The 57671-nt window shown below is 71.5% G+C and carries 47 protein-coding genes (2 of these 47 cut by a window edge); 26 read left to right on the top strand and 21 right to left on the bottom strand.

What is annotated here, in order from left to right; genetic code table 11:
• Nucleotides 1-1918 carry the 3' portion of a bifunctional proline dehydrogenase/L-glutamate gamma-semialdehyde dehydrogenase gene (locus ASF35_RS12355; RefSeq protein ID WP_055967858.1) on the top strand. Its footprint begins 1505 nt before the window's first position, so only the last 1918 of its 3423 coding nucleotides appear in the window; its start codon lies beyond the left edge, outside the window; its stop codon occupies nucleotides 1916-1918.
• Between the two features lie 33 nt (nucleotides 1919-1951).
• On the opposite strand, the gene ASF35_RS12350 is transcribed toward ASF35_RS12355, so the two are convergent.
• Nucleotides 1952-2572 (bottom strand): trimeric intracellular cation channel family protein, encoded by a 621-nt coding sequence (locus ASF35_RS12350; RefSeq protein WP_156364782.1) that lies wholly within the window; start codon nucleotides 2570-2572, stop codon nucleotides 1952-1954.
• A 156-nt stretch (nucleotides 2573-2728) separates the two neighbouring features.
• Here ASF35_RS12350 and sepH point away from each other — a divergent pair, with 156 nt between their 5' ends.
• A complete protein-coding gene (sepH, locus tag ASF35_RS12345) occupies nucleotides 2729-3727 on the top strand; it encodes a septation protein SepH (protein ID WP_055967853.1) in 999 nt (332 codons plus the stop codon).
• A 75-nt stretch (nucleotides 3728-3802) separates the two neighbouring features.
• Here the strand turns inward: sepH and ASF35_RS12340 are convergent, their stop codons facing one another.
• The 5 genes from ASF35_RS12340 to ASF35_RS12320 all read right to left on the bottom strand — a co-directional run bounded on the left by ASF35_RS12340 (nucleotide 3803) and on the right by ASF35_RS12320 (nucleotide 10513).
• Nucleotides 3803-5374, bottom strand: a complete 1572-nt coding sequence (locus ASF35_RS12340; RefSeq protein WP_156368037.1) for a hypothetical protein — start codon at nucleotides 5372-5374, stop codon at nucleotides 3803-3805.
• 67 nt (nucleotides 5375-5441) lie between these two features.
• Nucleotides 5442-6095 carry a thymidine kinase gene (locus tag ASF35_RS12335; protein ID WP_055967848.1) on the bottom strand — a complete coding sequence of 218 codons (654 nt, stop codon included), beginning with the start codon at nucleotides 6093-6095 and terminating at the stop codon, nucleotides 5442-5444.
• 37 nt (nucleotides 6096-6132) lie between these two features.
• Nucleotides 6133-7242 carry an alkaline phosphatase family protein gene (locus tag ASF35_RS12330; RefSeq protein WP_055967847.1) on the bottom strand — a complete coding sequence of 370 codons (1110 nt, stop codon included), beginning with the start codon at nucleotides 7240-7242 and terminating at the stop codon, nucleotides 6133-6135.
• Nucleotides 7239-7811: a DUF5998 family protein gene (locus ASF35_RS12325; RefSeq protein ID WP_055967845.1), complete on the bottom strand. Its 573-nt coding sequence runs from the start codon at nucleotides 7809-7811 to the stop codon at nucleotides 7239-7241. The genes ASF35_RS12330 and ASF35_RS12325 overlap by 4 nt, the downstream gene beginning before the upstream one ends.
• Complete coding sequence (locus ASF35_RS12320; protein WP_235492957.1) at nucleotides 7811-10513, bottom strand: bifunctional GNAT family N-acetyltransferase/acetate--CoA ligase family protein; 2703 nt, start codon at nucleotides 10511-10513, stop codon at nucleotides 7811-7813. The genes ASF35_RS12325 and ASF35_RS12320 overlap by 1 nt, the downstream gene beginning before the upstream one ends.
• Nucleotides 10514-10665: 152 nt before the next feature.
• On the opposite strand from ASF35_RS12320, the gene ASF35_RS12315 reads away from it, so the two are divergent.
• The 4 genes from ASF35_RS12315 to ASF35_RS12300 are packed head-to-tail and all read left to right on the top strand — an operon-like array spanning nucleotide 10666 to nucleotide 16212.
• The gene (locus ASF35_RS12315) at nucleotides 10666-13131 is read left to right on the top strand and encodes a DNA topoisomerase (ATP-hydrolyzing) subunit A (protein ID WP_055967843.1); all 2466 of its coding nucleotides are present in this window, start codon (nucleotides 10666-10668) and stop codon (nucleotides 13129-13131) included.
• Between the two features lie 4 nt (nucleotides 13132-13135).
• Nucleotides 13136-13879, top strand: coding sequence for an LppX_LprAFG lipoprotein (locus ASF35_RS12310; RefSeq protein ID WP_055967840.1), 744 nt, complete (start codon nucleotides 13136-13138; stop codon nucleotides 13877-13879).
• Nucleotides 13880-13882: 3 nt separating this feature from the next.
• Nucleotides 13883-15721: an MFS transporter gene (locus ASF35_RS12305; RefSeq protein WP_082495497.1), complete on the top strand. Its 1839-nt coding sequence runs from the start codon at nucleotides 13883-13885 to the stop codon at nucleotides 15719-15721.
• Nucleotides 15718-16212, top strand: a complete 495-nt coding sequence (locus tag ASF35_RS12300) for a carbonic anhydrase (RefSeq protein ID WP_055967828.1) — start codon at nucleotides 15718-15720, stop codon at nucleotides 16210-16212. The genes ASF35_RS12305 and ASF35_RS12300 overlap by 4 nt, the downstream gene beginning before the upstream one ends.
• A gap of 7 nt (nucleotides 16213-16219) precedes the next feature.
• Here ASF35_RS12300 and ASF35_RS12295 read toward each other — a convergent pair whose 3' ends face one another.
• Together ASF35_RS12295 and ASF35_RS12290 are read right to left on the bottom strand one after the other, a co-directional pair.
• On the bottom strand, nucleotides 16220-17167 hold the full coding sequence (locus ASF35_RS12295; protein ID WP_055967825.1) for a DUF1707 domain-containing protein: 948 nt from the start codon (nucleotides 17165-17167) through the stop codon (nucleotides 16220-16222).
• A gap of 28 nt (nucleotides 17168-17195) precedes the next feature.
• On the bottom strand, nucleotides 17196-19250 hold the full coding sequence (locus ASF35_RS12290) for a DNA topoisomerase IV subunit B (protein ID WP_311210558.1): 2055 nt from the start codon (nucleotides 19248-19250) through the stop codon (nucleotides 17196-17198).
• Between the two features lie 267 nt (nucleotides 19251-19517).
• On the opposite strand from ASF35_RS12290, the gene ASF35_RS12285 reads away from it, so the two are divergent.
• Nucleotides 19518-19748 (top strand): hypothetical protein, encoded by a 231-nt coding sequence (locus tag ASF35_RS12285; protein ID WP_055967819.1) that lies wholly within the window; start codon nucleotides 19518-19520, stop codon nucleotides 19746-19748.
• A gap of 78 nt (nucleotides 19749-19826) precedes the next feature.
• Here the strand turns inward: ASF35_RS12285 and ASF35_RS12280 are convergent, their stop codons facing one another.
• Nucleotides 19827-21314, bottom strand: a complete 1488-nt coding sequence (locus ASF35_RS12280) for a phospholipase D-like domain-containing protein (protein ID WP_156364780.1) — start codon at nucleotides 21312-21314, stop codon at nucleotides 19827-19829.
• Nucleotides 21315-21566: 252 nt separating this feature from the next.
• Between ASF35_RS12280 and ASF35_RS12275 the strand changes: the two genes are divergently transcribed.
• A complete protein-coding gene (locus tag ASF35_RS12275) occupies nucleotides 21567-21764 on the top strand; it encodes a DUF6458 family protein (protein WP_055967812.1) in 198 nt (65 codons plus the stop codon).
• A gap of 213 nt (nucleotides 21765-21977) precedes the next feature.
• Here the strand turns inward: ASF35_RS12275 and ASF35_RS12270 are convergent, their stop codons facing one another.
• Nucleotides 21978-22229 (bottom strand): hypothetical protein, encoded by a 252-nt coding sequence (locus tag ASF35_RS12270; protein WP_055967810.1) that lies wholly within the window; start codon nucleotides 22227-22229, stop codon nucleotides 21978-21980.
• A gap of 545 nt (nucleotides 22230-22774) precedes the next feature.
• Here ASF35_RS12270 and ASF35_RS18090 point away from each other — a divergent pair.
• Nucleotides 22775-22930: a hypothetical protein gene (locus tag ASF35_RS18090; RefSeq protein WP_156368036.1), complete on the top strand. Its 156-nt coding sequence runs from the start codon at nucleotides 22775-22777 to the stop codon at nucleotides 22928-22930.
• Between the two features lie 248 nt (nucleotides 22931-23178).
• On the opposite strand, the gene ASF35_RS12260 is transcribed toward ASF35_RS18090, so the two are convergent.
• The 3 genes from ASF35_RS12260 to ASF35_RS12250 form a co-directional block, all read right to left on the bottom strand.
• Nucleotides 23179-24525, bottom strand: coding sequence for an RNA polymerase sigma factor (locus ASF35_RS12260; RefSeq protein ID WP_082481910.1), 1347 nt, complete (start codon nucleotides 24523-24525; stop codon nucleotides 23179-23181).
• A 216-nt stretch (nucleotides 24526-24741) separates the two neighbouring features.
• A complete protein-coding gene (locus tag ASF35_RS12255; protein WP_055967803.1) occupies nucleotides 24742-26217 on the bottom strand; it encodes a hypothetical protein in 1476 nt (491 codons plus the stop codon).
• A 93-nt stretch (nucleotides 26218-26310) separates the two neighbouring features.
• Nucleotides 26311-27333 (bottom strand): DUF4192 domain-containing protein, encoded by a 1023-nt coding sequence (locus tag ASF35_RS12250; RefSeq protein ID WP_082495496.1) that lies wholly within the window; start codon nucleotides 27331-27333, stop codon nucleotides 26311-26313.
• Nucleotides 27334-27459: 126 nt separating this feature from the next.
• Between ASF35_RS12250 and ASF35_RS12245 the strand changes: the two genes are divergently transcribed.
• Genes ASF35_RS12245 through ASF35_RS12220 form a run of 6 tightly spaced genes read left to right on the top strand, consistent with a single transcriptional unit; the run spans nucleotide 27460 to nucleotide 34881 of the window.
• A complete protein-coding gene (locus ASF35_RS12245; RefSeq protein WP_082495518.1) occupies nucleotides 27460-28878 on the top strand; it encodes a DNA polymerase IV in 1419 nt (472 codons plus the stop codon).
• On the top strand, nucleotides 28875-31049 hold the full coding sequence (locus tag ASF35_RS12240) for a S9 family peptidase (RefSeq protein WP_082495495.1): 2175 nt from the start codon (nucleotides 28875-28877) through the stop codon (nucleotides 31047-31049). Before ASF35_RS12245 ends, ASF35_RS12240 begins: the two co-directional genes overlap by 4 nt.
• Nucleotides 31050-31059: 10 nt before the next feature.
• Nucleotides 31060-31857: an exodeoxyribonuclease III gene (locus tag ASF35_RS12235; RefSeq protein WP_200914541.1), complete on the top strand. Its 798-nt coding sequence runs from the start codon at nucleotides 31060-31062 to the stop codon at nucleotides 31855-31857.
• Between the two features lie 3 nt (nucleotides 31858-31860).
• Nucleotides 31861-33099 (top strand): APC family permease, encoded by a 1239-nt coding sequence (locus tag ASF35_RS12230; RefSeq protein WP_200931762.1) that lies wholly within the window; start codon nucleotides 31861-31863, stop codon nucleotides 33097-33099.
• Between the two features lie 44 nt (nucleotides 33100-33143).
• Nucleotides 33144-33578, top strand: a complete 435-nt coding sequence (locus ASF35_RS12225; protein ID WP_055967794.1) for a MarR family winged helix-turn-helix transcriptional regulator — start codon at nucleotides 33144-33146, stop codon at nucleotides 33576-33578.
• Complete coding sequence (locus ASF35_RS12220) at nucleotides 33562-34881, top strand: MFS transporter (RefSeq protein WP_055967791.1); 1320 nt, start codon at nucleotides 33562-33564, stop codon at nucleotides 34879-34881. Before ASF35_RS12225 ends, ASF35_RS12220 begins: the two co-directional genes overlap by 17 nt.
• 112 nt (nucleotides 34882-34993) lie before the next feature.
• Here ASF35_RS12220 and ASF35_RS12215 read toward each other — a convergent pair whose 3' ends face one another.
• Nucleotides 34994-37387: an immune inhibitor A domain-containing protein gene (locus ASF35_RS12215; RefSeq protein ID WP_055967788.1), complete on the bottom strand. Its 2394-nt coding sequence runs from the start codon at nucleotides 37385-37387 to the stop codon at nucleotides 34994-34996.
• A gap of 274 nt (nucleotides 37388-37661) precedes the next feature.
• Here ASF35_RS12215 and ASF35_RS18250 point away from each other — a divergent pair, with 274 nt between their 5' ends.
• Both ASF35_RS18250 and ASF35_RS12205 read left to right on the top strand, forming a co-directional pair.
• A complete protein-coding gene (locus ASF35_RS18250; protein ID WP_055967785.1) occupies nucleotides 37662-38120 on the top strand; it encodes a CAP domain-containing protein in 459 nt (152 codons plus the stop codon).
• A gap of 181 nt (nucleotides 38121-38301) precedes the next feature.
• The gene (locus tag ASF35_RS12205; protein WP_055967782.1) at nucleotides 38302-38508 is read left to right on the top strand and encodes a cold-shock protein; all 207 of its coding nucleotides are present in this window, start codon (nucleotides 38302-38304) and stop codon (nucleotides 38506-38508) included.
• A 79-nt stretch (nucleotides 38509-38587) separates the two neighbouring features.
• Here ASF35_RS12205 and ASF35_RS18085 read toward each other — a convergent pair whose 3' ends face one another.
• Together ASF35_RS18085 and ASF35_RS12200 are read right to left on the bottom strand one after the other, a co-directional pair.
• Entirely contained in the window at nucleotides 38588-38764 is a 177-nt protein-coding gene (locus ASF35_RS18085; RefSeq protein WP_156364778.1) for a hypothetical protein, read from the bottom strand.
• Between the two features lie 99 nt (nucleotides 38765-38863).
• Entirely contained in the window at nucleotides 38864-40453 is a 1590-nt protein-coding gene (locus ASF35_RS12200; protein WP_156368035.1) for a DUF6884 domain-containing protein, read from the bottom strand.
• 208 nt (nucleotides 40454-40661) lie between these two features.
• Here ASF35_RS12200 and ASF35_RS12195 point away from each other — a divergent pair, with 208 nt between their 5' ends.
• Nucleotides 40662-41057, top strand: a complete 396-nt coding sequence (locus ASF35_RS12195; protein ID WP_055967775.1) for a co-chaperone YbbN — start codon at nucleotides 40662-40664, stop codon at nucleotides 41055-41057.
• Nucleotides 41058-41072: 15 nt separating this feature from the next.
• Here the strand turns inward: ASF35_RS12195 and ASF35_RS12190 are convergent, their stop codons facing one another.
• A complete protein-coding gene (locus tag ASF35_RS12190) occupies nucleotides 41073-42206 on the bottom strand; it encodes a serine hydrolase (RefSeq protein ID WP_055967771.1) in 1134 nt (377 codons plus the stop codon).
• Between the two features lie 99 nt (nucleotides 42207-42305).
• On the opposite strand from ASF35_RS12190, the gene ASF35_RS12185 reads away from it, so the two are divergent.
• From ASF35_RS12185 to ASF35_RS12175, 3 genes are all read left to right on the top strand, one after another.
• Nucleotides 42306-42626 (top strand): putative quinol monooxygenase, encoded by a 321-nt coding sequence (locus tag ASF35_RS12185; RefSeq protein WP_055967767.1) that lies wholly within the window; start codon nucleotides 42306-42308, stop codon nucleotides 42624-42626.
• 60 nt (nucleotides 42627-42686) lie between these two features.
• Nucleotides 42687-45362 (top strand): DEAD/DEAH box helicase, encoded by a 2676-nt coding sequence (locus ASF35_RS12180; RefSeq protein WP_082495494.1) that lies wholly within the window; start codon nucleotides 42687-42689, stop codon nucleotides 45360-45362.
• 144 nt (nucleotides 45363-45506) lie between these two features.
• A complete protein-coding gene (locus ASF35_RS12175) occupies nucleotides 45507-46886 on the top strand; it encodes a GntP family permease (RefSeq protein WP_055968568.1) in 1380 nt (459 codons plus the stop codon).
• A 23-nt stretch (nucleotides 46887-46909) separates the two neighbouring features.
• Here the strand turns inward: ASF35_RS12175 and ASF35_RS12170 are convergent, their stop codons facing one another.
• Nucleotides 46910-47593 (bottom strand): FadR/GntR family transcriptional regulator, encoded by a 684-nt coding sequence (locus ASF35_RS12170; protein WP_055967765.1) that lies wholly within the window; start codon nucleotides 47591-47593, stop codon nucleotides 46910-46912.
• 32 nt (nucleotides 47594-47625) lie between these two features.
• Here ASF35_RS12170 and ASF35_RS12165 point away from each other — a divergent pair, with 32 nt between their 5' ends.
• Nucleotides 47626-48141, top strand: a complete 516-nt coding sequence (locus ASF35_RS12165) for a gluconokinase (protein ID WP_055967763.1) — start codon at nucleotides 47626-47628, stop codon at nucleotides 48139-48141.
• Here ASF35_RS12165 and ASF35_RS12160 read toward each other — a convergent pair.
• From ASF35_RS12160 to ASF35_RS12150, 3 genes are all read right to left on the bottom strand, one after another.
• On the bottom strand, nucleotides 48138-49469 hold the full coding sequence (locus tag ASF35_RS12160) for a lipase family protein (RefSeq protein WP_200931761.1): 1332 nt from the start codon (nucleotides 49467-49469) through the stop codon (nucleotides 48138-48140). The genes ASF35_RS12165 and ASF35_RS12160 overlap by 4 nt on opposite strands.
• 73 nt (nucleotides 49470-49542) lie before the next feature.
• Nucleotides 49543-50748, bottom strand: a complete 1206-nt coding sequence (locus ASF35_RS18080; RefSeq protein ID WP_055967760.1) for a hypothetical protein — start codon at nucleotides 50746-50748, stop codon at nucleotides 49543-49545.
• A gap of 88 nt (nucleotides 50749-50836) precedes the next feature.
• Nucleotides 50837-52018 (bottom strand): GAF domain-containing protein, encoded by a 1182-nt coding sequence (locus ASF35_RS12150; protein WP_055967757.1) that lies wholly within the window; start codon nucleotides 52016-52018, stop codon nucleotides 50837-50839.
• Nucleotides 52019-52132: 114 nt separating this feature from the next.
• On the opposite strand from ASF35_RS12150, the gene ASF35_RS12145 reads away from it, so the two are divergent.
• From ASF35_RS12145 to betT, 4 genes are all read left to right on the top strand, one after another.
• Nucleotides 52133-53956, top strand: coding sequence for an NAD(P)/FAD-dependent oxidoreductase (locus ASF35_RS12145; RefSeq protein WP_055967754.1), 1824 nt, complete (start codon nucleotides 52133-52135; stop codon nucleotides 53954-53956).
• Between the two features lie 112 nt (nucleotides 53957-54068).
• Nucleotides 54069-55634, top strand: coding sequence for an aldehyde dehydrogenase family protein (locus tag ASF35_RS12140; protein ID WP_055967751.1), 1566 nt, complete (start codon nucleotides 54069-54071; stop codon nucleotides 55632-55634).
• On the top strand, nucleotides 55631-57370 hold the full coding sequence (betA, locus tag ASF35_RS12135) for a choline dehydrogenase (RefSeq protein ID WP_055967748.1): 1740 nt from the start codon (nucleotides 55631-55633) through the stop codon (nucleotides 57368-57370). Before ASF35_RS12140 ends, betA begins: the two co-directional genes overlap by 4 nt.
• A protein-coding gene (betT, locus tag ASF35_RS12130; RefSeq protein WP_055967745.1) for a choline BCCT transporter BetT crosses the window boundary here: on the top strand, nucleotides 57367-57671 show its start. The gene runs 1750 nt beyond the window's last position; 305 of the gene's 2055 nt are visible here — the first part of the coding sequence; the start codon lies at nucleotides 57367-57369; the stop codon falls past the right edge of the window. The genes betA and betT overlap by 4 nt, the downstream gene beginning before the upstream one ends.

The raw sequence follows: 57671 nt of genomic DNA, 5'->3' as shown, positions 1-57671 counted from the left end.
CACCCAGCTCGGGATCTCCACGATCGAGTCGAGCCGCGTCCACGGCCCGGCGTCCCTCGAGACCCTCGTGCGGGGCGCTCGGACCGCCGCGACCGCCTGGTCCGCCCGTGGGGCCGAGGTCCGGGCCTGGATCCTCCACCAGGCCGCCGGGGCGCTCGAGACCCGACGGGGCGACCTGGTCGCCGTCATGGCCGCCGAGACCGGCAAGACGATCGCCGAGGCCGACGTCGAGGTCAGCGAGGCCATCGACTTCGCGCACTACTACGCCGAGGCGGCGCGTCGCCTCGAGGTCGTCGACGGCGCCTCGTTCCACCCGGTCGGCCTGACGGTCGTCACCCCGCCGTGGAACTTCCCCGTCGCGATCCCGTGCGGCTCGGTGCTGTCGGCCCTCGCCGCCGGCAGCGCGGTGGTGATCAAGCCCGCTCCGCAGAGCCCCCGGTGCGCAGCCGTCATGGTGGAGGCGCTGTGGCAGGGCGGCGTGCCGCGCGAGGTGCTGCGCTACGTGAGCATGGACGAGGGCGAGCTGAGCAAGTCCCTCGTGTCCCACCCCGCGGTCGACCGGTTGATCCTCACCGGCTCCTGGGAGACGGCGGCCCTGTTCCGCTCGTGGCGGCCCGACCTGCCGCTCCTCGCCGAGACGAGTGGCAAGAACGCCCTCCTCGTCACCCCCAGCGCCGACCTCGACCTGGCCGTCGGCGACCTCGTGAAGAGCGCCTTCGGGCACGCCGGGCAGAAGTGCTCGGCGGCGAGCCTCGGCATCCTGGTCGGCTCCGTCGCCACCTCCGAGCGCTTCCGTCGCCAGCTCGTCGACGCCGTGACCTCGCTCAAGGTCGGGTGGCCCGACGATCCCGACGTCTCGGTCGGCCCGGTCGTCGAGGCGCCCTCGGGCAAGCTGCTCGACGCGCTGACGGTCCTCGACGACGGTGAGGAGTGGATCGTCCAGCCGCGTCGTCTCGACCCCACCGGTCGTCTGTGGTCCCCCGGGGTGAAGGTCGGCGTGGCCCCCGGCAGCACCTACCACCGCACCGAGTACTTCGGCCCCGTCCTCGGACTCATGCACGCCGCCGACCTCGACGAGGCGATCGCCTGGCAGAACGCCACCGACTTCGGGCTCACGGCCGGCATCCACTCGCTCGACCCCGACGAGGTCAACCGCTGGATCGACACCGTGGAGGCGGGCAACCTCTACGTGAACCGCGGGATCACCGGCGCGATCGTGCAGCGCCAGCCGTTCGGCGGCTGGAAGCGGTCGAGCGTCGGCGCCTCCAGCAAGGCCGGCGGACCCAACTACCTGACGCACCTGGGCACCTGGACCCGCCGACCGCTGCGCCACGTCCCCGACGACGTCGAGCTCTCGGCCCCGGTGGCCTCCGCGCTCGCGTCGGTGACGCCGCACCTGCTCCAGTCCGACGCCGCGCAGCTCGCCGCGGCCGCCCGTTCCGACGAGCTGGCCTGGCAGCGCGAGTTCGGCCGCGAGAAGGACGTCAGCGGGCTCGGGGTCGAGCGGAACGTCTTCCGCTACCGACCGACCTCGGTCCACGTGCGCGGTGACGGCGACCTGCTCACGACCGCTCGGGTCGTCCTCGCCGGGCTCCGCGCCGGCGCCTCGGTCACGGTGTCCACGCCGGTGGCCCTGCCCGACGACCTCGCACCCGGGCAGGTCGTCGAGGACGACGCCGACTGGCTGGACCGCATGGCGCGGGACCGCCCCGGACGGGTGCGCCTGCTGGGCCCGCTCGCACGCGAGCTCGCCGCCGCCGTCGAGGGCGATCCGGACGTCGCCGTCCACGCTGGCGAGGTCACCTGGTCCGGACGGGTCGAGCTCCTGCCGTTCCTGCTCGAGCAGTCGGTCACCATCACCACGCACCGCTTCGGCAACCACGACCCGGCGTTCGACCGCGTGCTGCCCCGTCACTGATCCCCGTCGCCCGGCGCCGGGCACGTGCCGACGTCAGCCGCGCGCGAGGCCCGGTGGCAGCGGCGCTCGCCACCCGCGCCAGAGGGCGAGCAGCCGCCACACGACGCACAGGGCCCCGGCCGACACGTACGCCCACCACCCGAGGTCGGCGCGATGGGCCAGCACGGCCACCAACGCGCCGGTGAACGCCGGGGTGGCGTAGAGCTCCTCGCGGAAGATCACGGGCACGCGTCCGGCGAGCACGTCGCGCAGGATGCCCCCTCCGATGGCCGTGACCATGCCCAGGAGCGCGGCGGGCAGCACGCCGAGACCGGCCTCGGCCGCCTTGACGCCGCCCGCCACGCAGAACAGCGCCGCACCCACCGCGTCGAGGACGGCGATCTGCGACTCGCGACGCCCGAACACCGGGTGGAAGGCGAACACCACGACGGAGGCCACGGCGGGCACGACGAGGTAGCGCCAGTCCAGGAGGGCCGCCGGCGGGACGTCGCCGATGAGGACGTCGCGGAGCACGCCGCCGCCGAGCCCGGTGACCAGTCCGAGGACCGACGCGCCGAACACGTCGAGCTCCTTGCGCACCGCCACGATGGCGCCGGTGCAGGCGAACACGGCGATGCCCACCAGGTCGAGCGTCACGATCCACACGTCAGGCACGGATCGACCCTAGGACACGTCGTGGCAGGTCGTCGGCCGAGTCGTCAGCCCAGTCGTCAGCCCAGTCGTCGGCCCAGTCCTCTGGGCACGCGTGTCGCCACGGTTTGGCCGGGGACGGAGCCTAGGATGACGAAGCAACCAGTGGGAGGACGCTCGATGCGCGAACTCGGCCCCGATCGGCTCAGCGACGACGGACGTTTCCTCGTCCTGCGCGAAGCCGGCCGTCCCGAGCTGTTCCGCGTCCCGATCGATCGACGGCTCGCCGCACTCGTCGACGCCTCCCCCCGTGCCCGCGGCCGCGCACACGGCCAGATGGAGATCACGATGGAAAGCACGCTCAGCCCCCGCGACATCCAGGCCAGGATCCGGCGCGGGGAGAGTCCCGACCAGGTCGCCGAGTCGGCCGGCGTGCCGACCGAGCAGATCGAGGGGTTCGCCACCCCGGTGCTCGCCGAGCGTGCCTACGTGGCCGAGCAGGCGCGCTCGACCACCATCCGCCGTCGGCACGCCACCGGACCGGGCGTCCTGCTCGGGTCCGCGGTCGACGAGAGCGTGGCCGCAGACGGCGGCGTTCCCGAGGACGTCACCTGGGACGCCTGGCGCCGCGAGGACGGTCGCTGGACCGTCCAGGTGCTCGCGCCCAGCGCGCTCGAGCCGGCCACCTTCTGCTACGACGCCAAGAGCCGGTACGTCGTCCCCGACGACGAGACCGCTCGCCGGCTCGTGGGCGACGTCGCTCCGCCGGAGGCCTCCGACATGGCCATCGCCGACGCCCTGCGCCCCGACGAGGACCGTCCTGCAACGCCGGCCGCGGACGAGGCCCGCTCCACCGAGCCCGTCGCGCCGAGCGACGATGCACCTCGTCACGAGGTCGACGCCGGGCTCCACGCACCCGTGCACTCCCTCAAGGAGGCCCGCGACCGGCGCGCGATGGAGCAGCTGTCCCTCACCGAGGACATCGCCCCCCAGGAGCAGGACACGTCCGACGACGCCGACCAGGAGCCCGCCGAGGCGCACCACCAGGTCGACGAGGACCTAGACGAGGAGGAGGGCCACGTGGCCGTCCCCGACACCGTCGCCCCGCGCAAGAAGCGCCCCGAGCGTCGGCGGGTGCCCAGCTGGGACGAGATCATGTTCGGCGGGCGCAACGACTGAGCACCACCGACCACCCAGGACGAACGGACGAGGGCCCCGACCGCCGAGCGGTCGGGGCCCTCCTCCGTCCAGGGCTCAGCGGGTGGAGCACTCCGAGGGCGTGTCGATCGAGGCGCTCGCGCTCGAGCGCCACGGCATGAGGACCTCGGACACGATCTGGCCCACCGAGCTGCCCGATCGGTACGTGTTCTTGTAGACGGTCAACCGGCGCCACGGCTCCTTGGCGAGGATCCGCTCCGCGGTAGCGGCGTCCTTGCCGGCCGAGAAGAGCGCGACGCGGTCGGCCGGGCCCTGCGCCTGGTTGCTGCACCAGTGCGCCTGCAGGGTGCCCTGCGTCGGGTACGTGTTGATGGACCGAAGCTTCTCGGTCACCCCGCGCGCGTTCGTGAACGAGTAGTGGGGCGAGTCGTAGGTCCGTACCAGCATCGGCTCGGGCACGTCGACGAACCGGTTGTTCCTGATCGTCGGGTTCTCCGCCCCCTGGCTGATGACCGCGGTGGCCGGCAGGTTGTTGCTGGCGTTGCGCCGGGTGGTGATGCCGTCGATCAGGTTGCCCTCGAGCACCGGCGAACGCCAGTTCAGCATCTTCACCGCGTCGAACCGGGAGTCGACGATCCGGTTGTTCTTGAGCACGACCGCGGTGTGGTACCGCAGGCTCCAGTCCTCCTGCTTGCGCGGCGTCGTCACCCGGGCCACGGCCGACATGACGTGCGTGCCGACGGCCCGGTTCTGGTACAGGAAGTCGTTGTCCTCGATCGTGAGGCGGTTGTTGCCGTACCGGTCCATGGCGCCCCACGTGTAGTTCACGCCCTTGGTCCGACTGTCCGGCGTGTCCACGTTGATGGCCTCGGCGTTGGGGTTGGCCTTGGTGCCCGCCTTGCCGTCACCACGGACGTCGTTGACGAAGTCGTTGCCCTTCACGACGGTGTCCTGCGAGGCGCTGACCTCGAGGAAGTGGCCGAGGTGGTTGTTGCGGAAGCGGATCCCCTCGACCCGCACGTTGCTGGCGTGGCCGATCACGACGCCGTAGACCTTGTCGAAGGCCGGGTGGACCGTCCCCATCATGTTGATCGTGGCGCTGCCGTCGCCCGGGCCGCGGAAGGTGATGTTGCGCTCGCCGTCGTAGCCCTTCACCGCGTTCGAGCGCAGGGCTCGGGTCGGCGAGATCGTCTGGAACATCGAGCTCGAGGCCCGGACGCCGGAGATGCCCGTGGTCATCAGCTTGTTGATCGTGGTGCCCGACGACAGCACGACCGTGGTGTCCGACGGCACGAAGATCGCGTTCGACAGCTTGAAGGTGCCCGGCGCGAAGGTGATCGTGCGGTTCTTGCGGTTGCCGCTGAAGCTGTTCGCCTTCTCGATGAGGCTCAGGCACGCGTTGAGCCGATAGCTGTCGGAGGTGTAGACGTTGTACTTCGTGAAGCGGGTGACGTCGTAGCCGTCGGCGTTCAGCATCTTGTTGGGCAGCCGGGCCGTGCGCGTCTTGAAGGCGGCCTGCGTCTCGAAGGTCGTGCAGGTCGAGGCGAGCCACTGCTCGACCTTGGCCTTCGTCATCGAGACGCGGGCGGAGGCCGACGAGGGAACGAGGAGTGCGGCGACCACACCGCCGACGAGGATCAGCGTGAGAGCCCGAGAAACAGTACGCATTGGTCGATGGTCCCAGACATTTCTGCCATGTGCGCGCGATAGTGAGGACCAAAGTCCTTTATTTATCTCAGGGGAAAGGCAGGACGTCCGGAGAAAGTGCGGCAGCCTTCGCCGATTCCGCGGTCATGCGGCGCCGATGGTGTCGGCGGCACAGGACCTCGTACCCCACCGAGGGCCGCGGCCGCTGGGGGTCGTCGACGTCCCCGACCACGATCACCTCACCCTCGGTGACCATCTCCCCGTCCTCGGTGCGGGCGTTGTGCGTCGCCCGTTCACCGCACCAGCAGAGTGCCTCGACCTGGAGCGGAAGCATGCGGTCGGCCAGCTCCACGAGTCGGGCCGATCCGTCGAACATGCGCGTGCGGAAGTCCGTCAGGATGCCGAAGCAGAAGACGTCGATGTCGAGCTCGTCGGCGATCTTGGCCAGCTGCTCGACCTGGTCGCGCGTGTAGAACTGCGCCTCGTCGCACACGAGGTAGTCGATGCGCCCGCCCTGGGTCAGCTCGGTCACGACGTGCTCCCAGAAGTGCAGGGAGTCGTCGACCTCCGTCGCCGGGACCGCCAGCCCGAGCCGGCTCGAGAGCGTCGCCTCACCGGCGCGGTCGTGCGACGTGAACACCCGGCCCACGCGCCCGCGGGCCCGGTGGTTGTGGTCGAGCTGCAGGGCGAGCGTGCTCTTCCCGCAGTCCATCGTCCCGGAGTAGAAGGTCAGCTCGGCCACGGGACCATCCTGCCAGCGGCGGTGCCCGTCGTCGTGCTCAGGTGGCGAGGAGCACGGGGACGCGCAGCTCGGCCTCGCTGACCGATCCGTGGAAGCCCTTCATGCGCATCTCGAGCGGGAAGTCGTCGGTGCTGAAGACGGCGAAGTCGCCGAGGGCGGCGACCACCACGTCGCCGATGCGGCCCGCGACGGCCGGGTCGAGGGGACCGAACCAGTCGTCGAGCTCGTCGCGGGTGCGCACGTCGGCACGCTCCCCGCAGAAGTCCCGCCACCGGGCCGCGACGGCCTCGCGGTCGTGGCGGGCGGTGTACAGGTGCCGGAAGCGCGCCTCGCCGGCCAGCAGGTCCACGCCCTCCAGCAGCGCGGGAGTCGTGCTGACGTCGAAGCGCCCTTCGTCGGGGAGGTCGACCATGCCGTGGTCCGCGGTCACGAGGAGCACCGTGTCGGGCGGGAGGAGGTCCCGCAGCTGGGCCGTCTCACGGTCGACGGTCGTGAGGACGTCGCGCCACTCCTGCGACGTGCAGCCGTGCGCGTGACCGGCGTGGTCGAGGCGGGACTCGTAGGCGTAGACCACCGAGCTCGCGGCGTCCTCGACCACCTCGGCCACCACGTCGAGCCGCTCCCAGATGGAGCCGACCCCGTGGAAGGGCGCGCCCCGCTGGCTGCACAACGTCAGCCCCGTGCCCTCGAAGCGTGCCTCGTTGACGCTCCCGGCGTTGACCCCCGCCTCGTGAAGTCGCTGCAGGACGGTGGGGTGGCGCTGCCACTGCAGCGCGTCGACGTCCTGGTCCCAGGCCAGGGCGTTGAGACGTCGCCCGGTCTCCGGCACGCGCGAGGTGTAGCCGACGACCCCGTGCACGCCGGCGCGAAGTCCCGTCCCGAGCGATGTCAGGCTCGTGACGGTCGTGGACGGGACACCGCACACCACGTCGGGGACCGACGGCAGCGACGACAAGAAGGGGGCGAGGTGGGCGTGCTCGCGCAGGAGCTGCTCCCCCATGCCGTCGACCAGCAGCACGACGTAGCGCGGGGCGGCCGGAAGCCCGAGGGTGTCGACCAGACCGGCGAGTCCGCCGCCGGCGACCGCTCCGGCCGACGTGAGGACCTCGTGCAGACCGTGCCGACCCCGCGGGCCGGGCGCGGTCACGCCGTTCCGGTCGTGGCGGCGGACAGCTGACGGGCGAACACCAGGAGGCGCTCGACGGCCACGCCGCCGTCGGCCGCTGCGCTCAGGCGCAACGAGAAGTCGTCGCCGGTCAGGTTGCCGGTGTACCCGTGGTCGGCCTCGCAGTCGGGGTCGCTGCACTGGGCGGGCTCGAGGTCCAGGTGCGACACGGCACCCCACCCGATGGTGACCACGGCCTCCTCGAGGGTGCCGGAGGTGGCCACCATCCGGGTCACGACCACCGACCTGATCCGGTGGATCGACACGGCCTCGCTCGTCGTGGAGGTGTAGGGCCGCGGCAGGAGGTCGTCGGGCGGGTGCTCGTCGGTGTGCACGAGCACGACCCGCGACGGCGTCATCACGAGCACCGTCATGTGGCGACGGATCTCGTCGCGCTCGAACGTCGGTTCGTGGTGGACCACGTGCGCGAGGACGTCCTCGCCCGCCAGGGCGTCACGCAGGCCTGCCGTCACGATCTCGGGGTAGTAGCCGCTGCGCTCGATCTCCTGGAACACGTCGGCGGCGGGCCCGACGGGGCGCTCACGTCTCATCACGCCAGCGTATCCCTGACCGGACTGCTCAGACGCCGCACGTACCGCTCCTCGCGACGGTCCGTGGCCGGCACCACCTTGGCGCGGGCGCTCAACGCCGTCAGTCCGGTCTCGTGCACCAGCACGGGCTCCAGGTCGAGCTCGGCGATCTCGGGCAGGTCGTCCTTCAGCGCCGCCAGCCGCAGGATGGTGTCCTGGATCGCCGGGGTGTCGACCGGGTCGGACCCGCGGTAGCCGTACAGCAGCGGCGCGGACCGCAGGTCGCGGATCATCGACTCCGCATCGGCGTCGGTCAGGGGCGGGATGCCGTAGGCGCGGTCGCCCAGGAGCTCGCTCGAGGCGCCCGCGAGGCCGAAGGAGACCAGCGGTCCGAACAGGGCGTCCTCGGTGACCGTGAACGACAGCGGGATGCCGTCGGGGGCGGAACGCTGGACGAAGAAGCGGGTGTCGGCACGCATGCCCGGCCAGGACGTCAGCTGGTCCCACGCCTCGAACATGTCGGCACGGTCCTGGATCCCGCGCCAGATGTGCGCGAGGTCGGGGCGGGCGCGCAGGTGCTCGCTGCCGGCCTTGAGCACGACGTCCCAGCCCAGCTGCTCCGCGGCGGCGACGGCCTCCTCCGGGTCGTGGACGTTGATCCACGTCCACAGGTCGATCCCGTAGCAGGCCAGGAGCGCGTGCACCTGCTCCGTCGAGAGGATCGCGCCTCGCGGCGCGTGCGCCAGCACGTCGCGCACGAGGGCGCGGGCGTCGCCGGTGCGGAAGTCGTCGTGGGCGCGGAACTCGCCGTGGTCCCGAGCCGCCCACTCCGCGTAGGTGACCACACGGGCGAGGGCACGCACGGCCGACTCCGGTGCCGGGTACGACGGCACGGAGCCGCGGCCCGCGGAGCCACCCTGGACGTCGGGCACGCGGAGCAGCTCGGGGATGCCCTCGGTGCCGAGGAAGGTCGAGACGATCGGCTTGTCGGACTGCTCGCCGATCGAGGCCAGCACGTTCGCGACCTCCTCGCCGGAGGTGTTGAGCGGCGGGATGTAGACGACCATCAGGGCGTCGATGTCGTCGGAGGCCAGGGCGTTCTCGATGGCGACCTCGAAGTCGTCGGCGCCGGCGTCGGCGCCCAACGGCACCGAGTCCGCGACCTGCAGACCGGTGGCGGTCGCGGCGTCGGCCACGAGCAGGCCCATGGCGTCGGAGTTGCCCACGACGCAGATCCGGTTGCCGCGCGGCAGCGGCTGGTGGGCCACGAGCTGCGCGACGTCGAACATCTCCTCGAGCGTGTCGACCTGGACCACGCCGGCCTGCCGGAACATCGCGTCGACCGCAGCCTGCGGCGCCGTGCTGCGCTTGACCGCGTGGCCCACGGGCACGCCCTGGGTGGAGCGGCCCGACTTCACCGCGACGATGGGCTTGGACTCCGAGACCCGGCGAGCGATGCGCGAGAACTTGCGCGGGTTGCCGATGGACTCGAGGTAGAGGAGGACGACCTCGGTGTCGTCGTCCTCCTGCCAGTACTGGAGGAGGTCGTTGCCGGACACGTCGGCACGGTTGCCCGCCGAGACGAACGTCGAGAGGCCGAGGCCACGTCGGGACACCGACTCCAGGATCGCCGTGCCGAGGGCACCGGACTGGCAGAAGAACCCGACGCGCCCCTGGGGCGGCATGGCCGTGGAGAGGGAGGCGTTCAGCTGGACCCCGGGGGCGGTGTTGATGACACCGAGGCAGTTGGGACCGACGAGGCGCAGGCCGTACGTGCGAGAGAGGTCGAGCAGCGTCCGCTGGCGCTGTCGACCCTCGGCACCCTCCTCGGCGAACCCGGCCGAGATGACCACCAGCCCGTGCACGCCCTTCGCCGCGCAGTCGCGGACGACGTCGTTCACCGAGTCGGCCGGCACGGCCACGATGGCCAGGTCGACCTCGTGCGGGATGTCCTTGACGCTCTTGAAGGCGGGCAGCCCCGAGACCGCCTCGGCCTGGCTGTTCACGGCGTAGACGCTGCCCTGGTAGTCGCCGAGGACGAGGTTGCGCACCACCGTCTGGCCGATCGACCGCTGGCGCCGGCTGGCTCCCACGACGGCGATGCTGCGCGCCGCGAAGATCCGCTCGATGGACGCGGCCTCGGCGCGCTGCTCGCGCGAGCGCATGACGCCCACGGCCGAGTCGGTGGGATCGATCCGGAACGACAGCTGCTGGACGCCGTCCTCGACCACGCCCTCGACGGAGTAGCCCATCTCGCGGAACACCTGGAGCATGCGGTGGTTGCTCGGCAGCACGTCCGCGGTGAACTTGGTGAGGCCTCGTTCGCGGCCCGCCTGGGCGAGGTGCTCGAGCAGGAGCTGGCCCACGCCCCGACCCTGGTGGGCGTCCTCCACGAGGAAGGCCACCTCGGCCACGTCGTCGCTGACCGCGTCGTAGCGCCCGACGCCGATGATCGTGTCGTGCAGCGTCAGCACGAAGGCGACCCGGCGATCGAGGTCGACGTGCGTGAAGCGTGCGACGTCGCGCTCGGACAGCGTGGGGTACGGGGCGAAGAACCGGTAGTACTTGGACTCGTCGGAGACGCGTGAGTAGAACGCGACGAAGGCCTCGGTGTCCTCGGGGGTGATGGGCCGGACCTGGGCGACGCGGCCGTCCTTCAGCAGGACGTCCGCCTCCCACATCCGGGCACGGTCGGCCGGCGTCGTCGAGGCGTCCTGCGTCACGCGCCCAAACCTACCCCGTACGGGCGCCCGTCCCGGGCGCGGAGGAGCCCGGGCGTCCCTCGGGCGGCGTGGCGGCTGGGGCGCACGGCCCCGGACCGGGAGAATCGAGAGGTCGCCCATCGGGTGGCACGTCGTCAGCCAGGAGAGGATGCATGGCCCGCAGCAGCACCCCGAACCCCCCCGAGGAGTTCGACGAGCACATCATCGACACCGACATCACGGACGAGATGAGTGCGAGCTACATCGAGTACGCGTACTCGGTGATCTACTCCCGCGCCATCCCCGACGCCCGCGACGGGCTCAAGCCCGTCCAGCGGCGCACCCTCTTCACGATGGACGACATGGGGCTGCGCAACGACCGCGGCCACGTCAAGAGCGCCCGTGTCGTCGGCGAGGTCATGGGTCGGCTGCACCCGCACGGCGACAGCGCCATCTACGACGCGCTCGTCCGGCTGGTCCAGCCGTGGTCCATGCGACTCCCGCTGGTGGACGGCCACGGCAACTTCGGCTCGCCGGACGACCCGCCCGCGGCCATGCGCTACACCGAGTGCCGCATGGACGAGGCCGCCGAGGCCATGACGGCCTCCATCGACGAGGACACCGTCGACTTCAAGCCCAACTACGACGGTCGTGAGCTGGAGCCGAGCGTGCTGCCGGCCTCGCTGCCGAACCTCCTGGTCAACGGCGCATCCGGCATCGCCGTCGGCATGGCCACGAACATCGCCCCGCACAACCTCGTGGAGGTCGTGCAGGCGCTGCGCCACCTGATCGAGCACCCGCGGGCCGACCTCGACGACCTCATGCGCTTCATCCCCGGCCCCGACTTGCCGACCGGCGGCAAGATCGTCGGGCTCGACGGCGTCCGCGACGCGTACGCCACGGGCAACGGCTCCTTCCGGATGCGCGCCACCACGCGGGTCGAGAACGTGACCCCTCGCCGCAAGGGCATCGTGGTCACCGAGCTGCCCTACAACGTCGGCACCGAGAAGGTCGTCGAGGCCATCAAGAAGCTGGTCCAGGCCAAGAAGCTCCAGGGCATCTCCGACATCAAGAACCTGACCGACCGGCACAAGGGCCTGCAGCTGGTGATCGAGGTCAAGAACGGCATCGTGCCCGAGGTGCTCCTCGAGCAGCTCTACAAGCACACGCCGATGGAGTCGTCGTTCTCGATCAACGCGGTCGCCCTCGTCGACGGCCAGCCCCGCACGCTGGGCCTCAAGGAGATGCTCGAGGTCTTCCTGGCGCACCGGTTCCAGGTGGTCCGTCGGCGCAGCGAGTTCCGGCGCGCCAAGGCCGCCGCCCGGCTGCACCTCGTCGAGGGGCTGCTGGTCGCGATCCTCGACATCGACGAGGTCATCCAGCTGATCCGCAGCAGCGACAACCGCGGCGAGGCACGCAGCCGCCTCATGGGGGTCTTCGACCTCAGCGAGGCCCAGGCCGACTTCATCCTCGACCGCACGCTGGGCAGCCTCACCCGGTTCTCGCGGATCGAGCTCGAGAAGGAGGCCGACGAGCTGCGCGCCGCGATCGAGCGGCTCGAGGAGATCCTCGGCGACGACGGCGTGCTGCGTGCGGTCGTCTCCGACGAGCTCGACGCAGCGGCCCAGCGCTTCGGGACGCCCCGACGCACGGTGCTGCTGGAGTCCGCCGGTCAGACCGTCACGGCCGCGGCGCAGCTCGAGGTCGCCGACGACCCGTGCTGGGTGCTGCTGTCGGCCACGGGGCTGCTGGCCCGAACGAGCGACGACTCCCCGCTCGGCGACGTCGGTCGACGCTCCAAGCACGACGTGGTCGTCTCGGCCGTGGCGGCGACGGCGCGCGGCCAGGTGGGCCTGGTCACCGCCGACGGCACCGTGCACCGGCTCGACGTCCTCGACATCCCGACCTTGCCGGCCACCGCCCAGGCCCCGCACCTGCAGGGCGGCCTGCCGCTGCGCGAGCTGCTCGCGACCTCGGCACCTGCGCTGTGCCTCATGTCGCTCGAGGCCGAGGGCCCCGGGCTTGCACTGGCCACCCGCGCCGGTGTGGTCAAGCGGGTCAAGCCCGAGGTGCTGTCGCGTGACTCCTGGGAGGTCATCGGCCTCGCCGACGGCGACACCCTGGTGGGCGCCGCGCCGCTGGCCACCGGCGACGAGCAGCTCGTCCTCGTCACCTCCGACGCCCAGCTGCTGCGCTTCGAGGCCGGCCTGGTCCGTCCGCAGGGTCGCGGCGGCGGCGGTGTGGCGGGCGTCAAGCTGGCGGCAGGTCAGCGGGTGGTCGGCTTCGGCGTGGTGCGCGACGTCGAGTCCGCCCACGTGCTCACGATCTCCGGCTCGGGCGACGCGCTGCCGGGCACGCAGACCGGGGCCGCGAAGGTCAGCCCGCTCTCGGCCTACCCGGCCAAGGGCCGGGCCACCGGCGGCGTGCGCTGCCACCGGCTGCTCAAGGGCGAGGACGGCCTGATCCTCGGCTGGGTCGGCGACGGAACCCCCGTGGCGTGCGCCACCAGCGGGTCCCCCGTCGACCTGCCCGAGATCGACCCGAGGCGCGACGGCTCCGGGGTCGCGGTCGCCCAGCCCGTGCTCGCCGCCGCCTCGCCCGCAGGTCTGCTCCCCGGACTCCCGACCGTGCGAGACTGAGCGCGTGCGTCCCACCTCTCGTCCCGCCCGCTCCCGCGTCCTCCTCGTCGTCGCCACCGCCCTCGCCGGCGCGCTGCTCGTCGGCTGCACCGGAGGCGGTGACGACGCCGATCCCGGCACCGACACCTCGGCCCTGCAGAAGCGGCTCGACACGGCCAAGAAGACGATCGACGAGGCCGAGACGGTCGAGGTCTCGCTCGCGACGTCCTCGGTGCCCGACGGCGTCTCGGGCCTGCTCTCGGCCAAGGGCAAGGGCAACCACTCCCCCGCCTTCACCGGCGACGTGAAGGTCTCCACCGGCGGAGCGACCCTGTCGGCCGAGGTGGTCGCCGTGGACGGGACGGTCTACGCCAAGACCGACATCACCCCGGTGTACCTCACGATCGACCCGGCGTCCCTGAAGGCCCCGGACCCCGCAGGGCTCATCGACGCCGACACGGGTCTCACCCAGATCCTGGTGCAGACCGACGACCTCGAGGAGGGCAAGAAGTCGCGCGACGGCCAGGACGTCCTGACCTCCGTCACGGGCACCCTGCCCGGGTCCGTCGTGTCGCAGATCATCCCCTCGGCCACCAAGGGTGCACGCTTCGACGTCACGTACCGGCTCACCGACGACGACGTGCTGCGCGACGCCACGATGTCCGGCCCGTTCTACGGCGGCAGCACGGACGTCACGTACACGGTGCGTCTGGCCACCTCCGACGAGCCGATCGAGATCGAGGCACCGGCCCGCACCGGCGGCAGCTGACCCGTGCGGGACTCCGGCAGCTCGGCCGACGAGGTCGACGACGCCCGATCCGAGTCGTCGTCGGGCCCCGTGCTGGCGTCACGGACGCTGCTCGGGCTCGCCGCGGTGGCGATCGCCTTCGCGGCCGCCGACACGTACGTGGTCGTGCTGGCCCTGCCCGAGATGATGTCGGCCAGCGGGCTCGACGTCGACGAGCTGCAGCGTGCCGCCCCGATCATCTCGGGCTTCCTCCTGGGCTACGTGGGCGTGCTGCCGCTCATCGGGAGGATCTCCGACCTCCGCGGCCGCGTCCCGGTGCTCCTCGGCTCGCTCGTCGTCTTCGCGGTGGGCTCCCTCGTGACCGCCGCCGCCTACGACCTGACCACGATCGTCGCCGGGCGACTGCTCCAGGGCGTCGGCGGCGGCGGACTCATCCCTCCCACGCTGGCGCTCGTCGCCGACCTGTGGCCGCCCCGCCGACGCGGGCTCCCCCTCGGGGTCGTGGGCGCCGTGCAGGAGCTCGGGAGCGTGCTGGGGCCGCTGTACGGAGCGGTCGTGCTGGCCTTCGGCTCGTGGCGGGACATCTTCTGGCTCAACGCTGCCGTCGGGCTGGTCCTGGCCGCCGTCATGCTGCGACTGCGTGACGCCGCCCCCGCCGCCCCGCCGCGCGGTCACGCCGCCGCGTCACCCGACCGCCCGCCCGGTCGGCCCGACCTGCCCGGCTTCGGCCTGCTGGCCCTCGCGCTGACGGGCCTCTCGCTGGTCATGCTGCAGCCCGAACGCCTCGTCACCGGCGTCACCGCCGGGCTGGCGTTCCTTCCGGTCACCGGCGACTCCCGCTGGCTGACCCCGCTCGCGCTCGGCACCTACGTCGTCGCCGCCCTGTTCGTGGTGCGCCAGGCCACCGCCCGCCGGCCGCTCGTGCAGTGGCGCAGCTGGGGCGAGATCGCGCGCAGCACCGACCTCGTCGGGGCCGCACTCCTCGCGATCGCCCTCGCCGCGGTGATCGTGACCTTCGCCTCGGCCGAGCCGGAGTCCGGCACGCTCTCGCCCCAGGCCCCGTGGCTCCTGCCCGTCGCCGCCCTGGCGACCGTCGGGTTCGTGTACCGGCAGCGCACGGCGACCGAGCCCCTGGTCCCGCGCGGCGCCCTGTCGGCCCGGCCGGCCTGGGGCGCCCTCGTCGTCTCCTTCGTCATCGGAGCCGCCCTGATCGCGGCTCTCGTCGACATCCCCTTCTTCGCCCGGCTCACCGTCCACCGGGACTCCCAGCTCGACGCGGCCCTCGTGCTCGTGCGCTTCCTGGTGGCACTCCCGGTGGGCGCGGTGCTCGGCGGCTGGCTCCTGCGCCGCGTCCCGGCGTCGTGGCTGACCGCGGTGGCCATGCTGGTCAGTGCGGCCGCGTTCTGGCACATGGCCACGTGGGACGCGCAGTCGTTGGCCAGCGAGTGGGAGACGCTCTCGCTCGTGGCGGCCGGACTGGGCTTCGGGCTCGCGATCGCACCGGTCAACGCCGTGCTGCTCGAGCACACCGCCGACGCCGTCCACGGCGTCGCGAGCGCCCTGCTCATCGTGGCCCGCATGGTCGGCATGCTCATCGGCGTCTCGGCGCTGACGACCATCGGGCTGCGGGCGTTCTACTCGGCCTCGTCGCGGATCCCGGCGGCGTCGGACCTCTGCACCGGGGAGGTCCAGCTCTGCCAGGCGTACCGTGACGCGGTGCGCGACGCCGGCATCGCGCAGCTGCACGCCGTGTTCCTCGGGGCAGCCGTCTGCGCGGTCGTCGCGGCGGGCCTGTCGCTCTGGCTCCTACGTGAACCTGCTCATACCCGCACGCGCAGCAGCGGTACTACGCTGCCCCTGTGACGGACTTCGACGACCTTCTCGCAGCCAACCGAACCTTCGCCGACTCCTTCGCCCTCACCGGCTTCGACGGCATCGCCCGTGCCGGTGTGGCCATGGTGACGTGCATGGACTCGCGCATCGACCCGCTCGGCATGATCGGCCTCCAGCCCGGTGACGCGAAGATCCTGCGCAACCCCGGCGGCCGGGTGAACGACGACGAGCTCGTGGCCCTCGTGCTGGGCGTGCACCTGCTCCAGGTGAAGCGCGTCCTCGTGGTCGAGCACACCCGGTGCGCGATGGCCTCCTCCACCGAGGAGCAGATCCACGAGCGCGTCTCCAGCAGCACCGGCACCGACTCCACCTGGATGAGCATCGGCCCGATCGACGACCAGCAGCGTCAGCTCCGGGCCGACGTGCACCGCGTGACCTCGCACCCGCTCATCCCGGACTCGATCGACGTCGGCGGCTTCCTGTACGACGTCGACACCGGCCTGCTGCAGCAGGTCGTCTGAGCCAGGCTCAGTCCTGGAGCAGCAGGCCGTCGGAGTCGTAGGTCCGGCTCTGCACCGCTGCGCCGTCCCCGACGGTGACCTCGAGCAGGGGGTCCTGCCCGTTCTGCGGTCTGACCCTGATCATGATCGTGGGGTCGGCGTCGGTGTCGACCGCGAACCGGGCGTCGTCGACGGCGGTCTGCACGGCCGAGGCGTCGATGCGGGCGAGGTCGGCCACGGGACGCTCGGGGAGGTCCGCGCGGGTCATGCCCTCCACCCACACGCTCGACGAGTAGGTCCAGTCGGTCGAGGCCGTCGGCTCGTCGGTCGTGGCGGTGCCGGTGTCCTCGCCGACGCGGTACGCCGAGACGACGGTGGTCCCGGAGGCGGCGGCGAGGTCGTCCACACGCTCGTCCCACCACTGCTCGACCTGCTCGACCGCAACGACGTCACTGCTGTCGAAGTCACTGCCACCGAAGAAGAGGCTCAGGACGAGCCCGCCGGCACCCAGCAGGCAGGGAGCCAGGAAGAAGAACGCCACCACGGCGACGATGCAGCCGATCGTCCGGCGGTTGGTGCCGGAGGTGCGCTCGCCCACCTGCGGGGTCCCACCGAACCCGGGCGGCGGCCACGCACGGCCCGGCGCCTCGCCGGGGCTCGTGGCCGGTGGCCCCGGGAACGGGCTGCTGCCCGCCGACGGGGCAGGCTGGTCGGCCGCGGGCGACGCCGGGAACGACGGCTGCGCCGCATCGCTCGACGCGGTGGGCCGAGAGGGCGGCGGATCGGCCGGACGGTCGGTCAGGTCGCGGACCACCATGGCCAGGTCGCCTCGGGTCGAGGCCGCGTCGATCTGCTCCATCCGCAGCGACCGGTCGACGGCCGAGATGCGCCCGGCCGCGTAGGCGGCGTCGACGGCGCGTCGAGCGGTGCGCCGGTCCCCGCGTCCGGCTCCCCCGGGATCGCTGATGTCGCTCACGGCGGCATCGTAGCGACGTGGAGCAGGCTCACGCGTCGATCAGGTCGGAGTCGACCTCGTAGGCGCTCTGCACGATGAACTCCTTGCGCGGAGCGACCTCGTTGCCCATCAGCAGCTCGAACACACCGGCGGCGCGCTCGGCGTCGTCGACCGTGAGCCGGCGCAGCGTGCGGTGGCGGGGGTCCATCGTGGTCTCGGCCAGCTGGTCGGCGTCCATCTCGCCCAGGCCCTTGTAGCGCTGGATGGGGTCCTTCCAGCGCACGTTGCGGCGCTTGAGGTCGGCCAGGGTGCGCTGCAGCTCGGCGTCGGAGTAGGTGTACTGGTACTTCTCCTGCCCCTTCTTGGGGTTGACCAGCTCGATGCGGTGCAGGGGCGGCACGGCCGTGTACACGCGGCCCTCCTCCACCAGCGGACGCATGTACCGGAAGAACAGCGTGGCCAGCAGGCACCGGATGTGGGCGCCGTCGGAGTCGGCGTCGGCCATGAAGATGATCCGGCCGTACCGCGTCTGGTCCAGGTCGAAGGTGCGGCCCGAGCCGGCGCCGACGACCTGGATGATCGACGAGCACTCCAGGTTCTTGAGCATGTCGCCGACGCTGGCCTTCTGGACGTTCAGGATCTTGCCGCGGATGGGCAGCAGCGCCTGGAACTCCGAGTCGCGCGCGGACTTCGCGGTGCCGAGCGCGGAGTCGCCCTCGACGATGAACAGCTCCGTGCGGTCGGCGTCAGCGGCGCGGCAGTCGGCCAGCTTGGCGGGCAGGGCGCTGGACTCCAGGGCGTTCTTGCGGCGCTGGTTGTCGCGCTGCTGGCGGGCCATGAGCCGGGTGCGCGACGCGGCGACGACCTTCTCCATGACGAGGCGCGCCTTGGCCTTCTGCGCCGTCTTGGTGGACGTCAGGAACGCCTTGAGCTCGCGCGAGACGACCTGGTTGACGATCTTGGTGACGGCCGGGGTGCCGAGCACCTCCTTCGTCTGGCCCTCGAACTGGGGCTCGGCGAGGCGCACCGTGACCACGGCGGTCATGCCCTCGAGGACGTCGTCCTTGATGACGTCGACGTCGCCGGACTTGAGCAGCCGGGTGGTGCGCAGCGTGTCGTTGAAGGTCTTGGTGAGGCCGCGCTCGAAGCCCTGGACGTGGGTGCCGCCCTTGGGCGTGGCGATGATGTTGACGAAGGACCGGACCTGGGTCTCGTACCCGGTGCCCCAGCGCAGCGCCACGTCGACGCCGAGGTCGCGCTCGACCTCCTGGGGCGTCATGTGGCCCTTGGAGTCGAGCACCGGGACGGTCTCGGTGAAGGCGCCGTGGCCCTGCAGGCGCAGCACCTCGCTCACCGGCTCGTCGGCGGCGAGGAAGTCGCAGTACTCGGTGATGCCGCCGTCGTGCTTGAACGACTCCTCGACCGGCTCGTCGCCGCGCTCGTCGCGGATGACGATCTCGAGTCCTGGCACGAGGAACGACGTCTGCCGCGCGCGGGTGACGAGCTCCTCGTAGGAGAACGTGGCGGTCTTGATGAAGATCTGCGGGTCGGCCCAGTAGCGCACCCGCGTGCCGGTGACCGTCTTCTTGACCCGGCCGCCCTTGTGCAGGGTGTTGTCGGCGGTGAAGTCCGCGGTGGGTCCGTCGCCGGCGAAGACGCCCGGCTCACCCCGCCGGAACGACATCGACCACGTCGCACCGGACTTGTCGACCTGCACGTCGAGGCGGGAGGACAGCGCGTTGACGACCGACGCGCCGACGCCGTGCAGGCCGCCGGTGGCGTTGTAGGAGCCGCCGCCGAACTTTCCGCCGGCGTGGAGCTTCGTGTACACGACCTCGACGCCGGTGAGCCCGGTCTTGGGCTCGATGTCCACCGGGACGCCGCGGCCGTTGTCGCGCACCTCGACCGAGCCGTCGGCGTGGAGCACCACGTCGATGCGGTCGCAGTGGCCGTCCAGCGCCTCGTCGACGGAGTTGTCGATGATCTCCCACAGGCAGTGCATGAGTCCACGGGTGTCCGTGGAGCCGATGTACATGCCGGGGCGCTTGCGGACCGCCTCGAGTCCTTCGAGGACGAGCAGGTTGCGTGCGTCGTAGGTCGACAACTCAGTGGCCTCCACCGGGTGGTTTCGCGTCGGGTCGTACGGCGTCGGACACCGTGCGTGCAGGCGATCGCCGACCCCCTCGCCAGCCTAGTCAGAAGGTCCCCGGTGACCGGTCTGACACGCGGCGCGCCGACCCACCTCCGCAGGTTTGGCGACGGTCGGCAGTATCTATGTCGTATGTCACCAACTCCGGCGCGGAACAACAGCCCGTGGTTGGATGTTGAGTCAGACGTACCCGCTGAACGACGACGCTGAGGAAGAGAGAACATGATGGCTGCAGTCGCCGAGCTTCCCGGTCTGAACGCGACCGACCGCTGTGACCGTTGCGGTGCGCAGGCGTACGTCCGCGTCGAGCTGGCCGGCGGTGCCGAGCTGCTCTTCTGCGCGCACCACGCCCGTGAGCACGAGGACAAGCTGCGTGAGGTCGCCGTGTCGATCCACGACGAGACCGGACGCCTCGGATCCGAGCCCACCGCGGCCTCGAACCCCGAGGTCTGACCGAACACGAACGTACGAGAAGGGCCCCTCACCGCTGAGCGGTGAGGGGCCCTTCTCGTGGTGCCACGAGGGCGCTGGTCAGTACGACCAGTTCCGGGCGCCGGAGCTGCGCCAGATGGCGTACCAGTGCTCGAGGTACTCCTTGTAGACCGACGGGTCGGTCGTCTCGGTCGTGATCTCGTCGCTCACCACCAGGTTGGACCCGGTGAGGGCGGCGGACCCGGCCTGGACGACGCGCACGAAGGTGCCGTCGGGGTACTTGGAGAAGTTCTCGCCGTTGGGAAGCAGCTCCTCCTTGTTCCACGGGTTCGACTTCAGCTTCGCCTCGACGAGCATCGTCTTGTCGTGGGGCTTGGCGTAGGCGGCCGGGATGCGCGTGACCGAGGTGCGGAACACGTCGAGGATCGGCTTGCAGATGCGGATGTACTGCTGGCAGTGCGCCGTCCGGTTGGCCTTGATCTCGTCGCGGAACGAGATCGCCTCGACGAGGCAGCCGCGCTCGGTGAGCCGCGTCAGCTTCTGCGCCACCGCGATGCGGCGGTACTTGAAGCGGTTGTGCTGCAGGCGGATCTTGCACGTGGAGTCGGGGACGACCCGGTTGAGCAGGTTGATCACCGGGTCGCGGCCGTTGGCCGGCGACGCCGAGATCGGCGTCGGGTAGTAGGTGGTGTTCGAGAGCTCGGAGTAGAACATCCCGTTGACCGCGAACGCCGTGCGGTAGCCGTCGCTCGTGGCGCCGCTGTAGCCGTAGCGCGACGAGTTCTTGGCGATGTAGCGCGGGTAGTCGTAGTTGTAGGTCTTGCCGATGTTGCGCTCAGCCCACATGTCTTGGAAGAACTCGCGCATCTGCAGGAAGATCTTCTTGTCGTTGTAGGTGGTCCACCCGTTGTTGAAGGTGTACTCACCACTCGGCCCGCCGAGGTTGGCCGAACCGGACCAGGAGGCGCCCCACGCCTGCTTCTTGTCGCGGTCGAAGGTGTTGGCGACCAGCAGCACCTTCGAGTGCATGATGGCGCCGTTGAGGGTGGACAGACAGGCGAGGCTCTTGCCCTTCGCGCAGATCTTGAAGTGACCGTGCTTGAGCGACGTCAGGCTCTTCTGCAGCGCGCGCGACTCCTTGGACTGCGAGGCCTTGCCGTGGATCATGTAGACGTCGACGCCGGCCTTCGCGGCCTTGATGAGCTCGCGTCCGACGCGCTTGGAGTTCTCCATGCGCGAGACCGAGATGTAGACGTAGTTGGCGCTGCGGACGGCCGACGAGCGCAGCTTGCCGGTGTTCGGGTCCTCGTAGGAGCCGCGGATCAGCCGCTCGAGGTCGTTGAGCAGCGTGTAGTCGCTGGCCTTCATGTAGCTGCCGTTGGGCCGGGAGAAGTTCGGCTCGACCTTGACCTCGTAGTCCGGGCCGTACGGGCGGCTCTGCGCGGCCGTGGTCTCCGCCGCCTGGGGGCTGACGTCGCCAGAGGTGGGTGCCGGGGTCGGGTCGGGCGTGACGTTGGTGGGCTCGGCCGCGTCCGCGGTCGGCGAGGGCGAGGGGGTCTCCACCGCGGAGGTGGGGGCTGCGCTCAAGGCACCGACCAGGACGGCCGAGCCGAGCAGGCCAACCCCCAGTCGACGCACGAGTCGGCCCGTTCGGTCGTAGCTACGCACCGCTGTGTCTCCCGAGATCGACGTGTGGGTCGCGACAGTCTAACTCAGAGTCACCCCGCGTCTGGGCAAGACGTCTTTCCAGGTCCTGCGCGCCGAGGTGCGGGCCGGGGCGGTCCGTGCCACGCTCGGCGAAGTCGGCCACCACGGTCGACGTCGAACCGAGGAGACATCATGCAGATCGGCAGCTCGCTCTTCCTGCTGGCAGCAGGCGCCATCCTGGCGTTCGCCGTCCAGGACGCCGTCAACGGGGTCGACCTCACCATGGTCGGCTTCATCCTCATCGCCGTCGGGGCACTGGGTCTCATCGTGTCCCTGATCCTGAGCGGCCGCAGCCGCGACCGTCGCGGGGAAGTCCCCCCGCCGCGCTGAGCCGCGCATCGGCACTCGCGACGCACCACGACAAGGGCCGGGACGATCCTCGAGATCGTCCCGGCCCGTTGTCATGTCTGGACCCGGGTGGGAGCCGTCCGACTGTGCGGTCTCGCAGGTGAGATCAGTCGGACGCGAGGCGCCGGCGCGCCCGGCGGAACGTGAGCTCCGCTGACGACGTCCGGAGCTGCCCGACCTCGGTCGGCCCGAGGATCACGTGCGGTCCGTCAGGCCGAGGAGGAACTGCACCAACAGCCTCGTCGCTGCGAGCACCATGCACACGATCAACGTGGCGCCGATGAGGTGGCCGTCGAACCCGCGGGTGTCGACCCCGGCGAGATGCAGGAGTCCCCAGCCGATCAGTGCCAGGACGTACAGGACCAGGGCGTAGGTCCACAGACGCGGAATCGAGATCTCCGCACGCAGGAGCGATCGCCGCACCGCGCTCTCGGCAGGTCCCGACACGTTGAGAGCGTATCGAGGTCTGGACGGCGAGCGCTGCGGCGCATCCACAGGCACCATCCCCCGGGACGAGTCGCGGGGGGACAGATGGTCACGATCCGGCCTCGTCGATCTCGACGTCGACATCTCCTCGGGAAGAGCCGTGTCGCTCGATGCCATGGGACGATTCGTCAGTGAGAGCCACTTTCGCGGCAGGCCTGGCGTTGGCGGTGTCCGCTGCTTCCTCCGGATGCGGGAATCTCGTCGGCTACATCCCACCGCCTGCCGGGATCACCGGGGTTCGCCTCACGGCCGACGACGAGGTCGAGATCGTCTCGTAGGTCTGCGCCCCGGACGTCGACACGTTGAGCGTGGTCTCCGACCGCGAAGGACTCGACGACGAGGAGGAGAACCCGGTCCAGGCTCTGTCGACCCACGACGGCCCCGTGACAGGGTTGGTGACCATCAGGCTCGGTGAGCCAGGAGGCGAGTGGGGCCCTCAGCTTGATCTCGACCTCGAGGACGGGGCCGGCTACCTCATCGATCTGTCGAGTGACGATCGGTTGACCATGTCCGTGTGGCTCACGCCGGGGTGGTCCGGGAAGCTGCGCCCGGGTGTCGTCTACGTGATGGCTGACCCGTGGCCCGACACCGCGACGCTTCGAGCGATCACGACCGACCAGCTCGAGTCGGAGGCACGCCGCGCCTGCGACGCCGAGGGTTGACGCGCCTGGGATGCGGAGGGTTGGCGGTGCCCCTCTGAAGTCCGCCGACAGGCTGCCCGCCCACGCACCGTGTGGCGCGATGGCCACACGCTCGGCGACGAGGCCGGTGGACCCGGTAGGCCAGGCCCGTCTCGGCGCCGCCTTCGAACTGATCTGGACCAGGAGCGCCGCGCGGTTCCGGCTCGTCGCCCACGCGTTCCGATTCTTCCTGGGATTCCAGTCAGATCCGAGCGCGTGGGCGGCACGACTCAGTCGAGGTAGTCGCGCAGGACCTGCGAGCGGGACGGGTGGCGCAGCTTGCTCATCGTCTTGGACTCGATCTGGCGGATGCGCTCACGCGTGACGCCGTAGACCTTGCCGATCTCGTCGAGCGTCTTCGGCTGGCCGTCGGTCAGGCCGAAGCGCATGGAGACCACGCCGGACTCGCGCTCGCTGAGCGTGTCGAGGACGGCGTGCAGCTGCTCCTGCAGGAGCGTGAACGACACGGCGTCGGCCGGGACGATGGCCTCGGAGTCCTCGATGAGGTCGCCGAACTCGCTGTCGCCGTCCTCGCCGAGGGGCGTGTGGAGGCTGATGGGCTCGCGACCGTACTTCTGGACCTCGACGACCTTCTCGGGCGTCATGTCCAGCTCGAGCGCCAGCTCCTCCGGGGTGGGCTCGCGGCCCAGGTCCTGGAGCATCTGACGCTGCACGCGAGCCAGCTTGTTGATGACCTCGACCATGTGCACCGGGATGCGGATGGTGCGGGCCTGGTCGGCCATGGCGCGCGTGATGGCCTGACGGATCCACCAGGTGGCGTAGGTCGAGAACTTGAAGCCCTTGGTGTAGTCGAACTTCTCGACCGCACGGATGAGACCGAGGTTGCCCTCCTGGATCAGGTCGAGGAAGAGCATGCCGCGGCCGGTGTAGCGCTTGGCCAGCGAGACCACGAGGCGCAGGTTGGCCTCGAGCAGGTGGTTCTTGGCCCGGCGACCGTCGACGACGATCCAGTCGAGCTCCTCACGGACCTTCTCGGAGATGCGACCGCCCTTGGCGAGCTTCTCCTCGGCGAACAGGCCGGCCTCGATGCGCTTGGCGAGCTCGACCTCCTCACCGGCGGTGAGCAGCGAGACCTTGCCGATCTGCTTGAGGTAGTCCTTGACCGGGTCGGCCGTGGCGCCGGCGACCATGACCTGCTGGACGGGCTCGTCGGACTCGTCGGCCGCCGACAGCGTGAAGCTGGACTCCTCGTCCTCCTTCAGCGTCGGGTCGTTCTTGAGATCCTTGACGAACTCCTCGTCGGGGATGTCCGGCAGGATCTTCTTGCCCTGGGCGTCGACCTTGGCGGCCTCGCCTGCGGCGGGCACCTCGAGGACGTCGGCGATGTCGACCGGCTTCTCGGCCGTCTTCTTGGCGGCGGTCTTCTTGGCCGGAGCCTTCTTGGCGGGCGCCTTCTTCGCCTGCGTGGAGGGCGCGGCCTTGCTGGCCGGGGCCTTCTTGGCGGGAGCCTTCTTCGCGGTCGAGGAGGCTGCGGGCTTCTTGGAAGTCTTCGTCACGGGCTCTTCTGATCTCGCGGGTGGGCTGGGCGGTACTGCTCGCGCCGGGTCGTGGGGCAAGACCTGCTCGGCGAGTCCACTCGCGCGGCCGAACGTGCGACACGGGGTCGCGCTCCGGGCACGGAACTCACGAACAAATCTCCTCCTTGACCGGTATGAGGGCGCAACAAAGAGGCCTGCGGTCAACCTCTGCGTGGTCCAGTCTGCCACGCACGCCCAAGCCCCCACCGACGGGGGCGCACGCCCCACGGATGCCGGCGCCCGACCCCTCCGGACTCAGTCCGTCGGCCAGCTGTGGACCGGCTCGTTCGCGTGCATGAGCTCGGCGTAGCGCCGCGTGACGGCCTGCAGCGCCTTCACCCGATCACCGCCGCGCGTGAGCTCGCGCTCGAAGCTGCCGATGAGCCAGGTCGCCCCGTTGACGCCTCGGATGCAGCGCTGCTCGATGACGTCGAGCAGGCGTCCGGCCACCGGCTCGTCGACGCCCATCTGCGCGAGGCCCTCGTGGGCCAGGGGCAGCAGGTGGCGCAGCACCAGCTCGCGCGCCGACACGGTGCCGACCGACGGCCAGTACTGGTCCGTCTCGATGCCGACCCGGGCCGCCTGGTGGAAGTTGTCCTCGGCGGCCTTGAACGACAGCTGCGACCAGACCGGGCGCTCGCTCTGGCGCATCACGTGCACCAGGCCGTAGAAGAGGGCCGCGTTCGCGAGGGTGTCGACCACGGTCGGCCCGGCCGGCAGCAGCCGGTTCTCGACCCTCAGGTGCGGACGTCCGTCGGCCACGTCGTAGATCGGCCGGTTCCAGCGGTAGACGGTGCCGTTGTGCAGTCGCAGCTCGGCGAGCGACGGCACGCGCCCCGCCTCGAGCTCCGCGAGCGGGTCCTCGTCCTCCACGATCGGCAGCAGCGCCGGGAAGAAGCGCACGTTCTCCTCGAACAGGTCGAAGACCGACGTGATCCAGCGCTCCCCGAAGAACACCCGGGGGCGGACCCCCTGGGTCTTGAGCTCCTCGCTGCGGGTGTCGGTGGCCTGCTCGAAGAGCGGGATGCGCGTCTCGTGCCACAGCTGTCGGCCAAGCAGGAACGGCGAGTTGGCGCCCACCGCGACCTGGACCCCTGCAACGGCCTGGGCTGCGTTCCAGGTCGCCGCGAACTCGTCGGGCTCGACCTGCAGGTGCAGCTGGGTGCTCGTGCACGCGGCCTCGGGGATGATCGTGTCGGCCGTCGTGGCGAGCCGGTCGACACCGTCGATGACGATCTCGATGTCCTCGCCGCGCGCCGACAGGATCTGGTCCGACAACAGGTGGTAGCGCGGGTTGGGCGAGAGCGAGTCGGCGCCGAGGTGCTGCTCGCGCAGCGTGGGCAGCACGCCCACCATCAGCAGCCCCGCCCCCGCCCGCTCCGCCTTCGACTGCGCCTCGTTGAGGTCACGGCGGACCGTGTCCTCCAGCGTCCGGAAGCCCGCGCCGCTCGCCGGCTGCGGCGGGACGTTGATCTCGATGTTGAACAGCCCGAGCTCGGTCTGGAACGCCTCGTCGGCGATCGCCTCGAGCGCCTCGGCGTTCTTCATCGCGGGATCGCCCACCTCGTCGACGAGGTTGAACTCGATCTCCACACCGATCTGCGGCTCCCCCACCGAGAAGTCTCGCTCGGAGAGCATGCGCGCGAAGACGTCGAGACATCGACGGACCTTCGCCCGATAGCGGGTCCGGTCCTCGCGCGTGAAGGACCTGTCGTCGACGTCCTGCCCCATGGGGCAACCCTAGGGGTCGCGGAGGTCGCGCGCCTCACCGAACGCACGCCTCTCCAGGCGGACGTGTCCGTCCCGGTGTCGCGAGGTCGACGGTCAGGTCGCGTCGGGCCGCGGACGTGTCGTCTCGGCCAGCTCGGCCAGGGCCGCACCGCTCACCAGGTGGTGCAGGCGGTCCGGGTGCAGTCCCGCGACGAGGGCTCGCTGGAGGCTCTCGGCCATGTCGAAACAGGGGTCGGCGGCGCGCGCGTGCTGGAGGCCCATCATCGCCTGGGCACCGTCCCCCATCAGGTAGGCGAGGTAGGCAGCCACCGTGTACGGGACCGCGGCGTACGCCGACGGCGCCTGACGCGCGAGCTCACGCCACGCCGGCAGGACCCGTTCCGCCTCCTCCCGGGAGTACAGCGGCCAGAGCCGGTCGCGCACCGCGTGGTGGGTGAGCCACACGCAGGAACGCAGGAGGGGCAGGTCGTCCGGTCGCGCACCGTCCTCGAGGAGGCCGACGACCTGGAGGACCTCGTCGATGCCGGCGTCGCCGACTTGCGCCCCGGAGCGCGTCCACGACTGCCGGACGATGTCGCGTTCCACCTCCAGCACCTGCGAGGCCAGCCAACCGCACCGCGGCCCGTCGGCGGGATGCCACCGCCGCTCCAGCGTGGCCCGGTCCGGAAGGATCTCCTGACCCGCGACGACGGCACTGACGACACCCGGGTGGTGGTCGCTCAGCTCCAGAGGGGTCCCCTCCCTCGGATCGTCGTCGAAGGTCGTCCAGTACCGCTGCGTGTCGGTCCAGGCCGTGACGACGGGGCGAACCGTCCCGAGAGCCCGCTCGACCGCCCACGCCGCCTCGCCGGCGGCCTCGCGTCGACCCGAGACGACGAGCACGATGGCGCCCTCGGCACCGTTGTTGCGCAGGTGGCCCGCCACGAAGCGGGCCAGCTGGGGGACGTGCTCCGCGTCGTGGGGCAGGTCGACGCGCATGCGGAAGCCGAACCGCTCGCGTGGCCCGGACGTGGCGATCGCGCAGATCGACTCCTCGGGCATGAAGCCGAACACGGTCGGCAGCAGGTTGAACAGGTCGCCCACGTCGTGGGCCGTGAACACGGGTGCAGTCGTCATGTCTCCACACTCACGCTCCGTCGCGCGGCCCGACAGAGCCTGCGGCGGACCTGTGGACAGCCGCCGCCGGCGGGGCCGCGGGCTGTGGACGCGCGGACCGTCGGCGAAGGCACGCACAATGGGCCGATGCGGTCCACGGCCTCGGTGCTCCACCTCGACCTCGACGCGTTCTTCGCCTCGGTGGAGCAGCGCGACAAGCCGTCGCTGCGCGGCAAGCCGGTCATCGTGGGCGGGATCGGGCACCGGGGCGTCGTCTCGACCGCCTCCTACGAGGCGCGCGTGCACGGCGTGCGGTCGGCGATGCGCATGGCCGAGGCCCGGTCGCGCTGTCCGCACGCAGCCTTCCTCAGCGGCCGCTTCGACGCCTACCGCGAGGCCAGCGCCCTCGTCATGGCCCGCCTGCGGCAGGAGTCGCCCCTCGTCGAGCCGCTGTCGCTCGACGAGGCCTTCGTCGACCTCGCCGCCGGGCCCGACCACGACCCCGACCCCGACGCCCTGCTCGCCCGGGTCGAGGCGCTCCGGGCCGACATCGAGGACCTCACGCACGGGCTCACCGCCTCGGTGGGCGTCGCCTCCTCGAAGCTGATGGCCAAGATCGCGAGCGAGATCCGCAAGCCCGACGGCCTCTTCGTCGTGGCGCCGGGGACCGAGCTGGAGCTGCTGGGACCCATGCAGGTCACCGCCATCCCCGGCGTCGGACCGGCCACCGCCGAGCGGCTGCGGCGCACCGGCGTCTCCACGGTCGACGAGCTCCGGTCGCGCGACGAGGACGAGCTGGTCCGTCTGCTCGGCTCGGCCTCGGGGCGCTCGCTCGCACGACTCTCGCGGGCCGACGACGACCGCCCCGTGGTGGCCGAGCGGGAGGCCAAGTCGATCAGCGTGGAGGACACCTTCCCCGACGACGTCACCGATCGCGCCCGGCTGGAACGTGTCGTCGAGACGATGGCCCGTCGCGTGGCCGACCGCCTCCGCCGCGGACACCTGTCGGGGCGCACCGTCACCCTCAAGATCCGCTACCACGACTTCGAGACCCACACCCGGTCCACGACGCTTCCCGGGCCCACCGACTCCCCCGGCCTGCTGGCCCGCAGCGCACTGGCACTGCTCGCCAGCACCGACCTCTCCGGCGGGCTGCGGCTCGTCGGCGTCGGCATCAGTGGCCTCGCCGACTGGGTGCAGGACGACCTCTTCGAGGAGGACGAGCCGATCGACCTCCCTCCTTCCGAGCAGCCCGACGCCGCCGACGTCGCGCCGCCTCCACCGGTCAGCTGGAGCCCCGGCAACGACGTGCACCACCGCACGCACGGCGACGGATGGGTCTGGGGTGGCGGGCTGGGCCGGGTCACGGTCCGGTTCGAGACCCGGCTCACCGGACCGGGGCCGGTGCACACCTTCGCGGCCGACGATCCCGACCTCTCCCCCGGGCACGAGGGGCCGACCCGCCCGCGTCGCCCCGACGAGCTCGTGGACCCGGAGGTCGCGGCGGACCTGCCCGACCACGTCCCCGTGCCTCCCGTGGAACCGGGCGATAGCGTCACCGCATGACCTCCTCGTCCCATCCCCCGGTCGCCGCGAAGCACCCGATCACCCGCAGCCACCACGGCGACTCCGTAGAGGACGACTACGAGTGGTTGCGCGACAAGGACGACCCGCGCACGATCGCGCACCTCGAGGCCGAGAACGACTACGCCGAGGCTCGCACGGCCCACCTCGCCGACCTGCGCGCGCGGCTGTTCGAGGAGATCCGCACCCGCACCCTCGAGACCGACCTCTCGGTGCCCGTGCGGCACGGTCAGTGGTGGTACTACTCACGCACCTCCGAGGGCAGCCAGTACGCGATCCGCTGCCGCACCCGGGTGGAGTCCCCCGACGACTGGGACCCGCCGGTCCTGGTCCCCGGGGTCCCCGTCCCGGGCGAGGAGGTCCTGCTCGACTCCAACGTCGAGGCGGAGGGGCACGAGTTCTTCTCCCTCGGCGGGTTCTCGCTCAGCGACGACGAGAACCTCCTCGCGTGGTCGGTCGACGTGGTCGGCGACGAGCGCTACACGATCCGCGTCAAGGACCTGCGCACCGGTGAGGTCCTGCCCGACGAGATCCCCGGGACGAGCGGCGGGGTCACCTGGTCGGCCGACGGGAGCCACCTCTTCTACACGACCGTGGACGACGCGTGGCGCCCCCACCGGGTGTGGCGGCACCGGCTCGGCACCGACGCCTCAGACGTGCTCGTGCACGAGGAGACCGACGAGCGGTTCTTCACCGGCGTCGGACGCACGCAGTCCGAGCGCTACCTGGTCATCGGTGCCTCGTCGAAGATCACGAGCGAGGTGCTCGTGCTCGAGGCCGACGACCCCACGGGCGAGTTCCGCGTGGTGATCCCCCGCCGCGACGGCGTCGAGTACTCCCTCGAGCACGCGGTGCTGGGCGACCACGACGTCTTCCTCGTGCTGCACAACGACGACGCCGAGGACTTCGAGCTGGGCTCCGTGCCCGTCGACGCCCCGACGAGCCGGCCAGACGTGGTCGTCCCCCACACGCCGGGGACCCGGCTCGAGGCGGTCGACGTGTTCGCGAAGACCCTCGTGCTCTCCTACCGACGCGCCGCCATGACGCGCGTGGCGGTCGCCCCCCTCGGTGCCGACGGCGTCGGGGAGCTCACCGAGATCGACTTCGGCGAGGAGCTGTTCACTGCCGGCGTCGGTGCGAACGCCGAGTGGGACCAGCCCGTGATCCGGTTGGGCATGGGCTCGTTGGTCACCCCCAGCACGGTGCTCGACTACGTGGTCGACTCCGGGGAGCTCGTGGTCCGCAAGCAGCAGACCGTCCTCGGGGGCTACGACCCGGCCGACTACGTGCAGCACCGGACCTGGGCCGTCGCCGACGACGGCACGCGCGTGCCGATCTCGCTCGTGGCCCGGGCCGACACCCCTCGCGACGGGTCGGCGCCCGCCCTCCTCTACGGCTACGGCTCGTACGAGATCAGCATGGATCCGGGGCTGTCGATCCCTCGTCTGTCGCTGCTCGACCGTGGCTTCGTCTTCGCCATCGCGCACGTGCGCGGGGGCGGCGAGCTCGGCCGCGCCTGGTACGACCAGGGCAAGCTGGTGCACAAGAAGAACACGTTCTCCGACTTCGTCGCCGCGGCGCGCCACCTCGTGACCGAGGGGTGGACCAGCGCCGAGCGTCTCGTGGCCGAAGGAGGCAGCGCCGGTGGCCTGCTCGTCGGCGCCGCGCTCAACCTCGCACCCGACGCGTTCGGTGCGGTCGTCGCGGAGGTGCCGTTCGTCGACGCCCTCACCACCATCCTCGACCCCAGCCTGCCGCTGACCGTGATCGAGTGGGACGAGTGGGGCGATCCCCTGCACGACCCCGACGTGTACGCGTACATGAAGTCCTACTCGCCCTACGAGAACGTGCGCGCCGCCGACTATCCCCCGGTCCTCGCGGTCACGAGCCTCAACGACACCCGCGTGCTCTACGTCGAGCCGGCCAAGTGGGTGGCGCGGCTGCGCGAGCTCTCCACCGGCAGCACGCCGCCCCTGCTCAAGACCGAGATGCACGCCGGTCACGGCGGGGTGAGCGGACGCTACGCCGCGTGGCACGAGCGTGCGTGGGAGCTGGCCTGGATCATCGACGCCGTCGACGCCCCGCACGAGCCCACCGCACCCGTCGGCACCGGCACTCCACCGGCTTCCGCCGACGCCGGAGGCCACTCGTAGGGTGGCTCGCGTGCTCCGCATCGCCACCGTCAACGTCAACGGCATCCGTGCCGCTCTCCGCCGGGGCATGGGTCCCTGGCTCGACGCCGTCGAGGCCGACGTCGTCACGCTGCAGGAGGTCCGCGCGCCCGACGCCCTCGTCCACGACCTGATGGCCGACAGCGGCTTCCACGTCGTGCACGCCGAGGCTGCCGCGAAGGGCCGCGCCGGCGTGGCCGTGCTCAGCCGCACCGAGCCGAAGGCGCACCGCGTGGGGCACGGCGACCCGTCCTTCGACGACGCCGGGCGCTGGATCGAGTCCGACGTGGTCCTCGACGACGGCAGCCTGCTCACCGTGGTCTCGGCCTACGTGCACTCCGGTGGCGTGGGCACCCCGAGCCAGGACGACAAGTACCGCTTCCTCGACCAGCTGCTGGTGCGCCTCGCCGAGCTGCGCGAGCACGCCGACCACGCGGTCGTGACGGGCGACTTCAACGTCGGGCACACGGAGCGGGACATCAAGAACTGGCGCGGCAACCTCAAGAAGGCCGGCTTCCTGCCCGAGGAGCGCGCCTACCTGGACCGCGTCCGTGACGACCTCGGGTGGGTCGACGTGGCGCGCGCCCACGCCGGCGACGTGGACGGCCCGTACACCTGGTGGTCGTGGCGGGGCCAGGCCTTCGACAACGACACCGGCTGGCGCATCGACTACCAGCTGGCCACGCCCGAGCTGGCCGCCACCGCGGTCGCCGCCCGGGTCGACCGGGCCCCCACCTACGCGGAGCGGTTCTCCGACCACGCGCCGCTCGTCGTCGACTACGACGTCTGAGCCGTGGCGCTGGCGCGGGTCCTCGGCCCTGTCCGGGCGACCGGCCTCGGTGCCGGCTCCATGCTGGGCGCCGGCATCTTCGTGGCGGTCGGACCCGTCGTGGGGCGCGCGGGCGACGCCGCCGTGCCGGCCGTGCTGCTCGCGGCGATGGTGGCCGGGCTCAACGCCACCGCGTCGGCCAGGTTGGCTCGGCGCATGCCCGCCGCCGGCGGCACCTACGTGTTCGCCCGTGAGTGCCTCGGCCCCACCTGGGGGCACCTGGCCGGCTGGGTCTTCGTGGTCGGCAAGACCGCCTCGTGCGCGGCCATGGCTCTGGCGGTCGGCGCGCACCTCTGGCCCGGTCACGCCACGTCGGCGGCGATCCTCGCCGTCGTGATCCTCACGCTCGTCGACCTCGCCGGCGCCCGGCGGTCCGCCGACACGCTGACCGCCTCGGCGGCGCTGGTCGTGATCGTGGTCGGCGGCTCGGTCCTGCTGCTCCTCGAACGAGGCGCCGTCGTCGCGCCGGCCCCGCCCACCGACGGGCTCGACGTGGTCCAGGCCGCCGCCCTGCTGTTCTTCGCCTTCGCCGGCTACGCCCGGCTGGCCACCCTCGGCGAGGAGGTCCGCGACCCCGAGCGCACCATCCCGCGCGCCGTGGCGGTCTCGTTCGTCCTGGTCACGGCGCTCTACCTGCTCGTCGCCCTGGCCGTCTCGCGCACGCTGCCCGCCGACGTCGCCTCCGCGAGCGACCGTGCCCTCGCCGACGCCGTCGACACGCTCGGCCATCCTGCGCTCTCCACCGTCGTGGCCGCGACCGCCGTGGTGGCCGCGGGCGGGGCCCTGCTCTCCCTGCTGGGCGGGGTCAGTCGGACCGTGCTCGCGATGTCCCGCGACCGCCACCTACCGGCGCGGCTGGCGCGCGAGTCCTCCCGTGGCGTCCCTGCCTCGGCCCAGGTCGCGGTGAGCCTCGTCGTCGTGGCGGCGCTGCCGTTCGTCGGTGCGGTCGAGGCCGTCGCCGCCTCGAGCGGGTGCGTGCTCGTCTACTACGCGCTCACCAACGCCTCGGCCCTCACCCTCGACGGTCAGGGGCTCCCGGCCGGAGCGCCCGGCCGTCGACGCCGCGCAGCCCTGCGGATGCTGGCGCGGCTCGGGGCCGCAGGGTGCCTGCTGCTGGTGCTGGCCCTGCCGCTCGCCGGGGTCCTGTGGACCCTCGGCGTGGTGCTCGTCGGCCTGCTCGCCGGACGCGTGACGCGGCGATGACCTTTCACCAGCGATGAATATCAGGTCCTGATACATTTGGTTGCATGATGCAACCGGATGTCCCGCGACTGGCCCAGGCCCTGCGCGAGCTGGTCTCGGTGGTCTCCCGCGAGACCGCCTCCCACCGCCTCAGCCGCACGGCCGCCGGGACGCTCTCCGCGCTCGAACGGCGCGGACCGTCCCGCATCTCGGACCTGACCCGGCTCGAGGCCGTCGGCCAGCCGGCGATGACCGGGCTCGTCCAGCGTCTCGAGGCCTCGGGCCTCGTCAGCCGCACGTCCGACCCCAGCGACCGCCGAGCGACGCTCGTGGCGGTCACCGACGCCGGGCGTGACGCCCTGGCGGAGCGCCGTCGACAGCAGGACGCGATCGTCGCCGCCCGGGTCGCCCGTCTCCCACCCGACCAGCTCGCGGCGCTCGATGCCGCCGTCGACGCGATCGTCGAGCTCACCCAGGAGGACCATGAACAGCCCCACTGACCGCGCCACCGACACCAGCGGACACGACGGAGCCCGATCGAGCCTGCTCGGCCAGCCGAAGGCCGTGTACGCCGTCGCCTTCGCCTGCGTGATCTCCTTCATGGGGATCGGCCTGGTGGACCCCATCCTGCCCGCGCTCAAGGAGCAGCTCGACGCCACGGAGAGCCAGGTGACGCTCCTGTTCACCAGCTACCTCGTCGTGACCGCCGTCGCCATGCTCGTCACGAACGCCGTGTCGAGCCGCTTCGGCGCCAAGCGGACGCTCGTCGTCGGCCTGGCCATCATCGTCGTGTTCGCCGCCCTCGCGGGGTCCAGCGGCAGCATCGAGGGCATCGTCGCCTTCCGCGCCGGTTGGGGCCTGGGCAACGCGCTCTTCATCGCGACGTCGCTCGCCGCGATCGTCTCGAGTGCCCGGGGTGGGTTCGCCGGCGCGATCATCCTGTACGAGGCGGCGCTCGGTCTCGGCATCGCCGCGGGCCCCCTCGTCGGCGGGACGCTCGGCAACATCAGCTGGCGCGGTCCGTTCTACGGCGTGGCCGTCCTCATGTCGATCGCCCTCGTCGCGACCGTCGTGCTCCTGCCCTCCACCCCCAGGCCCGACCACACGACACCTCTATCGGCCCCGCTGAGGGCGTTGCGTCACCGCGGGCTGGCCACGATGAGCGTCGCGGCCCTGCTCTACAACTGGGGCTTCTTCACGATGCTCGGGTACGCCCCCTTCCCGATGGCACTCTCGATCACCCAGCTCGGATGGGTGTTCTTCGCCTGGGGCGTGCTGGTGGCCTTCTTCTCGGTGGTCGGGGCGCCGTGGCTGCAGCGTCACCTCGGCACGTCCGTCTCGCTCTACGTGGCGTTCACGCTGTTCGCGGTCGACCTGGCCCTGATGGCGGTCGACCCCACCGACCAGAGACTCATGGTCGGCTGCGTGGTGGCGGCGGGCATCTTCATCGGCATCAACAACACCCTGATGACGCAGGCCGTCATGACGATCTCGCCGGTCGAGCGGCCGGTGGCCTCCGCCGCCTACGGCTTCGTCCGCTTCATCGGCGGCGGTCTCGCTCCCTTCGCCGCAGGCCGACTCGTCGCGGCCACCTCGGTGCACGTGCCGTTCGCAGTGGCCGCCGTGGCCGTGCTCGCCGCGGCCCTGGTCCTCTCCACCGCGCATCGTGCCCTGCGCGACGCCGACGCCGGACTCGACGAGGACGGCCACCCGGCCGGCGACCCCGAGGAGGTCGCCGGAGAGGTCGCCGACGAGTTCGGCGGAGCGCCCGGCGCCGTGGACGATGTCCTGCGGTCCAGGTGATCCCGGGAGGCAGGACCCAACCGCCTGCGGACATGAGGAAGGGGCGCGCACCCCCCTGGTACGCGCCCCTTCCGATCAGGGGAAGCTCCGACCTCTCAGCTGACGCGCCGCGTCAGTTGAACCGGACCTTCATGGACGTGCCCTTCTCGGACAGCACCCGCACCTTGACACCAGCAGCCGGCAGCTTGACGCCGTGCTGCGGAGCCTCCTCGTAGAAGTACTTCTTGGTGTCGTCGAACAGCGGTGCCGCCGCCTGGCCACGGATGTAGCTGGGCTTGCCGTTCGTGTGCAGGGTCATGGAGTCGGCCTTGCGCGTCGAGAACGGCGCGTCGTAGACCTGGACGCGGGCGCGCCACGGCTTGCCGGTGGACATGTCGGTGATCGGGCGCGGTCGCGCGTCGATCGGCAGGTTCCGCCCCTCACCCGGGTGGGTGATGGTGTTGTTGTCGGCCTGCGACGTGTCCCAGTACGAGATCAGCAGACCCGTCTGGTAGGCGTAGTGCTCCACCCAGTCGGGCTTCGTCGTGGCGAAGCCGAAGTTGTACGGCCCCGTCTTGAGGTAGCGGTCGTACGAGACGTACGACCGGTGGCCCATGACGTAGTAGTTGTCGTACTCGTCGGTCGTGGAGGCGCCCACGATCGAGAAGCCGTCGAACGTCCAGGCCTCGCCGCCGTCCTCGGCGTCGTCGCTCAGCAGCTCGGTGCCACCGGCCGTGACCGACACGTCGTCGACGAACAGGCCGGGCAGCGCCAGGCCGCCGTCCGTCTTGTAGAACACGCGCAGCTGCACGGTCTTGCCGACGTAGGCGTCGAGCGGGACGACGAGGTCGGCCCAGCTCTCCTGCTTCCCGTCGATCCCGGGACGTCCGGAGGTGTCGTCCCCGATCGGGGCCCCGCCGATGGTGCCGTCGAGAGCCGTCCAGGTGGAGCCACCGTCGGTGGAGGCCTGCACGTAGGCGTAGTCGTAGCCCTCCTCGATCTCGTAGCGCACCTTCGCCTTCAGCGCGGCACTGCTGCTGCCGGCGGGGATGGAGACCTCCGTGCTCATCGCGTTCGCCAGGTCGTCGCCGGAACCGGAGTAGAACTGCTTCGAGCCCGAGGCCGGTGCGCCGAGCTCGCGCGTGACCTCCTTCTTGGGCAGGACCACGACGGCACCCTGAGGCTTCGCCGAGTTGTACTCCTGCGGCCCGAGCTCCAGCGTGCGCTTCTCCTTGGTGGCGATCACCTCGTGGTCGAGCCAGCCGAGCTGCAGCTTCTCCCACGCACCGAGGTCACCGGCACGCTCGCCGAGGGCCTCACCCTTGGCGTTGAGCCGGGACTGAGCCATGAGCGTCCAGAACTCGTTGCTGTTGTCGCCGCCGGCCGTGCTGTAGGCGTCCGGCAGGCCCAGGTCGTGGCCGTACTCGTGGACGAAGACCGAGAGCCCGCCGTTCTCGGGCTGGACGGTGTAGTCACCGATCCAGAGGCCGGTGTCGGCGATCTGGGTTCCACCGAGCTGGTTCTGCGACGGGCCGGTGACGCCCTGGTCGGTGAGGAACGCGTACCAACGGTGCGACCAGATCGCGTCCTCGCCGTGCGTGGAGTCGCCGTCCTCCTCGCCTGCACCCGCGTGCACGATCTGGAAGTGGTCGATGTAGCCGTCGGGCTCGTTGAAGTCGCCGTCGCCGTCGAAGTCGTAGCGGTCGTAGACGTCGTACTGCGCCAGCTGCTTCTTGATCTGCGCGGCGGTCTTGCCGGCCTTCTTCTGGTCGGCGACCCACTGGGTCGTCGCGTCCTGGATGAGGTTCCACGTCGAGGCGTCGTCGCGACCGTAGCGAGCGGTGTTGTACTTCACCTTCACCCAGTCCGAGACGGTCCCGTCGACCGTGTAGCGACCCGAGGACTGCTTCTCGTAGTACGTCTTGACCGACTCGACGTTCTTCCCGGTCTTGAAGTAGAGGTCCTGGTAGTGCTTGCGGTCGTAGTCCTCCTGCCAGACCGACGAGTTGTCCTTCGTGCGGTCCGGCTCCTCGATCTGGTTGTGCAGGGGGCCGTCGAACTTCTCCGGACCAGCGGTGTCCGGGTCCGTGTCGCCGTCGGGGTAGTCGGGGTGACGCTCGTCGCCGAACTCGGCGAGGATGACGAAGACCTTGTCGGCGCGCTCCTGGGAGAGCTCGACGTACTGGTCCTTCTGCTTGCCCTTCGCCGCCTTCGCCTTGGTCCTGGCCGAGGCCTTCTTGTTCCTCATGGCGGCCGCGTCGGCCGGGCTGGCGGCCTTGCCGACCTTGACGACCGTGCTGCCGTTCTTCTCCACGGGCTCGGCGTCGCCGTTGATCACGGCCTTGACGGCCTGCTCACGCAGCTCGCGGCGCTTGTCCTCGATGGGGTTGGGCAGGTCGTGATCCTTCTGGATGCGGTCCGCTCCCCCCGTCGGTGGTGCTTGGGCCGCATTCGTCGGCGCCGCGAACGTGAGTCCGAGCGATGCCGCGAGTCCGAGGCCCAGAATGCCTGACGTGACACGCTTCACGTGGTCCCCCCTAGGACATGGTGTGGTGAGGGCAGTCGATCGACCGCCCACAGGCCCCGCCGACCGGATGGGTCGGGCGAGGCACGATGCCGACCAACCTAAGCGGTTGCTGAGAGCAACGGCAGTCTTGACTTTCGAGACGCCTAGCACTAACGAACTAGTTCTTTCGGGCCACTCCGTGAGACAGGGGCACACGCGTCCGAAGGACCTGGCAGAGTGGCGCGGGTGCGGCCGGACGCGCCGTCTCCAGGGGCATGACCGACAGGAACCTTGCATGCGCACGTTGCTCGTGGGCGGCCTCACCGCCGTCCTGCTCGCCGTCACCACCGTCGCGGCCCACGCGTACATCGGGTCACCGACCTACCAGAAGCAGGTCCTCGACCGCACCAACGCCGTGCGCGCCGACAACGGCCGGGTCGCCCTGAAGCTCCAGACCTGCCTCGACACCTACGCCAACTCGTGGGCGAAGTACCTGGCCACCCAGAAGAAGAGCCTCCAGCACCGGCCCTCGTCGCAGCTCACGACGATCATGAAGCGCTGCAACCTCGACGGCATCGGCGAGAACCTGGCGCGCAACTACCCGACCGGCACCGCCACCGTCAACGCCTGGGTCCGCTCCTCCGGCCACCAGCGCAACCAGATCGGGTCAGGGCACCGCTACGTCGGCATCGGCGCCTATCGGGACGCCGACGACCGCTACTACGCCGTCGCGCTGTACGGCAATCCCCGCTGACCGACGCGCCGACACGGACCCTCGCCGCGCCCTGCTCCGTGACCTAGGCTGGATGCGTTGTCGTTGGATCCGGCCGTGCCGGCACCTCGGGGTCCTCGTGCCCTGGGCTGCTCCCAGCGGGTGAGACGACGGACGACGCGCCCGCGACGGTCGCGGACGCACCCGAAGGAGTAGTTGAAGAATGGCAACAGGAACGGTCAAGTGGTTCAACGCCGACAAGGGCTTCGGCTTCATCGCCCCCGACGACGGCAGCGAGGACGTGTTCGCACACTTCAGCGCGATCCAGACGAGCGGCTACCGCTCGCTCAACGAGAACCAGAAGGTCGAGTTCGACGTCGAACAGGGCCAGAAGGGTCTGCAGGCGGCCAACATCCGCCCACTGGACTGATCACGGCGCATCACGGCCCCGTCGAGCGAAGGCTCGGCGGGGCCGTGTCACGTCCGGGGCCCCTCGACGGGGGCGGTGCTCAGAGTCGGCCGGACTCGTCCCAGGCGTGGCAGGCGAAGTCCGTCGCGTCGCGGCGCACCCGCGTGCCGAGGTCGAGACGGTCGTGGGCCGTGGTGGCGCGCAGGGGTCGGCGCGGGAAGCGGGCGCGACCGGCCGCGACGTCCGTGGTCTCGTAGTCGAAGATCGTGTCGTCCATCTCATGAGGGTATCCTCATGTTTGCGCGAGCAGCACCCCTACCGAGAGGTAGTGTTCGGCGGCTCGACGACGGTCGGACGTGGACCGCGCGCGACTGACTCAGCCGTGCCGGCGGCGCAGCTCGGCGAGGCGGCGCCTCATCTCACCCGCTCGCAGGTGGTCGACGTTGAGCGGCGGCTCGAGCGCGGCGACCACCCGGTGCGCGAGGGCGTGGATGCTGTCGCGCTCGGCCGTGGGCCACGTGACCACACGCAGGTGCCGACGCATCCAGTCGGTGAGGGCCGGGTCGTCGAGCGAGCTCATCGCCAGGGGCTCGCTCAGGACGATCGCCAGACCGGCGCGGAACATCGAGCTCCGCGACCGCCCCTGCAGCTGGACGTCCTGGACCAGGTGCCGCAGGCTGTGGACCGCGTCGGGCCAGCGCCCGAGCGCGCCCGCGTGTCCCACGTGCAGGACGCCGGCACCGACCGGGAGCATGAGGCTGCGGTTCAACATCCGCGCCCCGTCCGCGTCTACGTGCCAGGCGAAGAGACCCGGCACCTCCTGGATGGCGTCGAGGCGGTCGGGCGCCACGGCGCCGGCGCCGTCGCCAAGGTGCCGCACGACGACGGAGACCTCGTCGTCGTCGAGCAGTGGGTCGTCCTGGTCGGCGGGGACGGCTGCCGACACGAACGGCACCGGCTCCGCGCGAACCGGCTCGTCCGTCGTCGAGGGGACACGCATCGCGTCGGAGCCGCCGCGTGCTCGCTGCGGCACCGGATCGGGCTGGGACGCCAGCGGCGGGCGGGGACGGTCGCGGACGGCGGTCAGGTCGTCCGAGCGCTCCGGGCCACCGACGCTGACCTCCGCGCCCGCGTCCTGCAGCACGGCCGCGAGGGGGCCGACGTAGGCGTGCGGAGCGATGACGTGCACCCGTCGTCCGTCCACCGCCCCCTCCAGCGACTCGAGGCGGACGAGCACCCACTCCGCCCACACCTGACGGAACTGCGGGCTCAGGTCCCCGAGGGCCCGTGAGTCCGGCGACACCCACTCCGCGGGGTCCAGGAGCCCGTGCTCGGCCGACAGCACGTACCACCTCGCTCCGCGAGCCTGGGCCCGCAGACGCGCGGACTGGAAGTCCTCGGAACGGAAGATCTCGCGTGACGGCGCCGGCACCAGGACTCGCTCGCCGTCGCTCGCGATCAGGAGCACGTCGGCCGACTCGGCGGTGGGGTCGGGCACCACCTGCAGCTCACCGGCCAGGCCTGAGCGCTCGATGAGGTCCTCGAAGGTCGAGCCGACGGCTCGGCCGACCGGCTCGGTGTCTCGGTCGGCCGGAGGCTCCGCGTCGGACCCGGGGCGGGGGGCGCGCACCACGGTCGCGTCGTCGAAGGCCGAGGCGACGAACCGGTCGTGCACGGGATCGTCCGTCCCGCTCGACGTGTCGTCCGACGGCCCCGGGGCCACGCCCGTCGGATCGCCGTCGGCCGGCAGGTCGGGGTCGATCTTGCGCTCACCCTCCGGGATCACCTCGTACATGCCCCGGGACACGCGGCGGAAGATCGGCGCCCGGCTCGCGAACTGCGCCTGCTTGGGCCGTCCCCCCTCGCACAGGCCGACCAGGTGCGCGCGGATCGTCGCCTGCCCGATCTCGGGGTAGGTACGAGCGAACCAGCGGTGGACGTCCTCGTAGCGGAAGGGATCGGGCATGGCGGCAGCGCACTCGTACATGAGCTGCCACACCGGCCGGTCGTACTTCACTGGTCCCCCACGGTCCTCTCTGGTCCGCCGCTGGCGGCGACAGGTGGGGAGAGCACCCTTCGGCAGGTTCATGACGCAACAGGACGAGGATCACAGGGAATGTCGTCCCGGGCACGGCTGTTGACACCGACGTACCGCACCCTTCGAGAGGATCACCATGCCGACCGTCGACCTCACCGCCAAGAGCTTCGAGGAGACCGTCACGACCGACGGCATCACCCTCGTGGACTGGTGGGCCTCCTGGTGTGGCCCGTGCCGCCAGTTCGCTCCCGTCTACGACGCCGCCAGCGACCAGCACCCGGACGTCACGTTCGGCAAGATCGACACCGAGGCCGAGCAGGAGCTCGCCGGTGCCGCCGGCATCACGTCGATCCCCACCCTCATGGCGTTCCGCGACGGCGTCCTCGTCTTCAGCCAGCCCGGTGCCCTGCCGGCGCCCGCGCTGGACCAGGTGATCCAGGCCGTGCGCGACCTCGACATGGACGACGTGCACCGTCAGGTCGCCGAGGCGCAGGCCGCGGAGCCCGAGGTCCCCGAGGAGCTGCGGGACTGAGTCCCGTCCGGCTGGTCACGCCAGACCTGCCAGCACCCGCGACGTGAGGTCGGCTGCACCGAGGTCGTCCGGCGAGGACGGGCGGGCGCCGATGCGCACCGCGACGACGTCGCGCGAGGGCACCACGGCGAGGATCTGGTTGCCGTAGCCGATCGCCCACCGGGCATCGGCCGGCACGTCCGGCGCCAGGCGGCCCGTGGTGGGCGGCCGGTCGGCGCCGAAGCCGGCGGCCCGCTCGATCGTCTGCACCCGGCCCTCGGCGTTGATCCACCACAGGCCGCCGTACGCGGCGTTGAGGTCGCTGGAGGACGTGCCCGTCAGCCGCTGCACCAGGTCGGCCGAGACGATCCGTCCGCCGTCCCAGCGGCCGTCACGGGCCACGAGCAGGCCGATCCGCGCCAGGTCGTCGCAGGACGAGCGGATGCCGGAGTACGTGGTGGTGGCGCCCGACGGGTCGCGGTCCCACGTCGTGTCGCGCAGCCCGAGCGGGTCGAGCAGTCGCTCCCGCGCGAAGCCCTCGACGTCTCCACCCGTCGCCGAGGACAGGACCGCCGCCAGCACCTGGACGGCCATGTTGTCGTACTCCCAGTGCTCACCGGGCGGGTGCTCCTGCCCCACACCGAGCGAGAACGCCGTCTTGTCGGGCTCGCGACGGATCATCCGCCCGTAGTCGACGTCGTAGCTCCACCGCCGACCCGACGTCATGGACAGCAGCTGCTCGACCGTCACGTCGGCCGACGGCCCGCCCCGCCACTGCGGGACGTGCTCGGCCGCCCGGTCGTCGAGCGAGAGGAGCCCGTCGTCGACGGCGATGCCGACGAGCAGGGCCGTGACGGACTTGGTGACCGAGTAGACCGGACCAGCGGTGCGCGCCGTCGCGCCAGGCGCCGTCCACCGGTGGACGAGCGTGCCGTCCTCGACCACGGCGACACAGGTGCTGCCAGTCGATGCCGCGGCGGCGTCGAGCTCGTCCCACCGGCCGGCCTCGTCGCGGTCCCACTCCCCCGCGGGCCAGACCTCGGGAGGCGGCGCGAGGGTGGGCAGCGAGCCACCCAAGGTACCTCCGCTCGGGCGGTCGTCGTCGCCGGGCGCCGTCGTGCAGGCACCTGCGAGCGCGAGCAACGAGAGCAGGACGAGGGCAGCGCGCACTCGACCACTGTGTCACCGCACCCCGGGAGCGCGCAGGCTGCGGACCTCGCCGACGCGACCTAGGGTCGATCCGGACCCACCTCCTCCGAAAGGACCCCCATGATCCTCATCGTCGTGAAGTTCGCCGTGCGACCCGAGCACGCCGAGACGTTCCCCGAGGCGGTCGGACCGTTCACCGAGGCCACGCGCGCCGAGTCGGGGAACCTCTTCTTCGAGTGGTCCCGCAGCCTCGAGGACGAGCACACCTACGTGCTGGTCGAGGGGTTCGAGGACGACGCCGCCGAGGCGCACGTGTCGAGCGACCACTTCGCGGCCGGCCTGGAGGCCATGCGCCCCCTGCTGGTCTCGACGCCCCAGATCATCAGCCACCAGGTCCCGGTCGACGGATGGGGACCGATGGGCGAGCTGCAGATCGACTGACCCGACGGTCACCATGGACGCCCTGCACGACGCGCTGGGGCCGTGAGGGACAATGGTCGGATGCCCACGACCACCGACCTCAGGCTGCTGCTGAGGCATCCGGTCGACTTCGAGGTCGCCGAGGACCCGGCCGACTCGCGCTTCGTGTTCCGGGCTCCGGACGGCGAGCAGCGGGTCACGGCGACCGAGGCCATCGGCGCGCTCAGTCAGGGCATCCGGACCATGAACGCGGACGCCTCGGTGCGCGCCTGGGCCACGCCGGCCATCCTCGCCCTGCGTCTCATGGCCTCCGGCCGGCTGGCCGCTCCCGACTCGACCGCGGCCTCCCAGCTGCAGGACGCAGCCCGCGCGATCGGCCCCGACCCGGCCTCGGCGCAGGCCAAGGTGCGGGGCTTCCTGTCCGCCCTGGCGGTCGACGCGCCCGCCGTCGCGACCCAGCCGCAGGATCTCGGTGCCGGCACTCCCGGACGCCCCGGGAGCTCCGCCTCGGCGACCTCGCGCGACGGCGTCGCGCCTCCGCCCCTGGTGGAGCGCGCGCCCGTGCGGCCGCGCCACTTCAGCGGCCAGCTCGTCGTGACCTTCCGTGCGGCCGAGGACTCCGACAATCCCGATCGACCCGTCGCGGACGTGCGACTGCGCGTCAAGCCGCTCGACGCCGCCTGGGCCGCGGTCGACGTGGCGGAGATCTGGCGCAAGGAGGACCACCACTTCGGACCGGGGTCCCGGCCCGGCGTGCGCACCCTGATCACCACGGCGGCCGCGGCGTGGCCGGTCCTCACGCGCCTGCTCGGCCGTCTGGACACCGGCTCCGTCCCCGTGACCGCGGCCGAGATCGGCGAGCTCGGACGCACCCGTGTCTCGAGCCTGCTGCGCGCCTACCGCATGGAGGTGCTCTGGCCCGACGGCCTCGTGCGCGAGCTCGACGCCCGCCCCACCGTGCGCCGCGTCGGCGAGGCGATGCCTCACGACCGCCCGCGGGCGTTCGCCCGGGCGCAGGTCTTCCGCTTCGACTGGAACCTCGCCCTCGGGGACGAGACGCTGACCTCCGCCGAGCTCGACATGCTGGCCGAGTCCCAGCACGGGCTCGTCCAGCTCCGCGACCGCTGGGTCCTCGTCGACCCCGCCCGCACCCGGGCGATGCTCGAGCACCGCAGCCAGGAGATCACGGCACTGGAGGCGCTGCGGGCCGCGGTCACGGGCGAGGTCGAGGTCGACGACGTCCGCACCCAGGTCGACACCGAGGGCTGGCTGGACGACGTGCGTCAGCGCCTCGCGCACCAGGGGTCGCGCGACCCGGTCGAGCCGTCGCCCCGGCTCGCAGGGACCCTCCGTGAGTACCAGCGCGACGGGCTGCGGTGGATGGCCCAGCTGGTCGACCTCGGGCTCGGCGGCATCCTCGCCGACGACATGGGCCTGGGCAAGACGGTCATGCTCATCGCGCTGCACCTGCACCTGGAGGACCTCGCCCGCGAGGCCGGCGACGAGCCCGCCCCCACCCTCGTCATCTGCCCGGCGTCCGTCGTGGGCAACTGGGAGCGCGAGATCCGACGCTTCGCCCCCGGCGTCGAGGTCCGCCGGCACCACGGCGCCGGACGCAGCCTCGACGGCGTGGAGAACGGCTTCGTGGTCACCACCTACGCCACCCTGCGACGCGACGCGCGCCTGCTGGCCACGTTCGAGCGCGGCTGGGGCGTCGTGGTCGCCGACGAGGCCCAGTACGTCAAGAACCAGCGCTCGGCCGGCGCGAAGGCGCTGCGGGCGATCCCCTCACCCGTGCGTCTGGCTCTCACGGGCACCCCGGTCGAGAACGGGCTGACCGAGCTCTGGTCGATCCTCGACTGGACCACGCCCGGGCTGCTGGGCGGGCTCGAGGAGTTCCGTCGTCGCTGGTCGCGGCCCATCGAGCGAGGGCAGGACCGCGACCGCGCGGGCGAGCTGTCCAGGCTCGTGCGTCCCTTCGTGCTGCGGCGCCGCAAGAGCGATCCCGGCATCGCTCCCGAGCTCCCGCCGAAGACCGAGACGGACTACCGGGTGCACCTGACCCGCGAGCAGGTCGGGCTCTACGAGGCGATCGTCCGCGAGGCGATGGCGCAGATCGAGGCGAGCGACGGCATGCAGCGCCGCGGGCTGGTCGTGCGGCTGCTGACCCAGCTCAAGCAGGTGTGCAACCACCCGGCCCAGCTGCTGCGCGAGCCGAGGAGCACGCTCTCGGGCCGCTCCGGAAAGCTGGAGATGCTCGACGAGCTGGTCGACGAGATCATCGCCGAGGACGGCGCGGTCCTGGTGTTCACGCAGTACGCCCAGATGGGCCACCTGCTCACCCGACACCTCGCCGAACGTCGCATCGACGCCCAGTTCCTGCACGGCGGCACCCCGGTCCCGGTCCGCGAGCAGATGGTCACCCGCTTCCAGGCGGGCGAGGTGCCGGTGTTCGTGCTGTCGCTCAAGGCCGGCGGCACCGGGCTCAACCTCACACGGGCCGACCACGTGATCCACTACGACCGCTGGTGGAACCCGGCCGTCGAGGACCAGGCCACGGACCGCGCGCACCGCATCGGTCAGACCAAGCCGGTCCAGGTGCACCGGATCATCGCCGAGGGAACCATCGAGGAGTCGGTGGCCGAGCTCATCGCCTCCAAGCGGGCCCTGGCCGACGCTGTGGTGAACGCCGGCGAGGGCGCGCTCACGGAGCTGACGGACGCCGAGCTCGGGGACCTGGTCCGCCTGCGCCGCTGAGGGCGACAGCAGCTGCCTCGTCCCCGTGGACGGGCCTGCGACGGAGCTCGTGAAGACTGAGACGTTGCATTGGTACTACCATTGCGGCACACTCGGGTGACCTGGCTCACGCCGGTCGCCCCGCTCCCGACCTCGGAGACCCTCATGGATCCCATCACCCCCGTGCACAGCACCGGCGTCCTGCTGCTCATCGCGGCCGTCGCGGTCGCCGTGCTCCTCGTGCTCATCATCGTCGTGCGCCTGCACGCGTTCATCGCACTGGTGCTCGTCAGCCTCCTGACGGCCGTGGCCGCCGGCATCCCGCTGGCCGACGTACCTCTCGCGCTCACCTCGGGCTTCGGCTCCACGCTCGCCTCGGTGGCCCTGCTGGTCGGCTTCGGCGTGATGATCGGCCGACTGCTCGAGGCGTCCGGAGGCGCCCAGGTGCTCGCGGACACGCTGGTCACCCGCTTCGGCGAGGCGCGCGCCCCGTTCGCGCTCGGCGTCGCCGCGTTCCTCTTCGGCCTGCCGATCTTCTTCGACGCCGGCCTGGTCGTGTTCCTCCCGATCATCCTGACCGTCGCGCGTCGCTTCGGTGGCTCCGTCCTGCTGTACGCCCTCCCTGCTGCAGGCGCGTTCGCCGCTACGCACGCCCTGCTGCCGCCGCACCCGGGACCCGTCGCCGCCGGCACGGTCATGGGCGGCGACCTCGGCGTCGTGCTGCTGGTGAACCTGCCGATCGCGATCGTCGCCTGGTACGTGGGCGTCTACCTCTTCTCCCGGTACGTCGGCAAGCGCGTCCACGTCGAGGTCTCGACCATCCTCATGGGCGAGCAGAACGACGGATCCGGATCCACCGCCCCACCGCCCCCGTTCTCGCTCGTGCTGTCGATCCTGCTCGTACCGCTCGTGCTCATCGGGCTCAACACGGTGCTCACGACGCTCGTCACGAACGGCACGGTGGCCGAGGGCAACGCCTTGGTCGAGACCCTCGTGCTGCTGGGCAACACGCCCGTCGCCCTGCTCCTGACGCTGATGCTCGCGATCGCGACCATCGGCCGACGCGGTCGCACGCTGTCCGAGACCCAGGGCCTGCTGGACGCCTCGCTCGGGCCGGTCTGCTCGGTCATCCTCATCACGGGTGCGGGCGGCATGCTCGGCGGCGTGCTGCGCACGAGCGGCATCGGCGACGCGCTCACCGACTCGCTCGGCGACCTCGGCATCCCGCTCCTGCTGCAGGCGTTCCTGCTCGCGACGGCGCTGCGCGTCGCCCAGGGCTCGGCCACGGTCGCGCTGACCACGGCGTCCGGACTCATCGCCTCGCAGACCACGGACCTGTCCGACGTGCAGGTGGCGCTCCTGGTCACCGCGGTGGCAGCCGGCGCGACCGTGCTCTCGCACGTCAACGACTCGGGCTTCTGGCTGGTCAGCCGGTTCTTCGGCATGGACGAGAAGACGACGCTGCGCACGTGGACGGTGATGGAGACGACGCTGGGCGTGTCGGCCTTCGCGGTCGCCGCGGCCCTCTACCCCCTCGTCGGATGACCACGTCCGACAGCGACCTGCGGTCAGTCGTCGCGCATCTGGGCGACGACCTCGGCGCAGATCGCGTGCATGGCCGATCGGGCCGCCTCGCCGTCACGCTCGGCGACGGCACGCGCGACGGCCGCGTGCAGGCGACGCGCCTCGGGCTTGGGCTCGGACGGCATGAGGTGGTGGTCGGTCCGCCCGCGGAGCACCTCCTCGACCACGCCCCCGAGGGCCTGGAACATCACGTTGCCGGACGCCTGGAGCAGCAGCCGGTGGAACGTCACGTCGAGCTCGAGGAACGACCGGAGATCGCCACCGGCGCCGGTGCGCTCGAGGTCGTCGGCCAGGTCGAGCAGCTGCGACCGCACCTCGTCGGAAGCGTGGTGCGCGGCGAGCTCGGCGCTCGGCGGCTCCACGGCCGCGCGCAGCTGCGACAGCTGTCGCAGGAGGTGGGCACGTCCCGGTCCGGCCAGCCGCCAGCGGAGCACCGCGGGCGCGTAGTGGTCCCAGCGGTCCTCCGGGAGCACGGTCACCCCGGTCCGACGCCGGCTCTCCACCAGGCCCATCGACGCCAGCACCTGCACGACCTCGCGGGCCACGGTGCGCGAGACCGCGTAGTCGGCACTGATCGAGTCGAGGGTCAGGGACTCACCGGGCGCCAGGCGGCCGTCGACGACGCGCGGACCCAGGTCGGCCAGGACCTCGGAGTGTGCCGTCACCATGGCGCTGACTCTAGAGCGTGGGAGGGAGCTCGATGACCGGCGCACTGCAGGTGGTCGTGATGGGGGTCTCCGGCACCGGCAAGAGCGAGGTGGGCAGCCGCGTCGCTGACCGGCTCTCCATGACCTACGTCGAGGGCGACGCCCACCACCCGGCCGCCAACATCGCGAAGATGTCGGCGGGCACGCCCCTCACGGACGACGACCGGCGGCCGTGGCTCGAGGAGCTGGCGGGCATCCTCGCCGACCACGCCGCACGAGGGATCCCCACGGTGCTCGGCTGCTCGGCGCTGCGGCGGACCTACCGCGACCTGCTGCGTGGTGACCAGCCGCCCGGCTCCGTGGCGTTCCTGCACCTCGTGGCCGACGTGGACGTGCTCGACGCCCGGATGCGCCGTCGGGAGCACTTCATGCCGGCGACCCTCCTGCGCAGCCAGCTCGACACGCTCGAGCCGCTGGAGCCCGACGAGCCGGGCGTGGCCATCGACGTCGACGCCCCGCTCGACCTGGTGGTCGACCGGGGCGTCGAGGCCGTGCGAGGTCTTCGCTAGAAGAGGCCGCACGTGGACAGGAACGGCGTCCCCGCCACCCGACCCTCGAGGAAAGCGAAGGCGTTCGGGAACCCGGCGACCGCTCCCCCGACGTGCGTCGGCGTCACGAGCGTCTGGAACCGCACCTTCGCGCCCTTGGAGCACCAGGAGCGCGCCATGTCGCGGCCCTGCGCGTAGTCGACGACGTCGTCGAGGCCCGAGTGCGCGACGAGGCTCGGCACCGTGGGCCGCGCCGAGCCGAGACGTCGCTCGGCCAGGGCCGCGGCGATGTCCGGACGGCTCAGGAACGCCGAGATCGGTCGACCGTCGACCGTGAGGTCGCTCGTGCGGGTGAAGGCGAACGAGGCGACCCCGTCGATGGTGCAGCTGTCCTGCACGCGGTCGAGGAAGTCCTGGCCGCGCGCGTTGAGCAGGTCGCGGATGCCCAGCTGCGGCTCGGCGTCGTCGAGCGCCGCGACGGCGTAGCCGAGGAACGCCGCGTACGGCGAGCCGTCGAGCTTCGGAGCCACCCGGGCGAGGTCGGCGGGGACCGCCCCGGCGTAGCCGCCCTTGAGCCTCAGCTCCGGCGCGTACCCGGCCGCGAGCTCCAGCGCGCCCGCGGCCGCGTTGCCGCCCTCGGAGTAGCCGGAGACCAGCACCGGTGCGGTGGAGGTGACGATGCCGAGCCTCTGCGCGGCGCGGACCGAGTCGAGGACGTTGCGTCCCAAGGACCGCGGGTCGACGTAGGGGTGGACGCCGGGCGTGCCGAGACCCTCGTAGTCGGTGACCGCGACCGTGTAGCCACGCGCGAGCAGGCCCTTGATGAAGGCACCCTCGTACTCGGTGCCGGCTGCCAGCTGCCGGGACGGCGCGCAGCGGTCGGCCATGCCCTGGGTGCCCACGGCATAGGCCACGACCGGCCGCTCGCCTCGTCCGATCCAGCGGGTGCGCGGCTGCAGGACGGTGCCGGTGACCACCGTGGGTCCGTCGGCGTTGCCGCTCACGTACATGACGCGGGTGACGTCGGCCGGGGCCTTCAGCAGCTTCAACGGGTCGAGGTAGAACTGCGACGACTCGCTGCGCACGACCGTGCCGGGCGCGCCCGACACCGAGGCCGGCGGGGTGTAGAAGTCGGCTGCGGACGCCGGCGGCGCGGCGACCAGCCCACCCGCGAGGGCCGCGGCGGCGGCGAGGGTCAGGCGTGTCCTGAGCCGCCGTGACCGGCGCGGACGCGGCGATCCGGTGCGGGTCTCGGGCGAGGACGTGGGCATGGACGTGGACATCGGCGACTCCCCCATCGCGCGACACCCTCGGTCGCGCAGGGTGAGCGTGACAGTGACGCGCGTCACGCGTCAAGGGTGGGTCCGCCGGGAGCGGTGGGCGTCGTACGGACGTCCACCGCTCCCCACGTCTGCGCCGACCTCAGCCGGCCGAGACGATCTCGTTCGGCACGGCGGGCAGCGTCACCGAGTCGACGACGGCACCCGACGCGACGTCGATCTCGTGCAGCGTCCTGGTGCTCGGGTCGGTCACCCAGGCGGTGTCACCGTCGACGTGCAGCGTCGGCCGGGGCTTCTGCCAGTCGAGCGGCTCGCGCCACGGCTCGAGCACGTCGATCGTGTCGAGCCTGTCACCGGACTCGGCGTCGAGCACGTGCAGCGCCCCGTCGGTCCCGAGGACGAGTGCCTCGCCCGCTGCCCCGCGCCCGAGGGACCGGAACGAGTAGCTGGTCCCGAGGTCGACGAGGCGGATCTCGTCGGACTCGGTGTCGACGAGGCTGATGCGCTCGGGGCGCTCGAGCTCGGCGTCCGCGTCGACCTTGTAGTCGCCGAGCACGACGCGCGAGCTGCTGCTGCCGGCCTGGTTGCCGATGCGGCCGTAGGCGTCCGGGCTGTCGATCTTCGTCATCTCGCCGTCGCGCACGACCACGACGCCGTCCTCGCAGCCGACGACGGCGACGCCGTCCGCTGCCGTGGCCTCGCCGTGCACGCCCGTGCAGTCGTCGGTGCGGGCCTTCTCGGTGCCGTCGGCCCCACGGAGCACCACGGTCGAGCGCTCGTCGGCCGTGCCCTCGGTGTGCAGGAGGTCGCCGTCCAGGTTCACGGCGACACCGTGGTGCGGAGTCGGCAGCTCCACGGTGTCCACGACGGTGGTCGGGTCGTCGGTGTCGAGCTCCTGGATGGTGCCGGCACCGTCGCTGAAGAGCAACGTGGTGCCGTCGTGGACCGTCACGTGACCGGGCTCGGGCGCCTCGAAGGTCTCCCCGAGGCGCGGCTTGCCGGCCACGGCGTAGTGCGAGTGGTCGCCGTGCGCCTCGACCTCGACCCCGGTGTCGAGCAGCTGGAAGCCCTCGGTGGTGGACACGAACACGTGCCGGTCGTCGCCTGCCGGGTTCACCCGCACGAAGCCCTCGGACGGGAGCGTGGCCACGGGCTCGAGCGAGTCGCGGTCCAGCACGAGCAGACCCTTGTCGGTGGTGAGGACGAGGCGCGGGCCGGAGAGCTGCTGGCCGACGTCGGAGGCGGCGGTGTCGTCGTCACCTCCCCCGCCGCCACATGCGGCGGCACCCAGGGCGAGGGCGGACACGACGGCGGCCGCGCGCAGCCGGGATCGGTGGAACAGGTGCATGGGTACTCCCCTAGTCGAGAACGATTCCCATGAACAGTAACCGGAACGATTCTCGACACGAGCGCGGGGTCCCGCTCGCGCTCGCCCCTCACCCGTGCAGCAGCTCCACCCCGTCGCTCAGCCGGTAGGGCGAGGACTCCACGAGCGCACCGACGACACGGCGAAGGCGCGAGACCTCCGCGCGAGCGGTGACCTCGTGGCCGTCGTCGCCGAAGAGAGCGCGGCCGAGTCCCGCCGCGGTGATGCCGGCGGGACCGGCGGCCGCCACGATCCGGAGCACCTCCGCGTGCCGGGCCGAGAGCCCCACGCTCCAGGGCTCTCCCGCGTGGTCGAGCGTCAGCAGTGGACGGTCCCCGCCGACCAGCCGGGCTCGCACCACGGCGTCGTCGGGCCGGGCCCTCAGGACCCACCCGTCACCCAGCCGTTCGGGCACGCAGAGACCCAGGCCCAGCACACGCTGCGACAGACCGGCGCACGGAGCGGCCACCCGTTCGGGGGCCCGGACACCGACGGCGCGCGCCACCCACCCGTGCTCGTCGACCAGGAGGTGGGGTCCCGCCGCGGCCGTGAGCAGCGGCTCGGTCGCGTCCCTGAGCCTGGCGAGGCTCGACTCGTGCTGACGACGCAGCTCCAGCTGGGCCAGGCGCACTGCCGTCCCGACCAGCGCGACGACCGCCGGGTGGAGGGTCATCGCCGGACCGCTCACGTCGACCACGCCGAGGAGATCTCCCGTGACCGGGTCGTGGATCGGCGAGGCGGTGCAGTACCACGGGTGCTGGTGCTGCTCGAAGTGCTCTGCCGAGAACAGCTGCACCGGCGCCTGCTCCGCCAGCGCGGTGCCGATCGCGTTGGTGCCGACCACCTCCTCCGTCCAGAGCGCTCCCTCCTCGAAGCCGAGCGCGTCGGCCTGGCGACGCACCGCAGCAGCACCGCGCCGCCACAGGATCACGCCGTCGGCGTCCGTGAGCACGAGCAGGAAGTGCGAGGCCTCCGCGACGGGCTCGACGACCGAGGCCAGCTCCTCCACGACGAGACGCAGGCGGGAGTCCCGACGTCGGCGCTCCACCTCGCCGACCTTCAGCGGGTCGCGGGCGTTGGCGACGTCGGGCCGCACGCCGGCGCTCAGGGTGCGGGCCCACGACCGTGCGACCACGGGACGCAGGGGCGACGTCGACCGCGTCCCGGAGAGGACGGCGTCACGGACCCGGGCGAGCTCCTGCGCGTGCCGACCCAGGTCGGTCCCCGGTCCGACCGCCGCGAAGCCTGCCATGGCGCCACCTCCGACCCGAGTGTGACCCCGGCCACGTTGCAACATCGTGCAACGGTTCCCGGGACACCCGGCGGGGCGGTGTCCTGCAGGTCCACGGACACCCGAGGAGAGACCATGACCGAGCTGCTGGACCCGCCCACCGCAACCGACCCCGCCGACCCCTCGACCCGCGTCGAGTCCTGGCTGCGCGACTTCGAGGACGCCCTGACAGCACGCGACACCGGGCGGGCGGCGTCCCTCTTCGCGCCGACCAGCTTCTGGCGCGACCTCGTCTCCTTCACCTGGAACATCACCACCGTCGAGGACCCGGCGGGCGTGGAGACGCTGCTTGACGACGTGCTCGACCGCGTCGACCCGAGCGCCTTCACGCTCACCGAGCCGGCCACCGAGGCCGACGGCGTCGTGGAGGCCTGGATCGCGTTCGAGACCGGCGTCGGCCGCGGCAAGGGCCACCTGCGCCTCACCGACGAGGGGGCGTGGACGCTGCTCACGTCGCTGCGCGAGCTGAAGGGCCACGAGGAGAACCAGGGCGAGACCCGACCCCAGGGCGTCAGCCACGAGCTCTCCAAGGGCAGGCCGTCCTGGAAGGAGGAGCGGGACGCCGAGGAGGCCGACCTCGGGCACGGCACGCAGCCGTACGCGCTGGTCATCGGCGGCGGACAGGGCGGCATCGCGCTCGGCGCCCGGCTCCGCCAGCTCGGTGTCCCGGCCCTCGTGGTGGACCGCCACGACCGGCCGGGCGACCAGTGGCGCTCGCGCTACAAGAGCCTCTGCCTGCACGACCCGGTCTGGTACGACCACCTGCCCTACCTGCCGTTCCCGAAGAACTGGCCGGTGTTCGCACCCAAGGACAAGGTGGGCGACTGGCTCGAGATGTACACCCGGGTCATGGAGGTGCCGTACTGGTCGCGCTCCACGGTGAGGTCGGCGACGTTCGACGAGGCCGCCGGCACCTGGAGCGTGACGGTCGAGCGGGACGGCGAGTCCATCGAGCTGCGGCCCACCCAGCTGGTGTTCGCGACCGGCATGTCGGGCAAGGCCAACGTCCCGGAGCTCCCGGGCCAGGACGTCTTCGCCGGCGAGCAGCAGCACTCCAGCCAGCACCCCGGCCCGGAGGCCTACTCAGGCAAGAAGGTCGTGGTGATCGGCTCGAACAACTCCGCCTTCGACATCTGCGGGGCGCTGTGGGAGAACGACGCGGACGTCACGATGGTGCAGCGCTCCTCCACGCACATCGTGAAGTCGGCCTCCCTCATGGACATCGGCCTGGGCGATCTCTACTCCGAGCGGGCCGTCGAGGCCGGCGTCACCACGGAGAAGGCCGACATGATCTTCGCCTCGCTGCCCTACCGGATCATGCACGAGTTCCAGATCCCCCTGTACGAGCAGATGGCCGAGCGGGACGCGGACTTCTACCAGCGGCTGGAGTCCGCGGGCTTCGACCACGACTGGGGCGACGACGGCTCCGGCCTGTTCATGAAGTACCTGCGCCGCGGGTCGGGCTACTACATCGACGTCGGCGCGGCCGAGCTCGTCGCGGACGGGCGGGTGAAGCTCGCGCACGGCCAGGTGGACCACCTGACCGAGACGTCCGTGGTCCTGGCCGACGGCACCGAGCTCGAGGCCGACCTCGTGGTCTACGCCACGGGCTACGGCTCGATGAACGGCTGGGTGGCCGACATCGTCGACCAGGACACCGCGGCCCGCGTCGGCAAGTGCTGGGGCCTCGGATCGGAGACGACCAAGGACCCCGGTCCGTGGGAGGGCGAGCAGCGCAACATGTGGAAGCCCACCCAGGTCGAGAACCTGTGGATGCACGGCGGCAACCTGCACCAGTCGCGCCACTACTCGCTGTACCTGGCGCTGCAGCTGAAGGCCCGGTACGAGGGCATCCCGACCCCCGTCCACGGGCTGCAGGAGGTCCACCACACGACCTGACGGAACGGACCGCGGGTGCCGCCGGCCGATGACGCCGCGGCGGCACCCGTGGTTTGACGTGCTCTACGTGGTCCGGTTGGGTCGAAGGACTGCCCGACCGAGGAGGAACCGAGTGACCACCCTGTTCATCGACGGCCGGTGGCGCGACGCGAGCGACGGCGAGACCCGCCAGATCCGCTGCCCCGCCGACGGCCACCACGTCACCACGGTCGCCGAGGCGACCGCCGACGACGCCCGCGACGCCGTCGCCGCTGCTCGCACCGCGTTCGACGACGGCCCCTGGCCCCGCACGCCCTCCCCCGAGCGCGCCGCGCTCCTGCACCGCCTCGCCGACCGGCTCGAGGCCGAGAAGGAGACCGTCGCGCGCCTGGAGGCCCTCGACACCGGCAAGCGCATGGTCGAGGCCCGCATCGACATGGACGACGTGATCGGCGTCTTCCGTCACTTCGCCGGGCTGGCCCAGGCCGACGCCGGCCGCGTCGTCGATGCCGGCATGCCGGCCGTGAGGAGCCGGATCGTCCACGAGCCGGTGGGCGTGTGCTCCCTCATCACGCCGTGGAACTTCCCGCTGCTGCAGACGTCGTGGAAGGTCGCCCCTGCACTGGCCGCCGGGTGCACGTTCGTGCTCAAGCCGAGCGAGCTCACCCCCTCGACCGCGATCTGGCTGGTGCGCACCTTGGCCGACCTCGGCCTGCCCGACGGTGTCGCGAACCTGGTGCTCGGCGCGGGCGACCGCGTCGGCCCGGCCCTCACCGAGCCGCGTGCGGTCGACCTCGTCTCGTTCACCGGGGGGCTGGCCACCGGCCGTCGCATCATGGCGTCCGCCGCCCCGACCGTGAAGAAGATCGCCCTCGAGCTCGGGGGCAAGAACCCCAACATCGTCTTCGCCGACGCCGACTGGGACGCGGCGATCGACAACGCCCTCACCGCGGTGTTCCTGGACTCCGGGCAGGTCTGCTCCGCCGGTACCCGGCTCGTCGTCGAGGACTCGATCCACGACGCGTTCGTCGACGAGCTCGTCGAGCGTGCGGCCCGCATCCGGCTCGGTGGGCCCGACGACGAGCAGGCCGAGACCGGTCCGCTCATCAGCGCCGCGCACCGCGAGAAGGTCGAGGCCTACGTGGCCGCCGGCATCGAGGAGGGTGCGGTGCTGCGCGTCGGCGGAGCCCGACCCGACGACGCCGCGCTCGCCGACGGCTTCTACTACCTCCCCACCATCCTCGACGAGTGCTCGGCCGACATGTCCTGCGTGCAGGACGAGAGCTTCGGGCCCGTCCTCACGGTGGAACGGTTCACCGGCGCCGACGCCGACGGCCTCGAGGAGGCCGCGGTCTCGATCGCGAACGACACGATCTACGGCCTGGCCGGGGCCGTGTGGACCCAGGACGCCGGTCGCGCCGAGCGCGTCGCCTCGCGTCTGCGGCACGGCACCATCTGGATCAACGACTACCACCCCTACGTGCCCCAGGCCGAGTGGGGCGGCTTCAAGCAGAGCGGCATCGGCCGCGAGCTGGGGCTCGCCGGGCTCGACGAGTACCGAGAGTCCAAGCACGTCTGGCACAACACCCGTCCTGCGCCGACCGGCTGGTTCGGCGCCCCGTCCGACGGGACCAGCAGCGACCAGCCCAGCACCGACCAGCCCAGCGCCGACCAGCCCAGCACCGAGGAGCACGCGTGAAGAGCTACGACTACGTCATCGTCGGCGGCGGGTCCGCGGGCTCTGTCCTGGCCAACCGGCTAAGCGCCGACCCCTCCACGAGCGTGCTGGTGCTCGAGGCCGGGCGCCCCGACACCAAGCTGGACCCGTTCATCCACATGCCTGCGGCCCTGCCGTACCCGATCGGGAACCCGCTCTACGACTGGCGCTACGAGTCCGAGCCCGAGCCCCACATGGGTGGCCGCCGCGTCTTCCACGCCCGCGGCAAGGTCCTCGGCGGCTCGTCGAGCATCAACGGCATGATCTTCCAGCGCGGCAACCCGCTCGACTACGAGCGGTGGGCCGGTGAACCAGGCCTCGAGCACTGGGACTACGCCCACTGCCTGCCGTACTTCAAGCGCATGGAGACCTGCCTGGCCGGTGCCGATGCGTGGCGCGGCGGTTCCGGTCCCCTCGTCCTGGAGCGCGGTCCCGCCACGTCCCCGCTCTTCGGGGCGTTCTTCGAGGCCGTCCAGCAGGCGGGCCACCCCCTCACCGACGACGTGAACGGCTACCGCCAGGAGGGCTTCGCCAAGTTCGACCGCAATGTGCACCGCGGACGACGACTCAGCGCCAGCCAGGCCTACCTGGCGCCGGTCAAGCATCGCAAGAACCTGACCGTGCACACCCTCTCTTTCGTCACGGGCCTGAGGATGCAGGGGAACCGCGTGACGGGTGTCGACTACGTGCGCGGCGGACGGCTCGAGCGCTCGGTGCAGGCCGGCGAGGTCGTCCTGTGCGGCGGCGCCTTCAACTCCCCCCAGCTGCTGCAGCTGGCCGGCATCGGCAACGCCGAGGAGCTCCGCGCCCTGGGCATCGACCCGGTCGTCGACCTGCCCGGCGTCGGCGAGAACATGCAGGACCACCTCGAGGTCTACATCCAGCACGCCTCCAAGCAGCCCGTGTCGATCGCGCCGTGGCTCAAGCACCGCCACAAGCCGCGCATCGGCGCCGAGTGGATGTTCCTGCGCCGCGGCGTCGGCGCCTCCAACCACTTCGAGGCGGGGGGCTTCGTCCGCAGCAACGACCAGGTCGAGTACCCGAACCTGATGTTCCACTTCCTGCCCATCGCCATCCGGTACGACGGGTCCAAGCCCGCGGGCGGCGAGGAGCACGGCGGGCACGGGTACCAGGTGCACATCGGACCCATGTACTCCGACGTGCGCGGCTCGCTCAAGATCAAGAGCCGCGACCCCCGTGAGCACCCCGCCCTGCGGTTCAACTACCTGTCGACCGAGAACGACCGACGTGAGTGGATCGAGATGATCCGCGCCGCGCGCGACATCCTCGAGCAGCCCGCGTTCTCGGCCTTCAGCGCCGGCGAGATCTCCCCGGGCCCGTCCGTGGAGACCGACCAGGAGATCCTCGACTGGGTCGCGAAGGACGCCGAGACCGCCCTGCACCCCTCGTGCACGGCGAAGATGGGCACCGACGACCTCAGCGTCGTCGATCCCGCCACCATGCGGGTGCACGGCACCGAGGGGCTGCGGGTCGTCGACGCGTCGGTCTTCCCGTACGTCACGAACGGCAACATCTACGCGCCGGTGATGATGATGGCCGAGAAGGCCGCCGACCTCATCACGGGTAACACGCCCCTGGCGCCCGAGGACGTGCCGTTCTACCGCCACGGGACCGGAATGCCTCTGTGGCCCGAGGGCGACCCGCGCAACGACGCCGCCCCCGGCACGGTGCGGCGCAACGCCGGAGCGACAGCATGAGCGTCGTGGACCGCGGCACCGCGGGCTCGGACGGTGCGACAGCGGAGCCGGCCTCGCGCGTCAACCTCCCCGTGTTCGTCGGGGCCTCCGTCGTCATCGTCGGCATCACCACATGGGCGCTCGTCTCGCCCTCGAGTGCTGACGCAAGCCTCGCAACCCTGGTCGGGTGGGCCACTGACTGGTTCGGCTGGTTCTACGTGCTACTCGCCACCGCCATCCTCGTGTTCGTCGTCTACATCGCGACCTCGCGGTTCGGCCGCACGAAGCTGGGACCGGAGCACGCGCAGCCGGAGTTCAGCAC

It is taken from the genome of Aeromicrobium sp. Leaf291 (genome assembly GCF_001423365.1).
Lineage (GTDB): Bacteria > Actinomycetota > Actinomycetes > Propionibacteriales > Nocardioidaceae > Aeromicrobium.
Note: the sequence above shows the minus strand (reverse complement) of the source record. Positions and strands in the feature narration are given on the sequence as shown.

Excerpts from the sequence above, each read along its gene's own strand:
- sepH (WP_055967853.1), top strand. The coding sequence starts at position 2,729 with ATGCGCGAACTCGGCCCCGATCGGCTCAGCGACGACGGACGTTTCCTC.
- ASF35_RS12340 (WP_156368037.1), bottom strand. The coding sequence starts at position 5,374 with ATGCGTACTGTTTCTCGGGCTCTCACGCTGATCCTCGTCGGCGGTGTG.
- ASF35_RS12325 (WP_055967845.1), bottom strand. The coding sequence starts at position 7,811 with ATGAGACGTGAGCGCCCCGTCGGGCCCGCCGCCGACGTGTTCCAGGAG.
- ASF35_RS12315 (WP_055967843.1), top strand. The coding sequence starts at position 10,666 with ATGGCCCGCAGCAGCACCCCGAACCCCCCCGAGGAGTTCGACGAGCAC.
- ASF35_RS12285 (WP_055967819.1), top strand. The coding sequence starts at position 19,518 with ATGATGGCTGCAGTCGCCGAGCTTCCCGGTCTGAACGCGACCGACCGC.
- ASF35_RS12275 (WP_055967812.1), top strand. The coding sequence starts at position 21,567 with ATGCAGATCGGCAGCTCGCTCTTCCTGCTGGCAGCAGGCGCCATCCTG.
- ASF35_RS18090 (WP_156368036.1), top strand. The coding sequence starts at position 22,775 with ATGTCCGTGTGGCTCACGCCGGGGTGGTCCGGGAAGCTGCGCCCGGGT.
- ASF35_RS12255 (WP_055967803.1), bottom strand. The coding sequence starts at position 26,217 with ATGGGGCAGGACGTCGACGACAGGTCCTTCACGCGCGAGGACCGGACC.
- ASF35_RS12250 (WP_082495496.1), bottom strand. The coding sequence starts at position 27,333 with ATGACGACTGCACCCGTGTTCACGGCCCACGACGTGGGCGACCTGTTC.
- ASF35_RS12245 (WP_082495518.1), top strand. The coding sequence starts at position 27,460 with ATGCGGTCCACGGCCTCGGTGCTCCACCTCGACCTCGACGCGTTCTTC.
- ASF35_RS12240 (WP_082495495.1), top strand. The coding sequence starts at position 28,875 with ATGACCTCCTCGTCCCATCCCCCGGTCGCCGCGAAGCACCCGATCACC.
- ASF35_RS12225 (WP_055967794.1), top strand. The coding sequence starts at position 33,144 with ATGATGCAACCGGATGTCCCGCGACTGGCCCAGGCCCTGCGCGAGCTG.
- ASF35_RS12220 (WP_055967791.1), top strand. The coding sequence starts at position 33,562 with ATGAACAGCCCCACTGACCGCGCCACCGACACCAGCGGACACGACGGA.
- ASF35_RS18250 (WP_055967785.1), top strand. The coding sequence starts at position 37,662 with ATGCGCACGTTGCTCGTGGGCGGCCTCACCGCCGTCCTGCTCGCCGTC.
- ASF35_RS12205 (WP_055967782.1), top strand. The coding sequence starts at position 38,302 with ATGGCAACAGGAACGGTCAAGTGGTTCAACGCCGACAAGGGCTTCGGC.
- ASF35_RS18085 (WP_156364778.1), bottom strand. The coding sequence starts at position 38,764 with ATGGACGACACGATCTTCGACTACGAGACCACGGACGTCGCGGCCGGT.
- ASF35_RS12200 (WP_156368035.1), bottom strand. The coding sequence starts at position 40,453 with ATGCCCGATCCCTTCCGCTACGAGGACGTCCACCGCTGGTTCGCTCGT.
- ASF35_RS12195 (WP_055967775.1), top strand. The coding sequence starts at position 40,662 with ATGCCGACCGTCGACCTCACCGCCAAGAGCTTCGAGGAGACCGTCACG.
- ASF35_RS12185 (WP_055967767.1), top strand. The coding sequence starts at position 42,306 with ATGATCCTCATCGTCGTGAAGTTCGCCGTGCGACCCGAGCACGCCGAG.
- ASF35_RS12180 (WP_082495494.1), top strand. The coding sequence starts at position 42,687 with ATGCCCACGACCACCGACCTCAGGCTGCTGCTGAGGCATCCGGTCGAC.
- ASF35_RS12175 (WP_055968568.1), top strand. The coding sequence starts at position 45,507 with ATGGATCCCATCACCCCCGTGCACAGCACCGGCGTCCTGCTGCTCATC.
- ASF35_RS12170 (WP_055967765.1), bottom strand. The coding sequence starts at position 47,593 with ATGGTGACGGCACACTCCGAGGTCCTGGCCGACCTGGGTCCGCGCGTC.
- ASF35_RS12165 (WP_055967763.1), top strand. The coding sequence starts at position 47,626 with ATGACCGGCGCACTGCAGGTGGTCGTGATGGGGGTCTCCGGCACCGGC.
- ASF35_RS18080 (WP_055967760.1), bottom strand. The coding sequence starts at position 50,748 with ATGCACCTGTTCCACCGATCCCGGCTGCGCGCGGCCGCCGTCGTGTCC.
- ASF35_RS12150 (WP_055967757.1), bottom strand. The coding sequence starts at position 52,018 with ATGGCAGGCTTCGCGGCGGTCGGACCGGGGACCGACCTGGGTCGGCAC.
- ASF35_RS12145 (WP_055967754.1), top strand. The coding sequence starts at position 52,133 with ATGACCGAGCTGCTGGACCCGCCCACCGCAACCGACCCCGCCGACCCC.